Source organism: Paenibacillus sp. PAMC 26794 (assembly GCF_000316035.1).
In the GTDB taxonomy this organism is placed as follows: Bacteria; Bacillota; Bacilli; order Paenibacillales; family Paenibacillaceae; genus Paenibacillus.
Genome location: NZ_ANHX01000011.1, coordinates 518,794 through 576,464 on the forward strand (window position 1 = coordinate 518,794; position 57,671 = coordinate 576,464).

Below are 57,671 nucleotides of genomic sequence, written 5' to 3' on the forward strand. Positions count from 1 at the left end.
GGCTGATAGCCATAAAATTCGGACGGGTTCGACCTCTTTATTCTTCGATCATACTTCCTTTGACGAATTCTGCGAATACTGAAGACTGTAGCATGTCTTTAATCTTAAAAGTTAAACTTATGTTTTATCGTTCGTATACCTGGCGTATATTCACAAAATTCATCTACCCTGCCCATTAACGTAATGAAAGCTGCCGGTCCAACACAGGCAGCTTCATTTTCGTCGTTTATTCAATTATAATTTCTACGTTAGCGCAACAAGCATTAACTTTTAATATCTTCTTTAGCCTTTTGTCTATATCGAATTATGGAAAGAGGTAAATTAACTACTCCAATAATAAAAGAAGAGCCAATAGATATCCATTGAGATATTGAAGGATAATTCGGTTTTCCGTCTCCTACAGGTCCTATTTTGGGTTGGTGGCTATCCCACAAAACATATAAGAGACCAACAGCAGGTAACAATATGCAAATTACACTTGCAACTATATGTAACACATACTTGTTCAATCCTACCCCTCCATTTATTGTATTCCTGCCCCTTAGTTTAACAAAAAAATTTCTCCTTTAAGATATTTCCTAAAATAGTTTTCAATAACTGATGGAAAATTTGCCGCTAAGGATTGTTGTTCATTTGGATTTAGAGAATGGAATGCGAAAGTCCTAATTATTGACCAAATAAAAAATGCTTCTAATAACCCGACACAATTCTCTTCCAGTTGATTTACTTTGCTATACGATGAAATAAATACTTTCCTATTATCAGATGAAAGATGCAAAAATGTTTCAGCCATATCAAATAAATAAAATCCATAGCCACAATTCGAAAAATCTATAGGTCGAGGAGTATCGTCATAAAATACATAGTTACTCTCATGAAGGTCAGAATGAATAATTCCCCAGTTACTTGGCAAACGTTTATGATTTTGTATCACATTTGCTATTTTATGTGCTGACTCTTCCACATGAACAAACACTTCACTTGAGATAAGCTCTAAATTTACTAACCGTTTTAATTGATTAAGTGATGAATATAAATGATTAGAATTGTATATTGGTCTATTAAAGCCTTCAGGTGCATTCCACTGCATAGAATGTTTATGTAGAGCCGCCATTAAGAGAGCTAAATTTTCAGTTTCATTACTTGTTGGCTCTCTTTGAAGTACGCTTCCATGAATCCAATGATGAATAGTCACCATGATTGTATTTTCGCTAAGATCAGTTGAGATTTCTGTTACCAGATCACCTTGAAGATTTCTAACAGGTAAAGGTACGACGAGATTTGTATCTTTAACCAAAGCTTCAAGCCAAATAAGCTCTGATGCGATATTCCCTTTTGATTGAATGGAAATCGTTGAGATATGGATTTTGATAAGAAACTTTTGATGATCATCGTTGGTCTGAACTTGAAATGTAACATTATCACTCTTTCCGAGATACACAAGTTTTTCCCAATAGATTGGGTATTGATGTAAAGCTTCTTTCGCCACCTTCGCATAATCTTCTTCAGAAAACATAGGATCCACTCCAGTTAATGTGATTTTTACTTCACAATTTTACCAAGTGAACTTTATTTTATGGTGATAAAAGTTGATTATAACTAAACTTTACTGCCCGATAGTCGAATAAAGCCGCCGATCCTGTCGATTGGCGGCCTCTTTTGGTTTTATGGAACTATTGTTTCCCGTTAGTTTAATCGACCTTCTTCGTTTACGATACTGTCCTCCGCCCTGTCTAAAGCAGCTGATCACATGGGTCAGTTGCTTTCTTGTTGTTATAGAGGTGATATTTCCCATTAGGTTGAACGAGAAGAAATTGAATACAGCTATTTGTATATCGTTAAGAGGCATGTATCAAAACGAAGATGATACAATTGGTTATTTATTGCAAAGATTGTTTCGTTTGTTTTCTTTTAGATAGAGAGTTATCAAGCAACGTTGTTACGATGCCAATCACGAGGGCAAGCACACCAATCCATGGAATGTAGTTCAACAAACTGTGGTTGACAGCAATACCCCCGATACCAGCTCCGGCAGCCATTCCAACTTGTCCAATCGCGCTATGCAAACTAAGTACAATACCTGAAGCAGCGGGAGCGAGACTTATAAGTTGAAATTGGATTGGCGTACCTGAAGACCAGGCTGCTAGTGCCCAGAAAATAAGTAATATATATAGAAGAAATATGGATTGGCAGATGTGAAATCCGTATGTTTTAACAAAACATACCCACTGATAACCCCAGACAACGATATCAGTATCAAAAGCCCCGGTTGATCAAATATCACAGATCCAAATAGAGGAAGCTTCAGTTTTGTGAAGGGAAGGTAAGCAAAAGTCAGTGCCAGCAACATGCTCAAACTCGTAGCCCATGTTTTCTGTACAAGAATAATGCCTTTCCATTTAAATAATGCCAAATGTAAAAATTCACATATCACTCGCCAAAAAGTCATCATTCCCACAATCAGCAATGCATGAGTAATTGAGAATTTAAAGAGTACCGCAACCAGAGTCATTGCAAGCCCTTGATAGAAGAAAAATGTCGTATACCGATAAAATAGCGTAGCTCGCATAAATTTGGTTGGGATTATCCGCATAAGTCGGATTAGATGTATACTTCATTTTGTTTGATTCCAACACTTTTGCACTCGTTACCCCAGCCATTACGCCACTTATGCAAAAATACATGTGAAGAAGAAGGTTAAAATACTCCGTACGATTAACATTTTCCGTCCATAAGAGCACGGGCAATGCAAACATTCCCCCGAAATATAATAAGCTTTCCAATAAACCAGCGACAAAAAACATCTCCGAAAATATAGTATTATATCTTCAGAGATGTTGTCCTCCAACAGCTTGTGTATTATTATCTTTATTCGCTATCTGGTTTATTGGCCTGCTCTTCATATATGAATGGATAGACTTGACTTCCGAGCAACATTCTCCGTCCTTGGAACTCATCATACAGATTGATTCGAACTGTCCCACTATTTATGATTTTGCTTAAGTTGCTATTCAAGTTCATGAAGTATGATTTATTGTTGCCAACGGTTAAATCGGTACCAAGTGTTAATATCTTCTCTATGGATTTCCCGCTCGGGTCAATGACTTCCATAATGAGCTTATGGTCAGTAGAACCTGTCTCATAATCTCCATTCCTTAAGAGATCATAATAAATAACGATATTAAGCATATCTTTCCCTGCGCTAAGCGTTCCTTCACCTCTTGTAATGTTAAGCTGATACGGAAACAATTCCACATGTTGCAGATTTGTTGCTGGTTGTACAACTCTAGGGCTAAGTGCTAAACGAATGGTATTAATAGAGCCCGTGAGTTCTTCCCCCACATCTGCCATCTTTCCATTCGCAACCCCTTCTCCGACATACAGTTCAAGCTGCGAAGTATTCACATTTAGTGGAAGCTTGCTCCAGACCGTCACCAGGTTTTTTCCTTTCGGACTGGTCTTGTCGGACGATTGGCTGACCTCTGCCTCAAAATACTCGTTATCTGGTGTTTTGTAGTAAGCCACTAACTGTGACTGCTTGGATTGCCGTTTTTCCTGGTTGGTCATTTCCAATTCGGTGTACATTAGATTGGACTTAGAGTCATGGTAAATGGTGGTCAAGCGTTCACGGACTTCTGCTTTCTTGCCCGGAGTATGAATGGGATAAGCGTCGCCTGCAGGAATCAGGCTCATAGCGTTGTTGAACGGGTTGAAGTTCAACGACAGAAATTTAGTAACGTTTTCGCCTACTGTTTCCTGGAGCTCAATTCGTAATTGATTGAAATGATACGAATACGGTATGTTGGCAAGGACATAGAGTTCCACGGTTTCATTGGGCGCCAGGGTTGTTTGGTTATCCTGTACCACGATTTGGCTCGTACTACTGAGATCCCGCATTCCAGCATTTATTGCTGCTTTGAGCACAGGCAGTTGCATGGTTGTCGTTTTGGTATTACGAATGCTGATTAGGGCTACGATCTGATCTTTATCTCCCCATGGCAGCCGCTGATATGAGCTAAGCTTCACGCCAAACGTCCCGTGACTATTCTCGATGATATTTTCTAAGCCCGGATGGCTTTTGCCTTCTTGAGCATATGGAATTTTATAAAGGGCCGTCGGGAAGCTAATTTTCCCTTCCGTAGCAGGCTCCGTCAATTCCAGCTGCAGCGTATTCTGTTTCATGTGCAATGGCACATCTACATCCAGATCAATAAGCTTCTCCTCCATCGGCTTCAGCGTAACATTGCCAATTGCCTTGGCATTCACCGGAATGCTGTAGCCTTCATCCGTATAGATAGAAAGCTCATAAGCTGGCAGCTTCACGGATTTTTCACCGAGATTTTTAATGCGGAATTGAATATTCCATTTGCCAGTATTGTTCTCAGTATATACAGAAGCATATTTCAGCTGCGTTTCAATCGTTTGATAGTTCACCGCAATTTTTCTGATGCCATAATCTGGCACAGACATATCAGCGGTAACGGCTGGCAGCTTGAAGGTTTTTACCGGTAGCATCATGTTCAACGTTTCGTCTTCTTGCGTAAATTGCATCGTCATTGGTTCTGTTTTAAGGTTGGTTGGAACCTCTGCCAAATAATATATCGTTCGTTTCTGTCCTGGCTGAATCCTAAAACTGCTCCCTGTATCATCCTCAGGCACAAGATCGAATACTGAGCCCCCGGCCGATTTCAGTTGTGCTTTATATCGGGGATCGCTTAGTACCTTCTTGCTCCCGTTTGCAAATTGAACGGCCACTCTCATGTATACTTTTCCATTGTGATTCATTCGCTGCATACGTTCCGCCTTGACCGTGACTGGCTGCTGTTTCATCATGATCTTGGCGCTTTTGCCATTCACTACAGCAACATCCGGAGCTACAGCAGGAAGGCTGAACGACTGCACTGGGAGCTGGATCTTCAACACTTCGTCTTCCTGCGCAAGCTGCAGAGTCATACCATGTGTCTTCATCGTGGAGGGTATCTCAGCCCAATAACTGATGACTCTGCTCTCCTGAGACTGAAGTTTGTAGCCGGAGCTGGCTGAATCGGGTACAAGCTCATATGTTGAACCGCCCGCTGACCTTAGATATGCTTTATATCCAGGGTCACTTAGCATCTTGGTTCCTCCGTTCGAGAGCCTGAGTCCCAATTGAACATACACTTTTCCATTAATTTTATACCTCTGCAAGGTATCCACCTTGGCTGTGACAGGAAGATTATTTATTGTGATCTTTTTACTCTTACCTATCGGAATTATAGATGAGTACTGAGCAGGAATCGTGAATTGTCCCAGCTTTTTCTGATAATTTGCGCTGTTAAAATCCCATCCGAACATGGAAATTTTGATCCCGTTGACCTTTGTCGAGTTTCCAATGTTTGCATAGTACGTCACAGACAGGCTGCTGTTCGCAGGCACCGTTCGTTTATCAGCATCACGGGTCACTGCTTTTCCTTTTATAGTCGTACCACTCGGCGTAGAAATCTTGGAAAAATAATCGATAAGATCCATCCTATTGCCGCTGCTGTTACTGTAACGAAGCGTATATACGAAGATATTTCCACCTGGCTGAGTAAAAACATCCGTCCCCGTCAGCTTTACATGGACGCTCTGCTTCAACGAAACGGAGCCCAGTTGATCTAATGTCAGACCAGACGCGGCTACAGCAGATTTGGAAACGAGGTGATCAGCCGTGGATGCCCCGTACACGTCAAGGGCCATGAAATGACCCAACACGGTGGCACTGAGAAGTATTGTCACAACTGTTTTTTTCGGCCTATACATGAATCTACCTCCCTGTATAAAAAGACATTTGCCCGCTTTTCATTCTGTGAAGCTGGAAGCAGCGCACGAATGCAGGCTGCTTCCAGCCATTTACCTATTCGTTTAGATAAGTTGTGACCCGGTTTTGGATCAGTTTGGCTACTTCCTCTGCAGTTTTCTGTCCGCTAAAGAATGCAACGGACTCTTCTCCGACAATACTTAACACTTTAACATCCAGATCTACATACTGATCGGCGGATTGAACCATTTGTTTAAACACGGCGAACTGTTCATCCGATACTTTTGCCATCTCCCCATTTGGAAGCTTGTATTCGCCATTTTTAACTTTTTCTTGAAGATCATCAATTTTCTTTTCATTCACGGATTTAAGCATCGAGAATCCTTCTCGATCTTGTAACATTTGCACTTCTTCCGACAATAAGAAGCTGATGAACTTCCAGGCTTCATCCTTTACGGGCGATTTGGCATGGATTGCGAACTGTTTTATAGTAGATACTCGTGAGCCTTTGCGATCTCCGGTGTCTCCCGCCTGCGGTGATTGTAGCAGCTTGGGTTGATCAAAAAGCATGTAGGGACCTTCGATAAAATCAATTGGCGACGTAATTGACGTGGAATTGAACATTTGATTGCCCGGCTTTGCTTCTTCCGATGTCACAATCTTTTCCTCATACATTTGTTTAACCTGCTCGAACAGATTCACAAATTCGGTAGAATCGAATGTTGCCTTTTTGGCCGAAGGATCGACAAATGCAGGGTAGTTCTCAACAACCATCTCCTGAAAGAGGAGTTCCGGCGGGTAGGACGCTAACGCATAAAGCTCATCGGTACCGCTTTTCTTTTGGATTACTTCCTTTGAAACCTTCTCAAACTCTTTCCAGTTCCAGGTCTTATCATCAAACTTAACATTAGCGTTGTTCAGCATGTCCCCATCTCCTACAAATGCTCGTAACATGTACCCCAAAGGTACGGTATACATTCCATCTTTCACCTTCAAACCGTCCAAAATATTCATTTGCAAATCGTCTTTATCCAATGTCTGATCTTTATTGAGCAAGTCGTTCATGTCGAGAAGAAAACCTTTGCTCACATATTCTTTGAATGGGAGGTCATCAACTTCAATGATATCCATGCTTTTTCCCGATAACATGGCTGTATTCATAGAATTCCGATACTTCTCGTATTCCCCTGATCCCCATTGTTCTCCCGTCTTATATGCATTGATCTGCAGATCGATGTCCGGGTATTTCTCTTCGAATTTTTTCTCCACCGTTTGATAGAATGGGGTCGACTCTGTCACAGACAGGGTAAGGACTGTTTTTCCATCTTTGGATGTCACCTTATCCGCTGTACTAATTCGCCCGGAACTGCATGCGGTTAAACTCGTGATAATAGCCCCCATAGAAAGGAGCAAAAGCCATTTTTTCATTGTAAAATTCCTCCTGAACTCTTCTTATTATTACGTCTCACTATTCCAAACGGATACGGTCGCCATCTTGCAGAGGCTCGCTACTTTTCAGAATGATCTTATCCTCTGTATAGATGCTGTCGGTTTGGATCATCGTTTCTTTGTCATTCTTCTCGCTGGACTCAATCTTGACTTTGCGAACAACAAATACATTACCGAGTGCCCCCGGCTTCTCCTCAACTACAAAAACATAAGTGCCTTCCCGGTCCTGATGAATAGCTTCATTGGAAACAAGCAGCCCTTGATCGAGAGAACTTTTCTCGATTTTAATCCGAGCCTGCTCACCTCCCTTCAGTTCGGCATCGAGGAGCTTAATACGAAGGATCTTTTGCGGGATAGTTACCATCCCCGCTCCTTCATCAGATGCTCCCTCTATAAGTGGCTCCGCATTAATGATTTCTTTAATGATGCCGTCCATGCTGTTGGCTTGCCGCTCTTGATCTGTGTCTACCTCTACCTTGATCCGCTCTCCGATGGATATCCCTAACCTGGACATACGCTTTGCATCCGCATTAACCTCGAACTTGTACCCTTTCCCGCTGTTCGAGAGAATGATATCCGGTTCGCCTACGGAAGCCAGTCCTTCTACCGCGTTCAACTTCGTTATAATACCGTCGAACGGAGCGGTCAGTACCTGATCTTTGGACAGTTGTTCTCTCATTTCGTTGATCTTGCGCTCCTGCGCAGCAATATCAAGTTTGCCTTTTTCAATTTCACGTTGTGCACTGCGCAGCTTAAGTTCATCTTCTTCGAGGGACGATTGGATGAACTGGTCCTGAAGATTCTGCTGCTCGATCTTCTGCTTATCCAGATTTGTTACTTCAAGTTCAATTTCTTGTTTTGTCGATTGACTATCATAGGTGATAAGCTTCTGTCCTTTCTTTACACGATCGCCTTCTTTCACAAAAATCTGCTGAGTCTTCCGCTCGGTTGAACCGGATAACTTGGCTTCAGCGATCGGCTGAAGGATTCCGCTACCTTCAATAACTAACTGGATGTCTCCCATTTTCGGCTGCTCCGTAGTCACTTTCGGTAAGGTCAGCGATTGCAGCGTATTGCTGAACAATGTGAAGACCAGCAGCAATCCCATAAAGCTTATGAACACGACTAGCATGATTCGCTTTCGTCTTTGCTCAGTAGCCCCTGTATTTAACTCCATATCCTTTCTTCTCCTCCCAAAACCAGCACTGAAAAGTTAACCTTTAACTCCGGATAATTGAATACCCTCAATGAAATACGACTCCGCATACAGAAATACCATCACCATCGGGGCCATATAGAGCATGGATGCAGCAAAAGCAATACCCTTGTCGCTTTGATTAATCGTGGATAAAAAGACGGACAGCGGCTGCTTGAACGGGTCGTCTAAAAAAATAAGAGGCTGTTCCACCATGTTCCAATAATCAACGAAGAGCAAAATCACAAGTGCGGCTAATCCTGGCTTGATCATCGGAACAATCATCGTAATAAATATCCTTAAATGTCCTGCTCCGTCCATTTTGGCAGCTTCAATATAGGCGTAGGGAATGTCCAGCATGAATTGTCTGAGCATAAACACGCCAAAAGCTGCGAATATACCAGGAACAATGATGGCACTTGTACTATTCAGCATCCCAAGCATATCGACCATAATGTAATTGGGTACCAGCGTGACTTGGAATGGCATGAGCATCGTCATGACATATACCAAAAACATAGAGTCCCTGCCGCGAAATTTTAGCTTGGAGAATGCATAGGCAGCCAGAGCCGCAACAAGAGTCTGACCTACAATAATCGGTACGACCATGAACACGGAATTCCAGAACATCATCAGATATTTCGGGTTGTCGATAAATACCTTCCCATATTGTGCAAAGGACACTTTATCCGGAATCAGTTTTAGGTTTGCAAATGTACCCTCTCTACCTGCGGCTGTTTCATTCATTTGCCCGATGAGGCCATAATTGATCCCAATTTCCTGTTCTGTCATCATCGAATTTGTGAATATAATCACAATAGGTGATATTAAGATCAAGGCAATAACACTCAGGATGAATGTTAATACACCATTTTTCAATATGTAGACTATTCGCACAGACTTTGCTTCACCTCCTATTCCATGTACTGTCGATGCCGACGCTCCATCGCAAACAGAGCTAGAACGATCAGCAGTATACTGACAAACATCAAGGATGCCGCTGCGGTTAGTTTCTGAATGTCGAGTGATATGAACATATTATTCATATAGTGCTGCATCATGTAAATACTGTCATGGGGATATTCGCCTGCAATCAGATACGTTTCCCGAAACACTTTAAATGAGTTAATAATGGACATAATCACTACAAAAAACATCGTTGAAGTCAGATAAACCAGTGTAACACTCCGAAATTGCCGTAAACGACCAGCACCTTCAATACGAGCCGTTTCGTAGTAATCCTTCGGTATTTGCTGAAGCCCGGCAAGGAATAAAATAACGTTGTAGCCTATGTTCTTCCATATATAGACCATAATCACGACTATACGTGCCGATTCGGATTTCATCCAATCCACCCGTTCGTATCCGAAACTATCCATCCAGGCGTTAAGGGACCCGTTCCAATCAAACAGGATCTGCCAAATCATGATGATCGAGGCGGTGGGCACAACAAGCGGCATCACATAAGCTGTTCGAAGCCATTTTTGGATGTAGACATTTTTATGTAGAAGCATCGCGAGCCCCAATGACAGCATGATCATAAGTGGAACACTGATCGTGCTGAAGTATAACGTGTTGGAGGCTGCTTTGAGAAAAGAAGCACTTCCGAGCAGCTCGCGATAATTATCGAGCCCCACAAAATGACCGTCTACCGAATGGCTCATAAACGAATAATACACGCCCATGGCAAACGGGATAAGGTAAAAGAGTGCAAATCCGATGCCGCTTGGCACAAGGAAGAACATGGCCGCCGAAGCATCCTTACGGAGCCATTTTTTCATGGTTTTCTAGATTCATCCTTTCACTGTTAACTTTAGTCTTTCATTCTGTTTCCTGTTTTGCCTCCCTTTCCACTCATTTTAGAAAAGAGTGTTTAAGAAAATAGTGGTAAGATATTAAAAAATTCTAAAGTTTCTTACTGATTTTGCGGTTTCGTGAACAGCTTAACGAATTAAAGGGAAAAATAACGATTAGATACGCCTAATCGGCAATTGGTAGAAGTTCTTGTCCCGCGACATCACTTTACTTTTTTTCAATTAATGATACAGAAAAAACCTCAGCCGGGTTAACCGATCTGAGGTTCTTTTAACTTTCTAGCAGGCGACACTTCATCTTTAGTTGTTATCACTGTTAAAGTCTTTCCGATTCCGTGACTTTCGCATCATGTACTACGAATCCCCAACCCATCGTCTCCGCCCCTACAGCAGTTCAAAATGAAGTTGAGTCTCAGGTAACTCCGTATTTCCTTTCCACTGATTTGCACCGTATCCCAATTCCAGAACCGCAGCAATGCGCTCGTTACTCAGCACACCAAACATTTCAGTACGGCTCGGGTCGTACATCCAGTCATGCAAGGTACAGCGAACACCCAGACTTTGCTCATGAGCCAGCAAGCGGAAATTCTGAATTAGGCAGCAGACAGCTGCAAAGTCCTCTTCCCGCTTATATTGATCCGCCTCTTCCTTCACCAAGACCAGAAGATATGCAGGGGCAGGCTCCTGTAATCCCTGCATGATGTCCCCATACCGGTTATCAGCAAAGATAAATCGCCACGGTTCTCGGAGGCCATCATTTGGCGCCCATACGGCATGATTGAGCAATTCAAGGATTAGATCCTGTGGTACCGGTCGATCCAAAAACTGACTCGGACCGTCCATGTCTCCTTCCAGATCTGACAATTTCATTTTCATATCCTCCTCTTCTATGTGGACTGTCCTCGCAATACGGTCCACTTCTGCTCGGCTGGTGTCCTTTTCCGACTTCTTGGCGCTTTGTCGTAATACCCTATATGAAGAATACCAACAAATCTTTCATCCTCACGTAAGCCAATTTCATTGAAGAACCCTTCATGCTGAATCATGGACTCTGTATCCCACAACATTCCTAACCCTCGTTCCCAGCCCAACAGTTGGAAGCTCTGCATCACCCCACAGGCAGCCGCATAATTACGGTCATTGGTCAGACGATTCGGTCCTACAGTCGACATAACAATGACGTGCGCAGGAATATCGGTAAATCTCTTTTTAAAAACATCCAGAAGTTTCCCTGGAATCAGCTTGCCGAGCTTGCTTTGTGACATCTGTTCCAGCATGCAGTCCACCAACCGTTTGCGTGCTTCTGGAGTTCCGGCATATACTACACGCCATAAGCCAGACTCAACAAATGGTTGAAGCCGTATAGCCTTACGCAGTAGTTCAACAACCAACTCCTGGTCCACCGGCGTAGAGTTACATTTACGAATACTCCTGCGCTCCCTGATCAATTCCGCCAGACTCATATGCTTCACTCTCCTTTGTTCTATCTGGATTCAATATTTATACTGCTGTCTTGAAGAAATTGATGGATTACTTTTAGCTCCGTTTCCGAATATTTGTCGAGAGTACGATAGAAGCGCTCAGCCTCATGTATATGCAGACGTTCATGCAGTTCAAAGATTTTTTTGCCTTGCGGTGACAACCGGAAATAGCTCTCCTTTTTGTTGTCGTTCATTTTCGTGCGTTTGACGAATCCTTCCTCCAGCAGTTTGTTGCCAATTTTGGTGATACTTGCTTTGGACAAATTCATCGCCTCGGCAATACCCGTGTTGTTAATAGGCTCATGCTTGCCTATGCAATCTATCATATGAACCGCGGTCAAATGCTGAGGGATTTTCTCGATGCTTTCACGCTGGGCGATACTTAGGAAATGCTCGATTTCTGTATCCTTGTGGTTCTCATACACATGTAAAAAACGGATAAATTGGTCATAAAGCAACTGTTTTGTTCGATCTTTTGAGATCATTCTTTGATCGCTCCTTATTTACTTATAAACAAAAATATAACTTAAAAAATAGGATTATTCTAAATAAATTCTTATATTTAGTTTACTGGTTAACAATATATCATGAATGATAATGCTTATCAACTATATACTCTGGCAGTACAACATTACTCTATAATCCAGGACGGAGACCTGCCTTGAACGGATTATCTTTTAACCTGCTCGTTAGTTAAACAAAAGCAGCCGATCACGAGTGAAGAAGGAAAAAATATAATATATGATTGATTCCTCTCGTTAAAAGAAAAAAGCCGCTATAATAGCGACTTGAATTGAACAATGTTCCCGTCCTACGATACTTCTTTATTGGAATATCTATGAGATACGCCATCATGGAATAAACTTTGATTATTTTGCTAATATCCACTTTTGTCGATCAAGTGATGGATTCAGTTCACTTAAGAAGAGTTCGGTCCCATCTTCCGATACTTCTAATGCTTTTTGATGATGAGCTGAAGTAATATGAACTGTTCCGTCTTTGTTCTCGTGAAGGACCCAACGCTGGTTATTGTACCCTAAGTAATGATATAGCTGAAGTTTGTTTTGCCCTATATCCAGATCAAGCGTCTGACCGGCCGTAGTACGAATCGAATATGAACCTGCTTCGTCGCCTGTCGGAACAAATATCCACTTTTGGACGGAAGCTGCACTTGCATCTTGCAAGGTAACCGGCTCCCCGTTGACAAGGTTCACGGTATAAATGGATTTCTGTGTTGCGGCATTTACAAGGCTGGACTTGGTGAGGTTTGCAGGTTCACCGTTGCTCACATTGACGTTCTGATAGGATGCGGAGCCGCCAAATACATGGAGTCCAAAGTGACCTTCTGCAAAAGTACCATCCATGATATCTATGACTTTTTGACTGTCCACGTAAACGACAATATGCGGACCATTCGCTTCTATTTTCACCTTATACGTTTGACCTGGCTGAATGAACGTTGGTACTTTTGCAAGTACCTGCCGTTCTTCAAATGCTCCATTGATTTTGTAGAACAGACGGATTGCTTTCATGTTAGGGTCTAGATTCAGATAATAACCACTGCGACCATCCTCGCTAGTCCTGAACAAAATAGAACCTGCCCCTCCTGTTTCACCAAGCATCATGTCTGCTTCATACGTAAAATTCCCAGCCTTCTCTTTGGTAATATAATTCGCATCGCTAAAATATTTACCACGAATCCCATGTTTACTAACTAACCATGAATCTGCAGACAGATCTTTAGTCCATCCACTCAGGTTTGTCTGGAACTCGCCACCTGAGACTTTAATGAGCACACTACTGGAAGTTTTACCATTCGGAGTAGATACGGTGACTGTGGACTCCCCTTCTTTTTTCGCCTTAATAACTGCATGTGAATTGTCTACCAAGTCTAGGGCTATTACTTCGTTATTACTGGAAATCCACTTAAGTGGTTGAACGCCTAAACCTGGTCCATACTCGACCATCGCCTGCAGTGTATTCGACTCCCCAATACCTAATTCCCGAACCCTCGTATCCATCTTTATTTGAGCTTTTGAAGGAATGTCCTCGTTCCAGACAGATTGAAGTTGATGCACTCTCAGGGAAACAACGTTCACATTCCCACCTTTCACGTAAAAACTCATCGCTCTACTAGCAGGATCCGGAAATATAACATCTGAAAAGACAACTTTGCCGTCGTTACCAAAGGCTTCAACAGAAGACTCATCCACAAGAATACGCATCTTGATCCGATTATTCTCCATTTGCGCAGGCGCTTCATGTTTCTTACTGAAAAGATTAGAAAAATCCGTTTCACCGGATGAAGTTCGGTCCACAAACATACGACTATCACTTGCCTTATAACCCACGACCGTCTTCTGATTTGCACCCTCACGAATGTTAAAGCCAAACTCGGTCACTGTGCTGGTTTCAGGGATTTCAATTTCAGCTTCAATTTCGTAAGCGCCTGAAATAATATCTTTTAACAGATTCCCGGAAGAAGGGCTTACCGACTTGTTAGAAGCAGAATACAAAGGTTTACGCAGTGATTCCAATTCTTTGATTGGACTTTGCACCATCCGAATTCCATCTTCGGTCGTTACCAATGATACTTCTCTCGGAATGGTTAGTTCACCTTTCCAATTCGACGTTGGGAAAGCGAACGGATAGTCCCAATTCGTCATCCACGCCATCATCACTGTGCGATGATCAGGCATGTTAGCGAAAGACATCGAAGCGTAAAATTCTTTACCAAAATCTGTTCTTAACACCTTACCCGCCGGATTATCGTTCACGAATTTACCATCAGCTGTTAAATGACCGATAAAATACTCGGCATCTGATCCGCCTGTTTTGGGATTCGCTCCTGTACTGATCATCATAACCCACTTCTTCTGTGACGTTCCGTCTACCGGAAGCTGGAACAAATCAGGGCATTCCCATACGCCTCCGCGGACGTAATCCCCATAACCCCAATTATCTGTCAATGTCCAGTCAAGTAAATTCGTTGACGTGTAGAAACGAATATGATCTCCTCCGGACACAACCATAACCCATCGTTTATTCTCATCATCACGGATCACTTTCGGATCGCGGAAATCCCAATTCCCAGCTTCATCTCCGCTCTTACCTGGGTTCTCGATCACAATCGGGCGTTCCTTCGAATACTCCCAAGTACGACCTTGGTCTTTACTGTAAGCCAGACCTATACGCTGGTTCCCATTCGAGCTATCCGGATTAAAGGAAGTATAGTATGCAATAAGACCCTTGCCTCCTGAATCTCCGAATAAACCAGATGCATTTGTCATATCCGCAACAGCCGACCCAGACCAGACATGTCCGTGATCATTCCAGGGAAGTGCAATCGGAAGCCGTTTCCAGTTCAGCATATCTTTACTTACCGCATGCGCCCATGTTCCTCCATCCTGATGAAAGAGATGATATTCTCCTTCGAAGTAGACAAGTCCATTCGGATCACTCGCCGAACCACGTATTGGCGTGTAGTGATATTGTGGACGATATATCTCATTGTAATATTGGCTCAGTTCCGTCACATAAGTATCCTGAAAGTAAGCCGTCCCCTTTTTGACGACGATCCCAGAACTTCCACTCATGTAGGTTGTATCTTTCACGTCAATCGCGGCCGTAGTGTATCCGTCCAGGAAGACCTGAATTCGATCTCCCTTTGCCTTGATTTCCACATGATGTTTGGCTCCCATCTGACTCGGATAAGTACGTTGCGAACTTGCAATCACTGTTCCTTTTGTATTCGTCAAACTTACACGGACCTGATCTCCTTCCTTCGTAAGAGTAGCTTCATATCCTTCAGCTCCATCGGTTGAAGATCGAAATGCGAGAGCTGCAATAGAATCAGGACGAAGGGTAATATTCCCTTCATACACCATATCAGTCGCATTTTTATTATAGATTTGCTGTGCTTTGTTCTCCTGTTCTACCGTCCCTCTTTTGCCGTTGATATCAGGCTGCCATTTTCCCTTGCTAGAAAGCATCGTTCCCAAATTACCTTTCAGATCGCTCACCATGATGTTCGAAAACAAGGCGGATCCATCCCATACATGGAGTCCAAGCTTTCCGCTTTGATACGAAATGTCTTGAACATCAATTAATGGTTTATATTGATTGCCCCAATATACTTTTAGCGAGGAACCCACTGCCTTCACTTTGAGATGATAGATTTGCCCCATTTCAACAGAAACTTTACGCTCCTCCTTTAATTTCCCATCTCCATTTGTTGCATCTCTTAACCGGATCAGACCTGCGTCCGGAACGATTTGCAGCATGTACGAGCTAAAGCCATCCTCATTAGAACGAAACAACAATGTGGCGTCTGCCTTCGTATCCCTGATCATGACATCAGCTTCATAGATAAAATCGTCGGACACTGTCTCTGAGATGGCCATTACATTTTCTTTAGGCTGCGAAGTTAGCAAGATTCCTTCTGAAGTATCCTCTAATCCACCTTTTCCTTTCACTTGCCAGCCTATCAAATTGGTGTTCGTTTTGGATGCGCTTTCAAAAATATCAAGCTCCTCCTTTGCCTGTTTATTTGTTTCCTGATCAGCGAGCACAGCACTAGCCGCAATTGATTTAGATGTAAAAATACCGTTTGAAGTAAGAACTAGTCCCGTTGCCATCAGAAGACATATTGCGAATTTAGATTTATCGTTCATTCCATACCCTCTTTTCTAATAGGATTGTAAAGTTACTTTTAACCCGAGTAATCTTAGATCAGGTGAATAATGTATTTGCGGTCTGTATTCATTTTTATAAATAAAGTTTTCAGGACCTTTGCTGATACTATTTTCACCTGATGTATTCCTTATTAACAAAATAATCCACTCGTTTTCATTTGTCAAAGTATTTTTGGATAAATGAACATTATTTCATATATATATATCTGTTTTAGTTTACATTTGCACAATTTATGACTGATTATAGAAAATAACAATTTTTATTTAAATTGATCTAATCAGTTTTTTATTATTTCAAACCTAATGGTTTACAATTGTAAAAAAAGGTTGCATCTAAACTTTTCTTTACCTGTTCAACAAAATATCGTTAGTATTAAACCCAATAAAAGCACAATTTTTTGTGTATTAATCCTGCATTATATTCTCGGTTTCATGCTTATCGAATCGATTAATGGATAATGTTCTTCTCCTAGAAACTTGTACCTATAAAACAAAAAAAAGTCGCTATTTTAGCGACTTCAATAGGAATATGTTCGTGTCCCGCGACAGGTTAATTAATTAAGATTTTGCCTTCATTTAATAACTTCAACCTTTTTATCCCCTGCTGACTTCGCTACTTCTAACGTTGTGTTACCTTCGATAGTGACTATTACGCCAGTAGCCAGCATAGAAACAATTAAAGCTGCGCTGAGGGCTGTGGAAATTTTCTTCTTGACCATAACCATACCTCCGATATCTATTGTGTTGTAATAAGCGGCTCAAGAACTATGACGAGCCGAGTGTGACTTAATATTACAATATTTCACTTTTTTGTTGGGGAATCTACCTGGTGATTGTATTATAACGTACTGACAATGATTGTAAAATGATTTTTTCCTTGTGTTCAATTCCCGGACTTATTACTACCTGGGACGTAAGGTCAATGATTCATATAATGGGCATATAGTTGCTCGAAGGTTGTAAAATGTTCGACTGTTCTGCCGACCTTATCATACTCGTCTAGATATTTATCCATCACTTCAAGAAACTTCTCTTTCATAACTGGTAAATTACTATCATATTTCTTGGTGCCTTTCTCCATGGCCATTTCATCAAGATACCCATGTGCTCCAAAGGCCGAAAGAAAGACGTAGGAAGCTTCGTTCGTTATAACACTGTTCAAAATTTTATTGCGGTAATTGCACCACAATTCTTCGTATGTTCCCCTCAGATTATCAAAGGTCGGAGCCGGTTTAACAATGAAGTTATCACACATCGTGCTATGTAACCTCGTAACGCTATTCAACATATTAAAAGATGTTATTCGTATATCTTCAATGGTATGAGCTTCGATGATTGACATGTATAAGGATTCAAGATCGTCCGGAACATAGCGTAACGAGCATATCTCTTCCAAATATCGCTTAATCCCTCGTTTGATGCAAGTGTTATTCATGCTGACTAAGGCATTAACTAGATTGTACAGAACATCAGCAGATGCATATCGCACTGAACCGATATCTTCACCCAGCATTGTATCGCTGTATGCTTGCTTAGCCTGGTCGATCCATTTATTTGCTCGATTAAGACACACTTCTCCTATCGGATTCGCAAGTGCATCAAGAGCTTTTTGCTGGAAGTCGTTCAATTTCTCCAAATCCTCAGGCGTTGCATAGTAGAGTATTTTGAGGTCGGTTAGGCTCGATACGTTGGGACTCTCCAAGGTGCATTGCTCTTGTATTCTTGAATCCCATGGCGTGCAATAGATGTCATATCCAACGTCATCCAAGATGAAGCAATCGGATATTTCCCATCCCTTTTCTGTATTATTAATGATAATTAAATCAAGATCGCTCTTCTCGTGAAAGTCACCGGTGCTAAATGAACCAGTAAGCCCAATAATGGCGATATCGTCTAGAAAATCTCTTTTTACGCGTTCGATCACCATGTTAATAAGTAGTTCATTTTTGTCCAGCAACTTCTTCTTTATAATTTCGTTCATTCGTTACACCTCTTTGTATGATCCGGCCGTTCTGCATCACAACAACCTTAACTTGAGTCTATCGATTCAGAGGTACGGTTACTATGTATAAGATGACTTAAGTCATCTTTGCACAAAATCCGCTAAACCGTCGATACGACGAGTTAGCGGATTTCATTAGTTCTTTGATTAGTTCTTTGTATAGACTATTTTCTTTATGCTTTCGCAGGACAAGAAATACCGACCCGCCAACTCCTCTATCCTGACTCCATTGCGGAATAAGGATTTAATCTCAGCGTTTCGAGCAGAGACCCTGCTCTTGCTCTTTGTTTTCTCGCCCCATTTTAGGTGCGCTTCTTTGGGTTTTGGGATATAAACCAATTCGCCTTGAACGTATTCTTGAATGATAAGTAACAATTCTTCCGGAAAAATAGACTCGGCTTTTGAATATTTCATGGGCCTCACTCCTTATTTAATAGATCAATAAGGTGCAAAGCCAGTTAGTGGAATATTACGATTCGTCGTTGGCAATGTGATTATTCCCGGGCTCTATGCAAAGCATTGCCATATCCTTCACTGGCTTTGCATAGAGCCGTGCATGTAAGAATCCTACCCCGATTGTTTGCAATAGCCTCACCTCCATAGAAAATAGATAGCTGCTATTTGCTTATTATATCAGAGCTTGCTGTTCGATTGTTTATTCATGTCTTTTGGGCTGACACGTTCTGATTATTCGCTGAACTCACCTTGATTATCTGTTCGCTTTGCGTAACTCTTCTTATTTCCCTTCCTGAGACTGATCCCCCTTTGCAGCTCCACGACCGCCACCTCCCATTCCCATGCCTCCTGGAATTTTATTTTCACCCAGTTTGGACAGATCAACCGAAGAAGCATTAATCAGCGAATCAGAGTTCTCTTTCTGTTTCTCGGTCGTGGAAGGAATATCTCCGTCCAGTTGCCCCTGTATACTTTCTGCACGCAGCGTGCCAAGTTTGGTCAATTCCGCAACAGCTTCCTCGTACTTGTCATAGGTGATAAATGCTGTAGGGTCTTGTTTCACATATTCCGCGATCATGTCGTTCAGGCTCTGCACTTTTTCTTCAAATTTTCCGTCTGCAAAGTATCCATCTACGATCTCCTGCAAATATTCGTGATACTTGGCCTTATACTCAGGCACCTCAAGCAGCTTGCCCAAAATTGGACGTTCCTCCAGGCTGACCCCTGATACCGGCGTATCAATCGCCAAATTCACGATGTCGGATGCAGAACCAGCTTGAAAGCCGCCAAATCCGCCAAAGGCCATGTTGTAGTCCCAAGGCAACATACTAATCTGTCCATCATTCTCATACAGATAATAGTTATGTCCCATTCCGGACGTGTAGCTATCCATATTGACAACCACCGTGTGGGCTGCAAAATACCTCAGAACTCCATCCACATCCACATATTTCTCCAGTTCGGTACCTGTGCTCAAGTTTTTGAGCGATTCAATGACACGCTGATGATCTTCCTCTGTTGTTTTGGTCTCAGCATTGTCGAAGATCGCGGAGTAACTGGATGATTCATCATCCGTGTACACCAATGAAACACCATTGCCGCTTCCGTCCATACCACCCGGACCACGGTTACCCTTCATACCTGCTTCCGGTAGTGTATTCGCACCATCTTCCCCTGTCCCGCTGTTCATATCCGGCGGACTTGCACCATCCGGTGGCGCCATACCTTCATTAGGAGGCTGCATATCTCCATATCCTTGTGCAAAAGGATTGCCTTCTGGCCCTCCCATACCTCCTGGCCCCATGTTGTCATCATTGTTCGGCTTGTAAAGTTCACCCTCGTCATTCTTGGCTCGAGCGAGATATCCACTGTCAATGTCCTCAACAGCCAGGTACAAGCCCCAAGTCTCTCCATTTACACTAATATCGGAGAATGCGAATAAAGGTGCATCTACGCCGATATAACTCATAATGTCATAACTCAAATATTCCTTCATATAGCTATTGTCGCTAATCATGTTGTTCACAACGAGCTTGTCCAATCCCATCCACGTTTGATCCTTGACATATTCATCAAACTTGATTTTGAAACTATATCGATCCGTTGTATCATCGCCAGCGACCTGCCGCAGGCTGGAGTTACCCTTTGGACGAATCCCGACGTTTTCAATCGTCGTTCCGTTAATTGTAATATTAGCTGAGATGTACTGTTCCTCGGTTGCAGTGTCCAGCATTTTTTTCCATGCTTCTTCATCCACATCAATTGAAATGGACATCACCTCAGTCTTGTTGATTTGATCGGCATATCCTACTGTCTGCGCAGTATTCTCCGTTTTACTCTGATTATCCGTAGTCGTTTGTTCCTTTTCAGTCGAATTGCTTTCCGTCTCCCCATTCCCTTCATTAGTCGAACTACATGCCGTCAGCATCGCAGTACATAGCACCGCTACACCGATAAATTTAGGCCATTTGTATATACTCATTGCCATCACCTCATTATTATTATTGTTGTTGTATCTTTTCGTATGTAATCATCATAAATTGCAATTCTTAAATGAATCTGAATGAGATACAAAAGGTAACAAACGCAAAGCTCGTATTACTCCCATCAAGCACTCTGCCTAATCAAGCGGTAGATACGGCGGCAATAAAAATAAACATGGCAGGCTGTTTTGCAGAGCGGATATAGAAAAAGAGAGTAACATCCTGTTTATGGACGCTACTCTCTAATTGAATTAACTACCAGTGAGCTCAAGGCTCCAGCCTCCATGACATTTCCCAAAAGTCAAGCTCAAAGCGACTGCACATCACGAAAATATCTTCCATTCTTTGATACGTTTCCTCGCTACAACTTTCTAATAGCTTATCCGTTAACGTCACAAGGGATTGATTGCTGCTGTTGTATTCAGAGGAAGCATATCCTGTGATCCACTCTCCATAAAAGGGATGATCAGCTGCACCTGGCTTTTGAGCAAGGACTTGACCAATCTCTGCATAACTCCATGAGCAGGCCAGAATGGATACTAGTACTTCTGCTAAGCCACCTGCATGGGAAACAGAGAGCATATAGTTAGTATAGGCTGCATTTTTCAGTGCGGGTTTTACCTGAAAAACATGATCCTCTGTAATTCCTAATCGCTCCATATAAGAACGATGAATTTTCATTTCACCATTCAGGATGTTATCTACGTTTTTACTAAAAAACTGCATCAATTTGGGGTCGTGCGACTTGACGATACCTAGTGCAAATACACGGGCATAATCGAACAGATACAAGTAGTCTTGCAGCAAATAATAACGAAATTGTTCAACCGGTAAGGAACCATCTCCGATTCCTTTAACAAAGGGATGCTCGAGACATTCCTTCCACACGGGCTGTGCCGCCTGATATAGTCTCTCTGAAATAGTCAACATAGGTTCCTCCAATTCATAATGTACGTATTTAAAAACAAAAAAACGAAACATCCATAGGATGTTTCGCAGACAAATACACTAAAACAAGGGGGTTCGCATGAGCTACCCAAGTAAGCGTTTCATCGTTGCATCCCTACGTTGGCATTATCCAAGTCAGGTAAGGTCGGTTTAACACCCTCTCAGCCGGTTAAGGCTCCCTCGCAAACGGTTGTATGAAGTTGAAAATAACGTTCATTTAGTATATCAAGGGCTGTTAAATATAGTCAAGGCAGATTGTATCGCCTCTCATCACCTTCGGTGACGTATGTAAACGATGAAGACCATCACAACAATGGTTGAGTTTCAGCCACTGTTATGATGGTTTCTACTCTTACAATTACTGCCAATGGTTTAATGCCCGAGTTTGTTCTTTCCAACAAAAGTGAGTATTCCGTACTGGGAAGTGTTTCTCCAGCTTTCATTGGTCTTATCATTCCATTTGGCTACGCTCTGCTTGCCTCCGCCCTGATTGTCGTTAATTTGAAGATCCAAACCGAGAACATTTCCAGCGCTTGGCGTCAGTGAGTGTAACTTGATTCTGGCTTCTACGAGATATCCTTTATTGGTTTTCTTCACAGCACTTACAAGGCGTCCGGGCGAGGCACTGCCTGCAAAGGTTCCGACATTGTCTGCACTGATTCTGAACTGGGCATCATCATATTGAAAATACGGTGTGCGCTGGTGATTCTCGTCCAGGAAAATCTCAACCGAATCCTGATCCCATGGGTTGATGCTATCTGTTATGATGTTTGGATCAGTGACGTCGATCAGCAGGTATAGATACTCACCTGACCACATTGCGCGAGCCACTGCCTCTGCACCTTCGGTCTCATTTAACCTTTTTACTTCAAATGGTACAGCTTTATTCCATAGGGCGTCTTTCTTCCCATCAATCTGAACAATCCCTTGCACAGCTTGTGCAGATTTGGGCATAGGGGCGAGTTGAATCACGCCGTATTTGCTTGTATCTTGTTCCTGAGATTGTGTTCGATCATTCCAGTACAGTGGATTATGAGGTTCTGTCCCACTTGCACCGCCATCAGTCACACGGATATCCAAGCCGGCTTCATATTCTGATCCGACTTGGACACCACCCCATGGAATGGACAATTCAACCTGATATCCGGCTTTTGTCTCGCGTACACGATATGAACCCCGCTCTGCGCCCTCAGCTTTGCCCGAGCGCTTAATGATTACGTGTCGGTCATCTGCTTCATAGGAAGTGGTCTTGCCATTATTGAGATCAACAAAGAGTTCTACTCTGTCATTCACATCTGCCTTCGCATCCTGAACATCCACGAGGATATACAGGTTACTATGATCCCATAAGGTGCGGAAACTGGCTGATCCCGAAGAGTCGCCCTTCAGTGGAGTAGACACCGCTTTGTTCCAGAGCGGATCTTGTGACTGTTTTTTGATATTTGGTTTAACCGAAAGTGAGACGGCTCTCTGTGTCAACACAGGCAAGCTGGATTCATCCACGAGTCCCCAGTATGCTTTTTTGGCCTTCAGGGCTGAATCAAACAGCATAGCCTGGTTGTTGTAAGACTTCTCATCTTGGAGTCCCCATAAGGTAACTGAAGAAATGTGGTCTTTGTGTTTTTGGTACAAATCCAACAGTTCCTTATATCGATACGCCTGTTTTACCGCAACTTCATCGGACATCTCTTCACCAAATGGAATTCCGCTATCAACATCCAGTTCTGTGATCTGAATATCCAATCCAAGTTCGGCGAACATGTTGATCGTTTTTTCAATTTCCTTGATGGGCGGGGATTCCAGGTTATAGTGGGATTGCAAACCCACACCATCGATGAGCCCTTTCTCTTTCAGTCGTTTGACCAACTGAACCATATGCTCTCTTTTCTCAGGGACTTCCGTGAAGTATTCGTTGTAGTATAATTTGGCATCCGGATCGGCTGCACGAGCGAATTCATAGGTTTTCTCAATGTAATCCGGACCGATTAGTTCATAAAAGGGACTTTTACGTAAACCGTTGGCATCACCATTGCTATCCGCAATCGCCTCGTTTACCACATCCCAGGCATAGATCTTACCTTTGTATCTGGTCATGACGGTTTCAACGTAATCCTGAATCCGGGCAAGCAGTAATTCTCGACTCGCAGGGTTACCCTGAGGATCCTTGAACATCCACTCTGCTGCATCAATATGCCACAACAGCGCATGTCCGCGTACACCCATACCATGTTCCTCGGCGAACTGAACATATTGATCGGTTGCCTCGAACTCATAAACACCTTCGGAAGGAGACATGTACTTCGGTTTCATCTCATAGGTTGCGGTCAAGCTGTTAAAGTGCTTTGTGAGCAGTTGTCCATATGCGCCTTCCAACTGCCAGCGATACACCGCTGACCCAATGGGGAAATCATCTTGATACAGGTCCTCCAGAGACACAATCCCTTCTTCAATCTCCAGTTGCTCGGCCAGAGTAAATGATACATCATCGACATAGAACGATAACGTATCTACGCTATCTTCAGAGATGTAGGGTGTCTCGATGAACAAATTCAATTCAGTGGGGTCATCGCTATTCTGAAATTTTCCGGTGATCTTGTGCCATGTATTCCATTCTGCCTTGGCAATCTTCACGCTACCGATCGGGTTCCAGCTTTCGGCAGTTGTTTTTTTATATGTGGTGAGCTGTAGCGTTTGATCCGTGGTGGGCTCCTGGGTAAGTCTAACATATGCTGTAATTTCGTACTCTTGGTTACGCTCAAGCAGATCCTTCATGGATAACATCGGTCCATGGTAGGAACGCTCCCGATTGGCGACCAGCATACTAGACTGACCTTCGTGTGCTTCCTGCTTTGTCACTGTCAGCCTTTCGTTACCGATCCGTGGAGTCCATCCCTGAAGTGTACCGTCTTCAAAATTTGTACTCAAATGACTTTCCTCCACTTCCGTAACTGCCTGGGCTGCATGTGAGACATTCGAAAATGGAAGCATACCAAGTACGAGCACAAGAACCAAGGCTGTTATATTCCATTGACGTAACCGTTTCATACAATTCCTCCTCTTGATTTGATCTAAGTATTTCTGAACGGATTAACATCCAGATAAATAGATTATAGTTCTTTAGATAGCGCTTACATATAAAAAAATTCCAATAATTATAATAAAAAGTTATCATTTGGTAATCCTGTGTGGGCTTAGGAAGCTGGAGTTCGTTCGCATGGAAGGCGATACCGATCCGCGAATATTATCCTTCTTTCCAACCAATTCAGTAATCTCTTGTCCCAACTTGCGATAATCCATACCTTTGCCTCATTTCTGAATTTGGATATAAAAAAAGACCAAACGATATGCCTTCCCCTACTCACATAAGGAAAATGCAAAATCATTTTGGTCATGCCTGCTTTACCAGTAACAACCAAGCACTGCTAATATTCAATTCGTTGTTGATGTAAACGTTTACTGGATCATAATATGACACAATAAATTAGTAGCGGCCTTCTATAGGCTTCCACCCACTCCCCTTCTCAATTGCCTACATAGAATACATTAGACTAATGAACAGGAGTGATGTGATATGACATTTTTACCTCCTTTTGGACCTGGTGGAGGGTTTGGCGGACCTGGGGGTCCGGGAGGACCCGGTGGAATGCCTGGTCCTCCATCGTTCCCCGGGGGCGGAGGCGGCGGACCACAAGGCGTGCAGGCACCTACCGGACCGCCACCATCATTCATTCCACAGCAACCCGCTTCGTTATTTGCGGTAGATCCAAGAGCCATATCCGGCTGTATGTTTCGCTACACATATATTTGGCCGGATCGTGGTCCCGGCTTCTGGATGTACCCGGTATTTGTAGGTAGAAATTCGGTGGCTGGCTTCCGCTGGAATGGCTTCTTCTGGCTATACACCGGCATTGATCTGCAGCGAATCAGCTCGTTTAGCTGTTTCTAGAAGAACTCCCCCTGTATGCGGATCAATCCACATACAGGGGGAGTTAAATTTATGGAATATTCACCTTGTCTAAAGCAACTTAATCAGCTCTTCTAGCTCATCAACCAAACTCTTTGCAAGTTCAAAATTAGTATCTTTTAAAGCCAATTCAATTTTCATTTCAACAGACTTTTTCTTTTGTTCATTTTCTAGATAGTTTTCATCAAAATGACTCGTATAAATCATCTGTCTAAATTCTTCTATACTCATTTTACTAATCGTTTTGTCTTCAATAATTAAAACATAATCCATACCATTTACAACAGAATAGAAATCATGAGAAATCATGATAATCGCACCTTTGTAGTCCTCAATAGCTTTCTCCAATGCGATTTGTGTATAGATGTCTAAATGGCTTGTCGGTTCATCCAGGAGCAATACGTTGGCTTGACTGGCAGAAACTTTAGCCAATTGAAGCATGTTTTTTTCTCCGCCAGATAACGATTCAATCTTTTGATCAAGGATTTCTCCTTCAAAGCCATAGTTTGGAAGATACGATCTAATCTCGTCATACGTTTGAAACCCGGAATCAATGAATTCATTTAGGATGGTATTCGAATCTTTTAGCATTTCGCCTTGAACCTGAGATAAATAAGCCACCTTAACATCAGGATTGATTTCAATGGAATCCTGATTGTTTTTAAAGATTTCTCGGAGTAAAGTCGTTTTCCCGGTACCGTTTGGACCGATCAGGGCTACTTTATCTGTTGATTTGATCTCAAAGTTCACATTTTCCAAAAGCAACTCGTCAAAGGAAACGCTATAGTTATTGACGTTAACCACAACGGTGTCTTCCATTTTCTTATCGATTCCAAAACTGATATTCGGCTGTTTGATATCGACAAATGGTTCTTTTATTCGACGTGCTTCCAATCTCTCTTGAAACTTGACTCTGGCTTTTAACGCTCTGCCTCTGGAGGCTTCCGAATTATACGTGGCGATCTCTCTAAGATTGTCGATGATGTTATCGTATCTCTCAATTTCTTCAGCTTCAGCAACCGCGATTTCTTGCAGCTCGATCTTCGTCTGAAGCAGCGAGAAGTTGTAATCGATATATCGCCCGTCAAACTCTTGGAGCTCTGTGTTTTCTAGGTGTATGATTTTGTTGAAACAATGGTTCAACAGATATCGGTTGTGCGTGACGACCAGCAGCATTCCCTTGTGGGTGTTAATCAATTTTTTAAGTGCGTTCAGGTTTTCAAAGTCTAAAAATACATCAGGTTCGTCCATAATCATGAAGTCTGGACGATTCAGCATTTCCTTCATCACTTGAATAAGTTTGAATTCCCCGCCGCTTATGGCTGATATACTAAGATCTTTGAGCTTCATGAGGTTGGCAAGGTTTAACTGTTTATTTATGTTTTTTTCGAAATTATCCCCATCCATCGCCTCGAAGGCATCCAAAGCCAATTGAACCTTTTCCATCAGGGAATCCATATCCGACGTGGTTTCCATTTCAGCATAAATGGCTGTGATTTCATCTTGTATCTTGATGAATTCTTCTGCGATATATTCAAAAACGGTCATATCTTTCGTTTTGTCTACTTGCAAAAACTGACTCACATACCCGATTCTGCAATCGGGGTCTATCTCTAACTTGCCCTCGAACAAATAGCGTTCCGGATCCATCAGGATATCGATCAATGTACTTTTTCCACTTCCGCTTGTTCCGATAAAAGCACAATGTTGTGCCTCTTCAAACGTAAATGAAATGTTTTTATATAGTTCCTTTTGTGGAAATGAGAAGGATAAGTTTTCAACTTTTATCATAGTGTTACCTTTCTTTATAACTAAATTGGTGGCTAGTATTGAATATATTGTCGAACACAGACTTTTAGAGTAACACTGTTTACCACCAAGTACAATCGATTTTTAGCCCCTACTCTCACTTCGAAACAAAAACGACGTTTACAGAGGATGACTGGACCAATGAAGACAGGGTAGGCTTGACACTATTCGTTGATGAAATCGATTGCAACAAATTTAAAGTGTCACTCCCCTGTTTTTTATGAGAATTTACAATTGGAGTTGTATACAGATTAACCTCTCAGGTACGTTCATTGCTTTTCTCCAATTTCACTCTTCACTGTTTTCTTGATATGTTGCACAACGCTATGATTGTTGTTTTTGATAAGCGTGCATTGCGGTTTGAAATTGATCTAATGCTTCTTGATATTTGATTCGATCCTTATCATTTGATGCAAGTTGCTTTCGCATGATTAAATCATCCTGTAATTTTTTCACTAACTCCGTAATTTGATCTTTCGGACTTGAATTTGCAGGTTTGGGCAAAGAATCTGTACCTGTCTGAACAGAGAGTTCTCTCTTGCTATCCACCTGACCAATTGAAACTTGATCCAGAGTCAAATTAAGCTTGCGAAGTTCTTTTTTTACCCACTCTTCGTTCAATCCTGCTGCTTTTAAACTGTCTGGCAAGATATGCCCATCCATGATGATCGTACTTGGCTCTTTTTCAGTTGAAATATGGTAGCCTAATAAGTCGGGTGTGAGTGGCTGATATTCTTTCTTTAACATCACACTGATGTCTCCACTTTGTTCCATGACTGCAAACTCAACATCGGCAACTCTAAACACATCTTTTTTTCGAAGTTGTTCCAGAAATTCATCGATCGTTAATCGTTCTTTCTTTAGTGCCTTTTCATTCACAGTTCCATTCTCAATGAGAATCGTTGATTTTCCATCTACAACATCACGAAACTTTTTACTTTTCATCGTTAAATACTCCGCCCCTGTAGACACGGAAACCCATACAAAAAGTGCGATAAATCCCAAATACCAAGTTGTATCTGTATCTAACGAAATATAACCGATCAAGTTTCCTAAAGTTATACCTGTTATATACTCAAACAAGGATAATTCAGAAATTTGGCGCTTGCCTAAAATTTTGGTGATGATAAACAGAATTGTTACAGCAGCTAACGTTCGTATTGCGACTTCTAACCATTCTGGCACGTTGAATGTTCCTTTCCCTTTGGAAGTAATGTGCTTGGGTAATTATTAAAGGTTATAATTACCATTAGTTTAAGATTGTATGCAAAGAACATTTGTTTCTACCCGATGCCCCTAGTAAAGTTTTATTTTTTCTCTGATCAGACCCAAAAATTCTCAACATAAATATTCTCAAAACAACAAATCATATTGGAGTAATATCAATCACATTCCATATAAGGAGGAAAACAACATGAAAAAGACAAGCCTTACTGCAATTGCTGCTTGTATGCTGTTTGCTGCAACTGCTGCTTCTGCATCCGCTGCGACAGAGCCTATGCATAAAATGGAAAAATCCGTGCATAAAGCTGATCACAAAATGCATATGAAAGGGAAGCATGAAGAACACAAGATGCATATGAAAGCCAAAAAAGAGGAGCATAAATTGCACAAGAATGGTGTAGGCGAAGAGCATAAACTCCGCGCTAAAAGTGTTAAGCCTCACGCATTGCCAAAATCCGGTTACGGCGGCGTAAGCGAGTAATCCACTAACACAAAGGACAAAGAGTTCGTTTCTTTGTCCTTTGTGAACATTTGAGGTTGATAAACGATGATAAAACGCTCTCATATATTAACGCTATTGCTTATGGCTGTGGTTATGACTACCTTCTATGGCTGGAATAATGCCTTAAGTGAACTTGGATTGTCTGCTCCCCCATCCCATCAGGAAGCGTTTCAGACCCGTTTTGAAGAGAACTCCAAATTAAATAACATTCCCTCCTCCTTTAAACCGGTTCGAATATGTATACCTACAGTCCATCTCAGTGCAAAGGTCATTCCTGTTGACTTGCAACCGGATGGACGGCTGGGTGTACCCAAGTCCAGTGAGGTGGCTGGTTACTTTGAGAACGGTGTGAAGTTGGGTGAACCAGGAAATGCACTTATTGCGGGCCATGTTGATAATTACAAAGGTCCAGGCATATTTTACCCGCTGAAGCAGTTGAAGCCGGATTCATTGGTGCTCCTATTCGATGCGAATCACCAAGTTCTGATCTATCGCGTGGAGCAAGTTGAGTCGTATTTCACCAAAGAGGCGCCTCTTGACCGTATTTTTGGTGATACGAATGAATACCGCCTTAATCTGATCACGTGCACGGGGATCTATAATCGGGACAAAAAAGAGCATGAACAACGTTTGGTGGTGTATACGCGGTTGGTACAATAAATGGACAGAGAAAAGGAGATCGTAATGCCTTTACGACAATATATCGTGAGTGTGATTTTAATGTCATTAGTCTTCTTCTTCTTTTTATGTGAAACTCCCCCTTTGTCCGCTGCCACACCGAATTACGCAGATGGGTCCAAGCAGGAAATAGAAACATTTATAAACCATTTGTTTCATGAACGGTCCCACCATTTGGTTCATCCGGACCGTTCACTCAGCACATATTACGATACAGATTCCAAGGGTGGTAGACATGCTTTAGCAATTCAAAACAATCGGGCAACGTATTTACACGAGTGGGCGGCTAAACGCGAAATGGATATTTCGGAAAGCCAATCCAGGCTGCGTATTCGGGGAATTAAGTTTCGAGGTGAACAAGTCAAGCTTACGTTAGGACATTCACAGAAAATTACGTATGCATATCATGACAATCCGATGGTAAAGCAATGGTTTGGTCTGGGAACCTGGCATGTCATGACACTGGTCAAGAAAGATCATCGCTGGATGGTTTCCAAAGAGTGGTTTCTTGATCCACTGGAGGAAAATCCGAAAAAAATTCCTTCTGGCCGTCCCACACTTCCGCCTTCTCCACGCAGTACTATATCTAATCAACGTTATGATCGTAATCGTGCAGTCGCTTATGCCAATAAATATGCTGGTCTTGCTTGGGGAGCTGGTAATGAAGGGAAATACAACGGCAAATATAAGAATTATAATCATTTGGGTGGAGATTGTACCAATTTTGCCTCACAGGTTTTGGGTGACCCTAAGGAAGGGGGAGGCCTTAACATGAGAAGTCCCTGGAGATACCATTATAATAGCGGCGGTACACGAACTTGGGTACAAACGGATGCCTTCAAGCATTTTTTGCTACATAGCGGTTATGGTCAACGAATTGCGTCAGATCACTACGAAGATCTGGTCAAATCTACGGACAAGCATCCGCACAGTGCCATGTGGGAACTGGCTTCAGGGGACTTGATTGCACATGTCATGCACAACGATGTAGACCATTTTTCTATCGTTACCGGCTTTGATGATCATGGGTACCCTCTTGTCAACTCTCATACAGCGGACCGTTACAGGGCTCCTTTTGATCTGGGCTGGGATAATCAAACTCAGTATCTCCTCATTCACATTAAAGATTAGCTGCTTTTTGTCTCTAAAGTACTTCGTTTCCTTCCCAGCTCATATACTGTGAGTGGACATGTTGGCTGGAAGGAGATTGAAGCAATGCACAAGTCGTCGTTCTTTCGACAAACGGGTACTCGTTTGGGTGCCATTGCATTAACCAAAAGCATCGGGCTCATGGGACGGGTGATGCTGACTCGAATCATCGGCGCCGAAGGTATCGGTTTATTTCAAATAGCCTATGCTTATTTTGGTTTCGCTTTGATGCTGGTTACGAGTGGTTTCCCAACCGCTCTGGCTATATATACAGCAGGAAAAAAGAATTTGGGTTGGGTATGGTTCAAGAGATTGACCGTTTGGGTGTTATCAGTGGGAATAGTCGCTTTTATACTGACACTCGGATTTGCTGAGCAAATCTCACATCACCTTGGTAACCCTAATAGTTATTATTTTATTCGTGCTCTCGCACCGGCACTTGTCATTATACCGCTACTTGCTCTATTTCGCGGATACCTTCAAGGGCTAGAACAGTATGAAGCTATCGCATTTTCAGAGGTCGTCGAGCAGTTAATTCGAGTCACTGTCATGCTGACGTTATGTGTTCTTTTTTTGCCCCAAGGCGGTATGTTTGCAGGAGGCATAAGCATGCTCGGGACTAGCTTGGGTGGGATTGCCGCTTTTGTAATACTTCTTATCTTCTATATTAGAAATATAAAGATCCCTATCTATAAAGCCATTCCTGCATCCTCGCCACAGGGGGAAGGGAAGTGGTTTGTTCGAAGTTCCCTTGCCATCTGTCTTACTCGGCTGCTCATTCCGTTCTCAGATATGGCTGATGCACTGATTATACCTGCAAGACTGCAAAGTGCAGGGTATTCTTCACATGAGGCGACCGCCATGTTTGGCATGCTTACAGGCATGGCTCTTCTAATTGCCTATATGCCGACAATGGTCACCGCTGCCATTTCCCATACAATGACTATGAAGTTAGCTTCAGCCTGGATAGAGCAACAAGGCCATTTATTTCGGAGCTACAGCCTGAAGGCCATACGATATGCGTGGTCTTGGGGGATCGTCTCCACCCTTTTTTTATTGATACACGCCGAAGAACTGGCTTTAATCATATTTGGTTCCACAGAAGCTGGTAGCCTGATCAAAGGATTATCAGTAATTCCCCTCATTGTAGGCGTAAGAGAAATTACAACCAGTATCCTATGGGCTCAAGAACAAAAAAAAGTCACGTTTATCGCCACCGTCATCGGAATCGTTTTTGCTATAGGCTGTCATTACTTCCTCATTCCTGTCCCGTACATACAACTGAATGGAGCAGTTTCAGGTATTCTGTTGATGGAGCTGATTGTATTTGTTGCCAATGTTTTTGCTCTTCGATCCTTGTTACTCCCTATGCAAATTGGCAGAATGGCGGCTTCTACTCTATTCCTCTTACTTGCAGGTATTCCACTAGGTTACTTCATTCGTACCTGTAGTCAAAACTGGCTTCCAGGCACATTTGGTGAAGTATCAGGAATGGTGATATACGGGGCTTGTCTGCTACTTGTTCACATATGGATCAGTAAACGGATATAAGGCTTTGCTTTCTAAACAGGCCAATTCCTTCTTATACATGCAATTCTGCAACATAGTAAACACTCAACCGCTCCACTAATCTTACTTACCAGAGGGAGGCATGCTTTCTAACGATCTCAATAAAAGCTTTTACTTGGGGAGAGATCCACTTGTTTTTGGGATACAGCAACTGCGTAGCTAGATTTTGTTTGTACTGCTGACCTGAAAGTTTTTCTTCCTTCAGCTCCTTCTCTACCGTAATTCGAGGTAACAAGGATATGCCCATACCGCTCAATATCGACTGTTTCACAGCTTCAATACTCCAGAATTCAATATTGGAAGTAATCCCAATCTGATACTCTTCAATGCATTGTTCAAACAATGTGCGATACCCACAACCTCTTTCGGTAAAAAGTAAATTGCTTCGCACAATGTCCCGTTGTAGCTCAAATGAATTGGGGTACAGCAGCATCATGGGCTCCTCAGCCAATTTCTCACTGTACAGATTGGGATCATGCACCTCTGTCCCCAACATGAAGGAAATATCACTTTTACCTTGCATCAAATTCTCTTTATAATGTACGGAATCTAATTGGTGCCATTCGATATTGACATGGGGATGCAATTTTTTGAACTCTTCAATAATAGGCGGAAAACGATAGATCAACAACGTTTCCCCAATACTGATCACGATATTACCCGTTAATTCCCCTTGTGCAGCTGTCACTTCCTTAATCATGTGATACAGATCAAGCATTTTTTGGGCATGTGGCAACAATTTTTTCCCAGTCTCTGTTAAAATAACCCGCTTACCAATTCGATCAAATAAAGGATAGTTAATCTCCTCTTCCAATGCCTTGATATGCAATGTAATTGTAGATTGTGCGTATCCAAGATGCTCAGCAGCTTTGGTAAATCCATCGTGTTCCACAATCGTAATAAATGTGACCAAATGACGTATTTCCATCATTGGCTCCCTTCTTTTTAACATCATTAAAACTGATCGTTTACATATAAACTATCAATTTCACTAATGGAAAGCAATCGTTTATATTCAATGTAGCTCATTAAGAGCCCATTTAATTTTTTAATCTCGATCGTTTATGGAAGGGAGTAATCACTATGAAAACAGCAGCAACGTCATCCATGTTGATTAATGGATATCGAATTGCTTATGAGCAATACGGAGAAGGCTCTCCCATATGGCTCCTTCATGGAACACCGTCTTATAGCTATGAATGGAGAAAAGTAATACCCGCTCTGGTTCAAAAAGGATATAAAGTCTATGTTCATGACCTCCTTGGATATGGAGCATCTGAAAGACCACTCGAAGCAGATACTTCTGTGGCAGCACAATATACGCTGTTTAGTCAGCTTTTAGACGAACTCGGAATGGATCGTTTACATGTCGCAGCCCATGATCTAGGTGGAATTGTTGGAGTCCAACTGGCCCTGGAACAGCCTGAGCGTGTACAATCGCTTACGTTACTCAACATGCCCAGCTATGATTCGTGGCCCTCACCAACCTGGAAGAAAATTATTGAAGAACAGCTTGAACAGGTGGAACAAATGCCCCGTGCTGATTTTGATACCATGCTAAAGAAACAATTACCCATGGCAGTGTATAATAAAGAGCTGATGACTGGAGATACACTGGATGCATATCTGGAACCCCATACAGGTTCATTGGGGAAAGCCTCTTTTTTCTCCCATCAGGTAGCTCACTATAATGCAAAATATACTGAATCCTATGGAACAGATTTACCGAAGCTGAAAGTCCCTGTTCAAATTCTATGGGGTGAGGAGGATGAATGGCAGCCCCTCGCTTATGCAAAGAGGCTTGTCCAAGATATTCCCCATGCCTGCCTACATGTCATTCCCAGAGCTGGTCATTTCGTAATGGAAGATGAGCCGGGGCAATGTTCTGATTATATCGACCGTTTCTGCAATGAGCATCCATGAGTTAGGATGATATAGAAAAAACACGAGGCGTATATTCACTTCCTCGTGTTTTTCTAATTCATTTGTATGCTCGTTTATTTTAGCTGCCTGATGCCCATATCCTTTACGATTATACTTTATTGTTTAATCCAACAATGGTTTCAAACGGTCGCAACACCAGTGGCAGCAAGCCATTCTCATAGTGGGTAAGCCAGATCTCTGAGAAGTTGAGGCCAAGCTCATCTTCCTCAAGCTCCACCATGTGTTCAGTAAGATTGATTACTACCAGCACCTGTTGATCTGCCAGTGTACGTGTATATGCATATGCACTCGGATGATCCGGCATAAGAAGCTCATAAATACCATAAGTCAACGTATCGTGCTCTTTTCGCAGCTGAATCATTTGTTTATAAAATTGAAGAATGGAACGTGGTTCCTGGAGTTGTTTCTCTACATTAATATTGACGTAATTGTCATTCACCTTTAACCATGGCGTACCCGTGGTAAACCCGGCCTGTTTGGCCGAAGGTATGCCGATTATTGTTCTTCCACAGGCCTCGGCCCTTTTTGAAGCTCGTCGGCATTTCTAATTCATTCAAGCGGACACGCTGTCTGTATCCTGTCCAAGTCCAATTTCCTTTCATCATTATAGATTGATATTCAAATAAGTCAAACGCTTTCATATTGTGCGTATATAAAAAGTGCTACTCCTCAAAATGATGAGGAATAGCACTTTTATATGCGTACCTTACTTCAGTTGTAATCACTTCTTGTTAATGGATGCTCAAACATTTCAGTCTACTCTCGTACCGCCACATTTAATGTGTATGATCTGGTTTCCCCTGAAGAATTACGAAGTACAGCTTCATACTCGTAGATTCCAGTTACCCTTCCAGAGATTGAGGTAACACCAGACTGTGCACCAGGCGAATGAGATTGCAGTGATTGTGTGTCAATCAATACACCATTTTCGTAAAGTTCGTATTCGGTTGCGTTTGTTCCCCACCACAGATTCATGGTGACATTATAGTTGCCGTCACCGTCCCAGTTGTCGTTCGACAGAACAGCTTGCCCCGGGGAAGCATCCGTGACGATGACTGTCAGCGGAACACTCATGGTTGAACCCAGTGCATTGATTAATTCTCCAGTATAGATATAGGTGCCATTTTTCTTTCCAGTAATATCAACTTGAACAGATTGGGCGGACGGGGATTGATCGACCAGAGAAATTTCCTTAATCAGTTCACCATTCTCATACAGCTTGAACTGATTGCCGTTATTCCCCCACCACAGATTCATAGTGATTGTATAGTCTCCGTCTTTGAGCCCCGTGTCGTAACCATTATTATCAGATAACACCGGAGTGCCAGGGGCAGCGTTTGCTAGTGGCGTTGTCTGATGGAGCCATTCCTCCCACTTAATCAGCACACTTACCTGCTCATCCGTAAATACGGTTCCTCTAGCTGCTTGAACGTCATTACCGTAGGATGCAAGCAATTGACGCGCTTTTGCTCCTTCACGATTGTTTGCTGCCTGTTTGGCCTGCTGTAACGTGTTTGTGAGCTGTTCAGCAAGAACACCAGCATTAGGATCGATCGATTCATCAGCAAAGGTGTTGGTCAGATTAATTAGGCTATCGAATGTAGCAATAACGCCAAAACTATATTCTACTGTCTGTTCCCAGCCAGCCAAATCGGAGACCGTTGCCGTAACCTGGTTCAGGCCGGGTTCCAGTGTATACGCAGGAGTGTCGAGAAGCACACCCTCCGGCTCTTCCACACCGGATACCGAATCGGAGGCTGTATAGCTAATTTCCACATGCTGATCAATGGTGTACTCGGTTTGACCATGAATTTCAATGGTTGGAGGTACGAGATCAATCGATATGGACAAAGACTGTTCACTCTCTTTGTTACCGTCAACATCGACACTCCAGTAGGTGATGGTATGTGTACCTTCTTCAGTTAGGGTCAACTGTGTGCCACTCACCGTTTCGCCACCATTGATTTGATAATAGGTCCCTTCGATTTCGGAATCTTCATCGCTTGCTGTGAAGGTTACTTGTGCAGGAGAAGTATACCAGCCGTTCTGCAATTCTCCTTCCACAGTTGCCGTAGTATGCGGGGCTTCCTGCTCCGGAGTTTCTCCTTCCAACGTAACAAAATCAGATAGCGGAATATTCAATTCCTTCACAAGACGTGCCACGAGTTCAGACACCTTGATTGCACCGTTCATTTGCAAATGTGTATTGTCTTCGGTTGTACCTACCCACATGAATATCGATTTGGTTCCTTCTGTGCCAAGCTCCTGGAAATGCTCCCAACTGGCTTGGTTCAGATCAATGATGAGTGTTTCCGTCTCCTGCGCCGTTTCTTTCATCGCCTGTACGTATTCCGGGAAACTCTTGTTCAGCACTTCTCCGGTAAAGTCACGGCGGTTCACTGGCGTGACCAGAACCGGAATTGCCCCTCTCTGAAGAGCACCGTTAATGTATTCTTTTAGATATACCTTAAATTGCTCTGGTGTAAGATAACGCTCTGGACGTGAAGGTGTGGAATCATTATGAGACCACTGCATGAACAGATAATCGCCTTCTTGAATGTCGAGTAAAATATCGTTGAGATATCCGCCGACCAGGAAGGTCTTGCTGCTCAAACCTCCAACTGCCCGGTTATCAATACTGACTTCATTTGGATCAAAATATCCACCCAACGTTTCGCCCCAGCCTGCTTGCGGACGATAGTTTTCCGCGTAATTGGCCACAGTGGAATCGCTGGCCAAATAAATAACAGGTTTATCGCTTGCACTGTGATCTGGCAGACGCTCCAGCTTCAGCGCATTGATCTTCGGTGCATTTCCGGTGAAATTGAAGTTAAAGACCCCATCAATCAAGGCAATGTCATATGTGATTTCTTTGAATTCGCCCTTGGCAATGCTTGTAAGAGGCAGTTTTGTCATCTGCTCTACAACGACATTTGCGCTGGTCGATTCCTCCGCATCCCCGATGGTCATCGTTACCCGGTAATTCGCCGGCTCCATTTCCGCCAAAAAAGAGGTACCGTTTACTCGTGTGAAATCTTCCTTGAGCAAATCTCCGGTTTCCCGGTTCTCATCTTTGGTCAGCGCAGTATCGGCAAATCCGTACCCATTGCCTTCAATGTACGCTCTTTTGGCATCTACCTTGATGTATCCGTCGGCTGCGCCGCCAGAACCAAAGTCAAATTTGTACTCACTTAACTCTTCGCCAGGTTCACTTGTTAATGAATCCTTCGCAACAGTTAACATGTTCAACGCATGGTCAACTTGGGCCTGGGTGGCTTCCGTATTGAATATAGCTTCCGCAGCTGCCAAAGCCCGGTTCACCACAGCCTTCGATGCATCTGTATATTCCGACAGATCAATTGCTTTGATCTCATCATACAGAGCGATCAATACAGTCTGATCGCCACTCTCCGAAGAGAGCTGAGTGCCTTCAATCCGCACGTTGTCGATCTGGGTAGTCCAGTTCAACGTGCCTCCACCGCCTTTTCTAGTTCCCAGGAACCGCATGGATCTGACGTTGTCCGCATATGCGGCGGAACTCAGCGAGATATCTGCAATCGTTTGTGTAACTGTCGGATCCGCTAGGTTCGTTAATGTAAGATCAAGTGTTTTCTCGGCAAAATTAACGGTAGCATCCATATTGACCCACTGGTTCTTGGAAATATCTGTAGCCGTTCCCCCTTCAGGTATGGCTGTATCCCCTGTGCCGTAGTCCGGATTATATGCACCGACAAAATAATGAATTTTAGTGCTTCCGGTTTTCGTAAATAGCGTGAAAAGGGCATTTTCGTTCGAATCCTGGACCGTGAGATGACCTTCTGATGGATAGGCACTCACATTACCGGATTGCCAGTCAAAGTTCACGTTCACCTGATCGCCGTTCACGGCATCAAACAGACGGAATACCTTGGCCCGATTGCCCGATCCGGAACCCGCGACGGACAGTACTTTATTTCCAGACTGTTCAACAACGCTTCCCGTCATGGTTCCTGCAATACCCGTGGCATTGACCATCGCATACTGGTAGTCGGCAGCGTCACCTTCAAAATCCTCCTCATAGAGTTGGGTTTCCGGCTCTGGCTCGGGTTCGGAAATATCCGGGTCGATGACCAGCGACGAGATACTTAGCTCCATGTCTTTGACCGCACCAGCAACGAGTCCGGCAATTTTCTGTGCACCATAGCTGCTGAAATGCGTATTATCGTTGATCCCATTCGGGTATTTTGGATATTCACCCGGATTAGCATATAGGAACACTTTTTCCGTAGCTGTATTTCCAATTTTGTCGTAGTAAGCAATACTCAACTTGCTGAGATCAATCAGTGGCACATCCTGCTCTTCAGCTACTTCTTTGGCAGCCTGAACGTATGTCGGGAAGCTGACGTTGAATTCCTGAGTCACTGTATTAAAATCTCTGCGTCCAACCGGAGTCAGCAATACCGGTGTAGCACCCCGTTGTTTGGCACCGTTTACATAACGAGCCAAGTAAATCTTATAGTCCTCCGGTGATGCGTAACGGTCCGGTATCCCTGCACTGGCGTCGTTATGACCAAAGGAAATGAAGAAGAAGTCCCCCGGTTTAATTCGCTGCAGGATCGTATCGAGACGACCGTCTACCATAAAGGATTTACTGCTTCGACCGCCGATCGCATCGTTCACGATCACTGCCCCATTGGAGAAATAACGTCCGAACTGCTGGCCCCATCCTTCTTGAGGAGCCTGCGCTTCACTATAAGATTGCATGGTTGAATCACCAGCCATATAGATCGTTGTTGCCGCACCAGCCGCTTTCTCTGGATATTTCTCGATGATGACGTCTTGGATGTCTATGGCTGTACCCGTGAAGAGAAGATCAAGCTGTCCATCCACCACAGCAATATCATAGGAATACTCCAGTGGTGCTCCTGCTGTCACATTGGTTACGGCGAGCTTCTGGACGAATTCGGATTTGACTCCAACGTTCGAGTCATTTGCATCATTGCCCAATCGCAGCGTCACCTTATAGTTGGCATTTGGCAGGTCAACGGCAAATGTCGTGCCTGTCGCGACCGAAACCTCATTTTCTCCGACGGTAACACCGCTTGTATCTTTGAAGCCGTATCCCGGATCTTGTGCGTAGAGCGTATCCTGTATGTTCGTACTTCCTGACGCAGTCTCTGTACCAAAATTAAAGCGGTAGGCCGGCTCCAGCATTTCAGCTTCACGAGTCAGCGCCAGATCGGCTTTAGGGAATGTCGTAGCTTCCGCTCCAAGATAAAAGCCGGTATGAGGCGGTTGGTTGTAGGCTACATTTTGCCAAGCTACGCCAAGTCGATACACAGGGTCCTGCATCAGCGTAGGGATGCGATAGTCTGAAGGAATGGTCGTTGTGTAGAGACGATACTCCGAACTATCTTCGCTCCGCAACAGAAGCTCCTCACGCCAGTCGCCCAGAATGTCCGCCTGAAGTGCCGGATTGCCTTTGGTATGGTTGTTCGTTAACGTACCGGTTGCCCGGAAGATTTCATTCAGCTTTTTGTTTTGGTAATCCCACTTATAGATGAGCGGAATTCCTTTGGCTGTGCTATTATCCCACTCATGATCCAACAGCTCCCGCTGAAGATCTCCATCCCACCAGATGGCGAAATTGGCGGTTTTGGGCCCTTCCTCCACAGTGTAGATAGCCTCTCCGGCTGCTGAATAGGTATTGGTTACAGGTACACTTTGCCCGTTGGTAACGGTCGTGGCCCATGATTCGTAACCTGGATAGTTCGGATCAATGTCCGCCGACATCCCGCGACCGGTGTCAAAACCTGTTTTCTCACCCCAGAGGATTTCACCTGTTGCCGCATCGCGCATCTCCAGTCCGTATGCCGCATCCGAATGTTCATGCACGCTTACGACCTGATAGCCCTCCCGGTTCGGATCGAGCTGGCCGGCGTGCATGGCGTCACCGTGGCCGAGTCCGGTGCTGTACAGCAAGCTGCCGTCATCATCAATGGCCAAGGCGCCAAACATAATTTCGTCCTTGCCGTCCTTGTCGACATCCAGCACACTTAGATTATGGTTGCCCTGTGATTGATATTGTGATCCTGCTTCGTTTGTGTCGAACGTCCAGCGCTTGACGAGTTCCCCACCAACATAATCATAAGCAACAAGCACAGTGCGGGTATAATAACCCCGGCTCATTATGACACTTGGCTTCGTACCGTCCAGATAAGCAATCGCGCCAAGGAACCGATCTACACGGTTGCCATAGCCGTCACCCCAATCGCTGACATTGCCTCTTGGCGGATCATAATTCACCGTGGATACGGCTGCACCAGTCTCACCGTCAAACAGCGTGAGATATTCCGGCCCCGATAGTATGTATCCGCCGTCGTTGCGATAATCCTTCGTCCCGTCACCAATGACTGTGCCTTGGCCGTCCTTCGTGCCGTCCGCCGTCTTGACAACAACCTCGGCCTTTCCGTTGCCATCCAGGTCATACACCATTAACTGTGTATAATGCGCTCCGGCGCGGATATTGACCCCCAGGTCAATCCTCCACAGCTTTGTGCCGTCCAGTTTGATGGCATCGATATAGACGTTGCCAGTATAACCGGCCTGAGAATTGTCCTTGGAGTTGCTCGGACTCCACAGGAAGACGATCTCATATTCGCCATCCCCGTCCAAGTCAGCTACGGAAGCGTCACCTGCATAATAGGAGTAGGTTCCACCGTCCTTGGTCCGTCCGTCGGCTGGTTTATCCAGCGGAATAGGCAGATAATCGTTATGCCAGACCGATACAACTTCCGGCTGCATTTGCTCTTTGCCTGCAATAACGGTGGAGAGCTGATATTGCGAGCTGTCGAAACCAGTGGTGTCCATATAGTTAGTCACATCGCTTATGGGCGATGTGTTCACTTTGGTTCCGTTTTTATATATGTTGAAAGCGATATCATCTGGATCGTTGTTTAAATACCTCCAGCTTAAAAAAACGCCGTTGTCTACAAGAACCGCAACCAACCCCCGGTTAAGATACTCTGCTTGGCGACCCGGCAGGCTGCTTGATGACTCTGCACGTATCGGCGCCGGAGGGACAGCCAGTGAAATAACCATAAGGAGTGCTAAAAAAGAGACAAACATCGATTTCTGGATGGAAACAGTTCTTCGGATCATTCGATTAACTCCTCCTTATCTAAAAATTCATTTTTAGAATCATCAGTTCGATCCTGCCCAGCTTGTTGTCATATGAACACAATTTACAGCCACCTCCTCTTTATGTTACCGCTTACATTTATCTTACAGGTCTAAAAAAAGACAGACAATCTAAAAAATGTGACGTATTATATAAGATAATTGACTTTTTTAGGAAGGAGATGAAACGATGGTTCATACGGTCTCTTATGCTTTTCGTAATGACGATACATCAATCATGACACTGGACTCTATTGGATGGCAGATCGTTTCTAGCGAGGAATATCGTTGTCCAAGTGATGATAGACCGGACCCGGGACACGTCGTTTTTCAATACACACTGAATGGTCAGGGTTATCTGGATATTGAAAATCAAACGATTCCTTTACCAAAGGGGCATGCCCTACTTGTCAAAATCTCTGGAGAACATTGCTATTACTATAAACAAGAGAACAACGAACCATGGGAATTTATATGGATCAACATTCGCGGGGATGAAGCTAACCGAATTTGGGATATGATGCATGATAATGAGGGACATGTCATTCGACGAAATGCGGACTCTCCCTTGATTCAAGAGTTATGGCAAATTATCCATTTGATTCATCAAGAGAAGGTTACGGACAAGTATCGATTGTCCATGCAAGTCTATCGGTGGTTGCTTATCTTAGTGCAGACGAGTCGGGATGCGGAGAGGGATATCGGTGCGCTTTCCATAACAACGATTGAAAAATGTAAAAAGTTTATCCGAGAGAATTATGCATCTCCATTGACGTTGGATCTTCTAGCCAGCCATTGCGATATCAATAAACACTACTTGTGCAGGTTATTTCAGAAATCCGAGAAAACATCACCGTTAGCCTATCTCAAAGACAGACGCATTGAGGTTGCAATCCGACTACTGCGCACAACGGAACTTCCGATTTCCCAAATTGGTCAACAATGCGGGTTTGAGAGTCCCAGCTATTTCGGCAAAGTTTTTCGGCAATATATGTCCATGTCACCCAAAGAATATCGCTTGAATAAGTTAGAGTTTCCTTATGAGGCCATCTATTATGAATAACCAAACCGCCGTTTGCTAGTCGTCTTTGGATTGGGAACTGCTCTTATACCAATACAATAAAAAAAGCCGCTAGAATAGCGACTTTTAATGGAACTATGTTCTTTGTGTGCTTCGACATTTGCTGCACTTATTGTGCGGTGTATCCTCCATCTATGATCAGGCTATTTCCTGTCATATATGAAGAATCGTCGCTAGCTAGGAACAGAACGGCTTTGGCCATCTCTTCTGCTTGACCCAGACGTTTCATTGGTGTTGCCGCAGAAAGTGCTTGTTTGCTCTCTTCCGGGATAATTGGTGTATCGATGAAGCCAGGGCAAAGGGAGTTCACCCGAATATTCTGCTCAGCATACTCCAGCGCTAGCGAACGAGTCAGATTCACAACGCCGCCTTTAGCTGCATTGTAGGCTGCTGAACCAGGCGAACCAACCCATCCGTACATGGACGCCGTGTTGACGATTGTGCCTCCACCAATTTTGAGCATTTCGCGGATCGATTCACGAGCGACCAAGAATACGCCGTCCAGATCAACATTGACTGTATTGCGCCATTCGGCATAATCAAGCTCATGCGTCGGATGAACACGTCCGATTCCCGCATTGTTGAATACGATATCCACTTGACCAAATGCTTCTACGGTTTGTTTGAAAATCTCAGAAACCTCTTCTTCACTTGTTATGTTTGCTTTAATAAAGAGAGCCTCTGCTTTAAGCGCTTTCAGTTCCTGCTCAAACGCCTTGCCTTTTTCTTCATTCAGATCCACCAAGACCACTTTAGCGCCTTGGGAAACGAATAAGAGAGCTGTCGCTGCACCAATCCCGGATGCTCCTCCTGTGATGACTGCAACTTTATCTTGAAGTTTGCCCATGAATAAATCCCCAGTATAATATTTTGAATAGCGCCTATATAAATAGTGTTATATGATGTTTACAAAACTAATTCTATGCTTAAAATTGTAACAATCCAATCATTAAGATGTGACCAAGTGTCTACCTCGTAGACACTTTATAAAACTATGTCTATATTTATAGGAGTTTTTTGAATGAATAATGAACTTATTGTGACATCTCAACATCGTAATCGAACCAAGGAGCACCTAAAAACTGCTCTGATTCAGCTCATTAAGAAAAAAGGATTCCATGGTGTTTCTGTCAAAGACATCGTTGATCAGGCGGGTTATAATCGCAGCACGTTTTATTTACACTATCAGGATAAATATATTCTCGCCGAAGAGTTGTTGAGTATGACACTCGAAGGATTGAGGGGCGCAGTAGGTAAACCCTATTGGCACGGTCAAAAGGTTTCAACAAACAAGCTGGATGCCGAATCTTTTCAAATCGTGGATTATATCTACGAGCACCGTGACTTCTTCGAACTGATTCAATACGATGATACGTTACCCGGTTTACATACAGGCTTTCCACAAACCATACTCAAAATCTATCAGGAGCAATTTGTCTTTGAGACGATCAACAACTCCCCAGTTAACATGGACTATTTCAAGTACTATACCGCCTACGGTTTTTTTGGACTATTGAACAATTGGATATTAAGCGGATATCGTGAATCACGCGAGGCATTTATCAAAAACGTGATTGAACTCACCAAAACGCACATTCAATCTTTTCATTATGTCGGTAACACGTTTGATGCATGATCACGAGTAAGTTGATTAATTAGGTACATACATAAAAAAGTCGCTATATAAGCGACTTTTTTGAGTGTCCCCTCCTCCTTCCAAGAAGACCGTCACATGGTATCCAAAGCACCCGCTTCGTATTTTGTTTCCTTATACACAAAGTAATCAAAATCGGCATGTTTTCGGGTTCCACCTAGATCCTGCACACAAAGACCGATATAGGTTCCCGTAAACCGGATATACTCCGGAGATTCATCGGACAGATGTGTGATATCAACCCACTCGCCTGCATGATTCCAGGATGAATCACTATTTAACGCATAGTAAAAGCGGACGCGATCATGATCAACCACAGCCTTTAAGCGGAGCGTATTCCCCGACTCTAGCGGAATATCCTCCAGCAGTTCGTCGTATACCCCGTATTTGGACTGAATGATCCCCAGACAGAGCCCTTTCTCCTCATGATAAGTTACACGTAAGTAGAGATAGTCCTGGGTATCGTAGTACAAAATCAATCCTGCCATTTGCTGTGGATGGTCCGGCGCAAATTCCAGACACGTCTCGGCTTCACACTCCAAGGCCTGAAGTCTCCGTGCGATCATGCTTTGCCTGTGGGTTGAACTCATCGACTCCATGCCGTGCAAGCGCAAGTAACTGGGACGTTCCGTCAAGCTGAGCCAAGTCAAATCGGGTGGAATGCGAAGTGTATTCCAATCATGCCGAAGCTCAAAGTGATCAAAATGATCCATTTCAGCAATCGGCTCAAACGGATGTGACGGAATCATCGGTGCAGGTACCTGAACCTCCGGATATCGGTCACCGCTCGCAAGTCTCAGCCAGCCGTCCTCGCTCCACGTACACGGCTGAAGTGCGGTCTCACGTCCAAGAATGCAATATTTGTGATGAACGGGGCGTCCGACCAGATGAGCCATGTACCATTCCCCGGTATGCGTTTCGAGGAGACTGCCGTGGCCTGCCTTTTGCAGAGCTAAATCCGGTCTGCCGTAAGAAGTAAGGATCGGATTGGCAGGATCGACCTCATAAGGGCCATGTAACGTGCGAGAACGTGCTACCGTCACCGCATGCTCATAACCGGTTCCCCCTTCAGCCGTAATGAGATAATAATAGTCCTTATGTTTATACAGATGCGGCGCTTCTGTCAGGCCTAATTCTGTTCCCTTAAATATGTTAACGGCCGGTCCGATCAGCTTGTGTTCCTGGACGGAATATTCCTGAAGAACGATGCCTGCAAACCGATTTTTGCCCTTACGGTGATCCCATATCATATTGACCAGCCATTTACGTCCGTCTTCATCATGAAAGAGGGAAGGATCAAAACCGCTGCTGTTCAGATACATTGGATCGGACCAAGGTCCCTCGATATCCGTTGCGGTTACTAGGTAATTGTGGGTATCTTTAAAAGCCCCTACCCGGCTTTTGACATCGGTGTAGATCAGGTAAAACACGCCGTTGTCGTAACTAAGACAGGGTGCCCATACCCCTCCGGAATTAATGTTGCCCTCCATGTTCAACTGCGTTACACGAGTCAGCGGAGAAGCGATTGGCCGCCAATGAACCAGATCCCGGGAATGGTGAATCCGTACACCAGGGAACCAATCAAAGGTGGAAGTGGCGATATAATAATCCTCTCCCGCTCGGCATATGGACGGATCGGGATGGAAACCGGGAAGGATGGGATTGGTGATCATATTCTTGATCTTATTCATGGAAGAAACCTCCGGTATGAAAGTAATGATCTGTACAACAGCAGATACACGAAAGGTAGATATTAGTACCAGCCCAGCGCTTTTTTGCCGGCTTCCAGGGCGGTTATGATCCGCTCTACATCGTACACATTCCCTCTCCATGTCCCACCGCTGACCGATTGCAATGCAGCCCAGAGCTTTGTATCATCCGGCAAAGCTTCATCAGGCCTCATATCCGGATGGAAGGGCCTTTGTGCTAGGATGAGAGCACCTTCTTCCGGCGAAAACTCCAGATCTCCTTCTCCGACAAAGTTAATGCTGCCCTCCAGCGTGTTACGATCAACCGCGATGTCAATCAGGTCTCCGTTCCGCAGCTTGCCAATCGGTCCGCCTGCCAGCGCTTCGGGGCCAACATGACCAATACACGCTCCGGTGGAAACACCGGAGAACCGGGCATCCGTAATCAGTGACACGTATTTGCCAAAAGGCAAATGTTTAAGCGCAGATGTAAGCTGGTACGTCTCCTCCATTCCGGTTCCCGATGGACCTCGCCCAAGAAGCACAACAACGTCGCCAGCCAGAATACCTCCGGTCTTAATCGCATGGATCGCCTCACGTTCAGTGGTAAACACCTTTGCTCTGCCACGATGACGGTATACGCCACGCTCATCCAGCACATCGGGATCAATAGAGGTGGATTTGATGACAGAACCTTCCGGAGCGATATTCCCGGTTGGAAATGTTACGGTCGATGAGATTCCAAGCCGCTGAGCGTGTTCTACACTCATGATGACACTGTCCGGATCGATGCCGTCCTGTTCTTTCAACTGCTTCCGCATGAGATGACGGCGTTCCGACGATTCCCACCAGTCTAGTACCTGACCCAATGAAGTACCTGTAACCGTTGGTACAGACTCATCCAACAGACCAAGCTGTCTGAGGTGGAGCATGACCTCCGGTACACCTCCGGCCTGAAAGACACGTATGGTCGGATAAAAGATCGGTCCGTTTGGCAGGGCACTAACCAGCCTCGGAACATTTTTGTTGACCTGTATCCAGTCCTGTACTGTAGGTACGGTTAAACCGGCGGCATGGGCAATCGCCGGTATGTGAAGAAGCAGATTGGTCGATCCGCCAAACGCGGCATGAACGGTCATCGCATTGCGAATGGATGCATCCGTGACAATGTCTTCCATCCTCATCCCCTGTGACTCCATATGGATGAGTGCACGTGACGATTGGCGCGCCATTTCAAACCAGATGGGCTGCCCGGAAGGTGCAAGCGCGGCATGAGGCACTGTCATACCCAGTGCCTCTGCTACAACCTGGGCTGTAGCCGCAGTACCTAGAAACTGACAGCCTCCTCCCGGTGTAGCACAAGCTCGACATCCTAAATCCGACGCCATTTCCAGAGAAAGCTCCCCGTTGACGTACCGTGCACCGATGGTCTGAATTTTACCGGCATCCTCTCCATCGGTAGGAGGAAGTGTGACGCCGCCGGGAACGATTACACCAGGCAATTGCGGCATGCCAGCAAGCGCGAGCATCATCGCTGGAAGACCTTTGTCACAAGTGGCAACACCAAGCACGCCTTTACGTGTTGGCAGCGAGCGAATCAGTCTGCGAAATACCATAGCGGCATCGTTCCGGTACGGAAGCGAGTCAAACATGCCGGTCGTTCCCTGTGATCTGCCGTCACACGGATCGCTGACATATCCAGCAAACGGGATTCCTCCCCGGCTTGAAATTTCTTCTGCGGCAGCCTTCATCAGCAGGCCGACCTCCCAGTGGCCGGTATGGTAACCGAGTGCTGCCGGGCTGCCGTCCTCATTGCGAATGCCACCTTGTGTACTTAAGATCAGGAATTGTTTTCCGTTCAATTCCCCGGGCTTCCAGCCCATTCCAACATTCTGGGACATGCCAAACAAGTCGCCGCTTGGAGCATTTCGCAGCAAATCATCCGTTAAAGGCAGACGTCCGGCAGCCCCTGGAGCATGTGCTATGATATCGAAGCAGTTGGACGCGGTCTCTCCCATAATCGACGTAATCTGTCCGTACATGATAGCCTCCCACAGTTTATGACTTCACAAAGACCGTTTTGATGGCCGTGAAAAACTCGATAGCCGCTTGCCCCTGTTCTCTGGAATGTGAACTTGACATCTTCATTCCGCCAAACGGAGCCTGCAGCTCTACGCCGGCCGTTTCTGCATTAATTCTGACGAGTCCTGCATCCATGTCCCGGATGAAAGACAAAATGGCTCCGACGTTCTGTGTATAGATGGAAGCACTCAAGCCATAATCGCTATCATTAGCCGCTTCGATCGCTTCCTCCAGGGAATCTACCGCAATCAAGGCCAGAACCGGGCCAAAGATTTCTTCTCGAGCGATGGACATATGGGATTCGACCCTTTCAAATACGGTCGGCTGCACATAGAATCCCTCTTCCAGTCCCGGACCGTCCCCTCTTTTTCCGCCAGCGAGCAGAACGGCGCCTTCATCCTGGCCTTTTTGAATGTAACTCAGCACGGTATTGAGCTGTCCTTCGCTTGCACATGGACCCATCCAGCTTCCAGAAGACATGCCGTCACCCAGCCGAATTTCCTGGATTTGCGAGAGCAGTTTTTCTTTGAAGGCATCGTATACTTTTCGGTCAATAATGACTTTGCTGGTGGCCGTACATTTTTGCCCGGTCGATTTCAACCCACCGCTGATCGTGGCTTCCACAGCCAAATCCAGGTCAGCGTCAGCTGCGATAATAATCGGGTTTTTCCCACCCATTTCAAGTTGATATTTGGCCCCACGTGCCAGTGCTGCGCCGCCGACCCGTTTTCCCACTTCATTGGAACCTGTGAAGGTAATCCCGCCAACATCCGGATGTTCAGCAAGGGCAGATCCGATCACTGAACCTCTGCCGCATACCAGATTAAGAACACCTGCCGGGATGCCTGCCTCTTCAAAACACTCCATGACTTTAGCGGCGGTGACCGCAGTTTCCTGAGCCGGCTTCAACACAACCGTATTGCCATAAATTAAGGCTGGAGCCGTTTTCCAAATCGGAATGGCTACAGGGAAATTCCAAGGAGCAATAACCCCCACAACGCCAAGGGGTACGCGGGTCGTAAACATCAGCGCTTCGCTGTCCGTTGATGGAATGACATCACCGGTTTTTCGCATGCCTTCTCCAGCGTAATACCTTAAGATCGCGACACCGCGCATTGTCTCTCCTTTGGCTTCAGGGAGTGTTTTGCCCATTTCCCTGGTCATTGCCTCTGCAACTTCATCGGCCCGGCGTTCCAGCACATTGGCTGCCTGAAATAGATAGTTGCCGCGTTCCGCACCCGATAACCTCCGCCAACTTTTTGCTGCTTCCTTCGCGGCTGCAACAGCCCGGTTCAGATCCTCTACGCCTGAGGTGGGTACGTAGCCAACTACCTCCTTCCGATTCGCCGGGTTGATGCTCGGTTCGGTTTCACCGGACGTCGCCTTCACCCATTCTCCGTTAATGTAATTGCTGTATGTCTGCTCTACCTGAAATGTGGTCATCACATTCATCCTCCTTGTACATTAATTTGAAATGACTGGATTAATAAGTGTCCCGATATCGCTAATGGATATTTCAATGCGGTCCCCTGGTGCAAGTGTAAAATCATTGGGTGGAACGATGCTAGTGCCTGTCAATAACACCGTGCCGTCAAACAGATCGTTATCTCTGGCCAGAAAGGAGACCAGCTCATCAAGTTTTCGGTTTAACTCACTTGTGCTTGCCTCGCTTTTGACAACTATTTCACCTTCGCGATATATCTCGCAGATGATGCTGAACGCATATGGATTCTGCACCGTTTCCGCTATACGAATGGCCGGACCTATCGAGCAGGAATTGCGCCACATTTTTGCTTGCGGCAGATACAGCGGGTTCTCCCCTTCAATATCGCGGCAGCTCATGTCATTACCAACGATGTATCCCACAATACTGCCATCCCCGGCAAGCACCAACCCCAGCTCCGGCTCCGGGATCTGCCAATTGGAATCGCTGCGAAGTGTGACAGCCTCATTGGGCCCGACGGTGCGGGCTGCTGTAGATTTAAAAAAGATCTCCGGTCTTTCGGCATCATAAACTTTATCGTAAAAGGTCTTTGCATCCAGCTTGCCTTTCGTTGCTTCATAATTTCGCGCTTCCCGGCTGCGCTGATAAGTTACACCCGCCGCCCATACTTCTGGAGCTTCCAATGGAGTGATTAGATGCAGGGAAGTCCAATCGTCAGTTAACTTGTTTAATGGCTTAAAAGCGCTTTCAACAAGTTGAACTGGAGAAATCCCCTGCTTTCTTGCTTGATGGATCAAAGTCATAAAATCTGCTTGTGGCAAACGATACGCTTGTTCATCATCCGTAACGGCTGCCAGCCACTTCTGTTGTCCGTCCAGAAATCGAATAATTCTCATTCAAGCTTGCCTCCATTTTTCCCCATCGGGTTGATAATACTACCATAGCACCCGCTATGGTTCATGACGATGTTCTAATCACTCCGACGATTTACCCTTTTCACGCATTTTTTTTCTGTTAAGATGAGGTTAGATTCGTTGGAATACAGAATAGTACAAGGGGGTTGGCTTGTTGTGACCAAGCTTTCGGATGCTGTGTATTTAGGGCGTCTGCCCGATGTTCGCATGTCTTTTCAATTATTGGGGCTGCATGCAAGAAAGGTAGATTCCAGCTGGACTTATCCGTCTCATGAACATTCAATGTATGAAGTCCACTGGATGATGGACGGGCAGATGAACATGGTTGTCAACGGGCAGTCTTATCGGCAGTCGGTTGGCGACCTTCTGTTCATCCGGCCTGGTATGACCCACTCTTGCACCGGAGCCGGACCGGAGGGGTTCACTTATTTTTCCGTGCATTTCAGCATACACGATACATCCTTTTGCAGAGAACTTAACCGTTGCAAAGACATCTATTATCCGGCAAAATCAAATTTGGCTCTGGGGCTTTCACCTTCCCTGTCTACCTTGTATGGTCTGGCCACAGAGCATTTGTCTAGCTCGCTAACTTCCTCCAAACAAATGAAGGTACATGCCGCCGTGTTTGAACTGCTCGGTTCCCTGGTCGGTCAGTTATCTCAGCAAGCCTCCGTTACGTTGTCGAGAAAAGAAACCATTGCCCATCAGATTGCTGAGCACATTGAGGATTCGGTAAGATATATCCATCTTCACGGGGAAATTCAGGAGAACGATCGAACCTGGATTCAGGACATTGCCAAGTCGCTGAGCATTAGCCCGTCACAGATTAATCGTATTTTTCGGCAGGTATACGGCATCGCTCCGCGCAAGTTTCTATCCGAAACCCTTCTGAACGAAGCGCAGCGGCTGTTAAAGCAAACCGACTTGAACATAGACCATATTGCGATGATGCTGGGGTATAAGACCAATGCGCATTTCAGCCGCCAGTTCAAGCGGTGGACAGGCATCGCACCAAGCGAATATCGCAGCCATTCGCAGCAGGCTGTAGAAGCCCATCCGGATGATTGAAGAATCCAATTGGATACTCTCTCTAGGAACAACGCACACTGTCGAGAAATTAGAAAGCGTTAACGCATGATTCTCAACAGTATCACGCACTGTATTCAGCAAGCGATCACCAGCTGCCGACATTCCTCCACCAACAATAATCATTTCAGGATTGAACAGATTCACCATAGAGTCCCTGCTCCGGATCTAATAATTCAGGAATGCCCATACCCATGCACTGAATAGAAGCTTGCTGGATTCCTTCATAAGACAGCATCTCTTGAATAATGTCTACCATTTGGTTTAATGCATTCGAATCGAGTCGTCCAAAAAAAAAGATTGAATTTTTATCCACAAAAGAAAAATATATGATATATTTGACGAGAAACTTAGAACATATTCAGGAAAAGAGGATGTTATATGAAAAAAGTCTTTTTATCTTGTCTTGCCATGCTCATATTTTTGATTCCATTTTCTCCTGTGACTTCTGCCAGTGGAGATCGCCTGATTTATGACACGATGTATAATGTCGCTGGTAGAGGGTTAGTGTCAGACAATAATAGATTTTCGTTTCAATTTGATAACTGGGGCGATGCGCAGATCTGGGACGTCAAATCACGTAAAATGATATGGCACAGCAACACCAAAGACACAAGAATACATAAACTCCAGATTAATTATTTCAGCGGGAAGTTGGTCATATCAGATCCGCAAAATACACCTTATTGGACATCGGATAACCTGGCATGGGCTAAGGCATGGTACGGAGCAGATAATGTGCCAGCCAATCTTAGAGGCAATGTGCTCATCATGCAAACTGACGGCAATCTGGTGCTGTACAACAATGAAAATCCGGCCTTGGGCTGGTATCCTGTCTGGGCTTCGAATACAGGTGGACAGTAGGGCGTTTCTCAAAACTCGCTGAAGTGCATCTTTTACCGCCTTTTCGCCCCCTGCTGCGTCACTTTCCCTTGACGTGCCCCGGCACGCCTGTGGAAAACTTCCTTGCTTGGAACGAAAATTCGGCAAAATCTGCTTCCTTCGGAGTTTTCAGACACGCCCTAGACAACATAACAGTAATTTGTAAATGGATTGTTGCTCTAATCTAGCATGGTTATGTAATGTGATTCTCGTTATAACTTTGTTATACACCAAAAAGATCTCTTGAGCAGTGAATGCTGAAGAGATCTTTTTTTATTTTACTGATAACCGATAATTGCAACTCAAAAAAGCCAAGTACTGAAAAGCAAGAATACCATCACTGAAATTACAATGGATCTGGCATTCCAGTCCTGCTTCTCGATTTCTTAAATAACAATATGGCAAGAAGTAAAGCAATTCCTACAGCTCCAAACCCCAACCAATTTAAGTACAGGACAGATGTACGACTGATCACAATCCCACCTAATCCAGATCCTAGAGCAAAACCAAATTGGATAAACGACGTATTTACGCTAAGGGCAATGTCGGGATTACGAGGTGCCAGTGTAACCAGATATAGTTGCTGGGCCGGAGATATGCTCCACGTTGCTAACATAAAAATCATTAAAACTAAGATTAACATCATAAGATTAACTCCAGCTAGAGCAAACAAAAGAAGAGTTACGCCTTGTAACAGAAGGCCTAGACAGATTGTAAACTTTGATCCCTTTGCATCTGCCAATTGTCCGCCCACTTTTGATCCGACAAAGCTGCAAATTCCCGCGAGAAACAGAACACCGCTTATCTCGGTCATGGTAAGAGTGGATGTAGCTTGCAAGAAAGGCGTAATATACGTGAACAGTGTCGAATAGCCGCCGATATACAATAATGTAATAAGCAAGGCAGTCAGAATGAGTGGATTTTTCAAAATGGAGAGCTGCATTCTGAGGGTGATCTTTTCTTCCTCTTTGATTGCCGGAACCTTTTTGTAGATAATAAGTAATGGAACAACACTTAACAATCCAATGAATACAAATAGAACTCTCCATCCAAACATTTCACTAAAAAATGTGCCCAATGGGACACCGAGTACTAGCGAACTGCTTAGCCCCATCAAAATGATGCCGATGGCATTGCCCCTTTTTTCTTTTTCAACCAGTCGTGTCGATACGGCCATCGCTACTACGGTAGCCACTCCTCCGCTAGCCCCTTGAATAATTCGCACCCATAGTAAAGTTTCGTAAGAAAGGTCAACAAGCATAAGTCCGTTGCTGGCAATAAACACACTGAGGGCGGACAACAGTAACTTCTTGCGATCCATATTTATTGTAATTGCAATGAGAATCGGAGCGATAATGGCCGCTGCCAGAGCGAATACAGTCACCAGTAAACCCACTTCGGAAGTAGATACGCTCAAGTCTGAGGCGATCATTTCAATGACTCCTGTAATAATGTATTCAAGGGTTCCGATCAGAAAAACTGCCAATGCCAAGATATATATAATCCATTTATTTTTCACTTTAATCCACTCCGTCTTCTTCAGTTATCTATTTAGTATTGGAATTTGTATTTCTATAAACTGTACATCTTGTTCTTGAGATAAGGGTAAATATAATTCCCTACCAGCTCCGTTCTCCTTGATCTGATAGTTATTATTCTCAATCCATGTAGCTAGATGAACACAGGCTTTACAGGCAAAGGCGGCATTGGAACGATAAGCTACGGTGGCCATCATGGGCTCAGCAGGAAGAGTCCGCATTTGAAATGGGTCGGGAGGTGATCGCAGCTCACAGGTTAAGAAGTAACCTATCTCAAACTCGAACTCTTCCTCTTGTCCTGCAATTTCTTTCCATAAAACAACCTGTGGTCCGTCGATCAGTTGGCGTATTTCTTTTGTTACTGACTGATCAAACTGACGAAATAAACTCGGGATCTCCTCTTCCCTCCCGCACCCTGTCTGAAAAAGAAACTGCCGAGCACCTTCCTCTTTGATTCGGATTTCTTGCCCTGTTTCGACATGCCCCTCTTCCTCTATAAGCTGCATGCGTTCCTCAATTCGGACGAGTTTGGCTTGTTCCGTATCGATAATCTGCTGAATTTCGCTTCTTTTTAGCTTAAACATGCCTTGAATATTCTCCAATGTAATATGTTCCTGTAACAGCTGTGTAATTTGTGGCAACGTGAACCCCAATTCTTTATAAATGAAGATTCGGTTGAGCTCGAGAAGCTGATCTGCGGAATAGTAACGGTAACCCGTATCGTGATCTACCTTTCTCGGCTTAAGTATGCCAATCTGGTCATAATAACGCAGTGTTTTTAATGAGACCCTACTTAGCTTGGAAAACGCACTGATTTTGAACAACATATCATCTCCAATCTTTCAACATAATGCGAGTATATAGTTTCCCGTACAGGGGAAAGTCAAGGGTATATATGCTTCTCATTTGCCTAGCTAAAATCAGATACCTTCCTTGTCATCACTCTATGTTGCTATTATGGTTAAAGTCAAAGAACCGTTTCTGAATGAAACGTTCATTTTTTTTGAACAAAAAAATGCCACGCATCGTGGCATCCTTTCGGTACTCATTCAATTATCCTGCTCAGTATTTATAATTTTTTAAATAAACAGATTATGATTTGCTTGTGATGCTTGTCCAAGATAATAACCGACACCACCAATTTTGACTTGGTCTATTAATTCTTCGCGCTGAATTCCCATCAAATCCATGGACATTTGGCAGGCAACGATCTCTACTCCTTGTGCAATTGCGCTCTCTATCAATTCTTCCAACGAAGGCACATGATGTTTCTTCATCAAACCACGGATCATCTTCGGGCCTGCTCCGAGCATATTCATTTTGGACATGCCAAGCTTCTGGCTCCCGCGAGGTAACATCATATCAAACATACGGCCGATCATAGTTTTGGATAACTTCTGCGGTTGCGGCTTACGAATAATACTCAATCCCCAAAACGTGAAAAATAGGGTTACTTTCCGTCCACTGGCTGCTGCCCCATTTGCAATAATGAGTGAAGCGATCGCTTTGTCCAGATCACCACTGAAAACAACCATCGTGCTGGCAGGATCGCTGATTGGGGCATCGGATACGGGTTGTGCTGTATTTTTAGTAATGACAGACTCAATCGTACCGCCTTTCAGTCTTTCCAACTGCAAGATTGTGGAACCCGACATTGTCGCCCATGCTTTAACATCTTCATAGAATCCTGGATCGGAAGCTTTCACGCGAAGGGTTTCTCCGTATGAGAGTTGATCCATTTTCTGCTTAACCTGAATTAGGGGACCAGGACAACTTAATCCGCAAACGTTCAACTCATGATCAATACGTTGCGGTTGTATCGACTCAGAGGGAATAGACTTTTTTTCCTTAACGTCCACCGCAGAATCATGATGATCTTGTTTTGCAGTAGTAAATGGAGCAGGATTAAACTGGGCTTGACGGTATGTTTTATAACCACCACTCAAGTTTTTTACGCTAAAACCATGCTGACGCAAAATTTGCGAAGCAGTGTAACCACGTAAGCCGACTTGACAGTATAGCCAGATTTCTTTGGATGGGTCTAATTCATCTAAACGTTGACGAAGCTCATCAACTGGAATAGAGAGTGAATCTGGAATATGACCATTTTGATGCTCAATTTCACTGCGAACATCCAGAAGTATCGACTGCCCCGGCTGACGATCAGCCAGTTGATTATAGGTGAACGTCTGAACACGTCCAGTGATCATATTCTCTGCTGCATATCCAGCCATATTCACGGGATCTTTGGCAGAAGAATAAGGTGGCGCGTAACTCAGTTCAAGCTCTGTCAAATCCCGTACATGTCCTCCAAAATGAATGGCTACAGCAATATCATCAATTCGTTTATCCACTCCCTCATAACCGACCGCTTGTGCGCCCAAAATTTTACCTTCCGGAGTAAACAGCAGTTTAAGAGTAATTGCGCTTGAACCCGGATAATACGATGCATGAGAAGCAGGGTGTACGATAACGGTTTGATATTCCACGCCGAGACGTTGCAGTGTTTTTTCATTACTGCCTGTCGTGGCTGCGGTCATTCCAAATACTTTGATAATGGACGTACCTTGTGTTCCTTTATAGGTAGAAGGCAGCCCTGCGATACGGTCGGCAACAATACGGCCTTGTTTGTTGGCAGGTCCGGCAAGTGGTATCGTTGCCTTCGTACCATGAATGGTTTCCGTTACTTCGATGGCATCCCCAACAGCATAGATATGTGGCACACTGCTTTCTAAAGCTTCATTTACGATAATATGTCCACGTGCACCGAGCGAAACGCCGCTATCTTTCAAAAAATAGGTGTCTGGCGTTACGCCTATTGCAAGAATAACCATGTCAGCAGTCAGCGTGTGACCATCCGCAAGTTCAACACCTATGCCCTGCTCCAGGGAATGGAATCCCTGAACACGTTTGGAAAACAGCAGGTTCACACCATGATTCTCCATTTCCTGTGCCAATGCGGCTGCTAACTCTGTATCATATGGTGTGAGTACTTGTGCGTTCCCCTCAATCAGCGTTACATCCAGACCAGCTTCCTTTAAATTCTCAGCCATTTCCACGCCTATAAATCCACCGCCTATGACGATCGAAGACTTGCTGTTAGATGAACTTACCTGGTCTTTGATCCGATCAATATCTGGAATACTTCGTACAGTATAAATTAGCGGATTGTCCTTACCCGGCAGATCGGGAACCATCGGTTTTGCACCTGGTGACAATATCAACTCGTCATAGCTTTCTTCATATGCACCGCGCTCCTGGGACTGTATCTTAACCACTCGCTTCTGCGAATCAATAGCTACGACCTCACTTCTTGTACGCACATCGATACGAAAACGATCTGCCATCCCTTTTGGCGTTTGCACCAGCAGACGCTCTCGATCATCGATTGTGCCACCTATATAATAAGGTAAACCACAATTGGCAAATGAGATATAGGGTCCTTTCTCAAAGATAATAATTTCGGCATGTTCATCCAGACGGCGAAGACGTGCAGCTGCAGAAG

Annotated in this window: 41 protein-coding genes, 1 pseudogene and 1 riboswitch (1 of these 43 running past the window's edge); of the genes and pseudogenes, 10 read left to right on the forward strand and 32 right to left on the reverse strand. The window is 44.2% G+C overall.

Annotation, left to right across the window (positions count from 1 at the left end):
• Window positions 1–263: 263 nt before the first annotated feature.
• The 18 genes from D829_RS32840 to D829_RS30640 all read right to left on the reverse strand — a co-directional run bounded on the left by D829_RS32840 (window position 264) and on the right by D829_RS30640 (window position 24,845).
• A complete protein-coding gene (locus tag D829_RS32840) occupies window positions 264–509 on the reverse strand; it encodes a hypothetical protein (RefSeq protein ID WP_081594955.1) in 246 nt (81 codons plus the stop codon).
• Window positions 510–541: 32 nt separating this feature from the next.
• Window positions 542–1,516 (reverse strand): phosphotransferase, encoded by a 975-nt coding sequence (locus D829_RS0107605; protein WP_017688269.1) that lies wholly within the window; start codon window positions 1,514–1,516, stop codon window positions 542–544.
• Between the two features lie 364 nt (window positions 1,517–1,880).
• On the reverse strand, window positions 1,881–2,039 hold the full coding sequence (locus D829_RS33650) for a hypothetical protein (protein ID WP_017688270.1): 159 nt from the start codon (window positions 2,037–2,039) through the stop codon (window positions 1,881–1,883).
• An 829-nt stretch (window positions 2,040–2,868) separates the two neighbouring features.
• A complete protein-coding gene (locus tag D829_RS0107620) occupies window positions 2,869–5,781 on the reverse strand; it encodes a hypothetical protein (RefSeq protein ID WP_017688272.1) in 2,913 nt (970 codons plus the stop codon).
• Window positions 5,782–5,875: 94 nt separating this feature from the next.
• Window positions 5,876–7,207, reverse strand: a complete 1,332-nt coding sequence (locus D829_RS0107625) for an ABC transporter substrate-binding protein (RefSeq protein ID WP_017688273.1) — start codon at window positions 7,205–7,207, stop codon at window positions 5,876–5,878.
• Window positions 7,208–7,247: 40 nt separating this feature from the next.
• Window positions 7,248–8,405 carry a biotin/lipoyl-binding protein gene (locus tag D829_RS0107630; protein WP_017688274.1) on the reverse strand — a complete coding sequence of 386 codons (1,158 nt, stop codon included), beginning with the start codon at window positions 8,403–8,405 and terminating at the stop codon, window positions 7,248–7,250.
• A 36-nt stretch (window positions 8,406–8,441) separates the two neighbouring features.
• A complete protein-coding gene (locus D829_RS0107635; RefSeq protein WP_026081062.1) occupies window positions 8,442–9,320 on the reverse strand; it encodes a carbohydrate ABC transporter permease in 879 nt (292 codons plus the stop codon).
• 17 nt (window positions 9,321–9,337) lie between these two features.
• On the reverse strand, window positions 9,338–10,204 hold the full coding sequence (locus tag D829_RS0107640; protein ID WP_017688276.1) for a sugar ABC transporter permease: 867 nt from the start codon (window positions 10,202–10,204) through the stop codon (window positions 9,338–9,340).
• A 417-nt stretch (window positions 10,205–10,621) separates the two neighbouring features.
• On the reverse strand, window positions 10,622–11,107 hold the full coding sequence (locus D829_RS0107645; RefSeq protein ID WP_017688277.1) for a nitroreductase family protein: 486 nt from the start codon (window positions 11,105–11,107) through the stop codon (window positions 10,622–10,624).
• A gap of 17 nt (window positions 11,108–11,124) precedes the next feature.
• A complete protein-coding gene (locus tag D829_RS0107650) occupies window positions 11,125–11,700 on the reverse strand; it encodes a nitroreductase (RefSeq protein WP_017688278.1) in 576 nt (191 codons plus the stop codon).
• A gap of 20 nt (window positions 11,701–11,720) precedes the next feature.
• On the reverse strand, window positions 11,721–12,203 hold the full coding sequence (locus tag D829_RS0107655) for a MarR family transcriptional regulator (RefSeq protein WP_017688279.1): 483 nt from the start codon (window positions 12,201–12,203) through the stop codon (window positions 11,721–11,723).
• A 384-nt stretch (window positions 12,204–12,587) separates the two neighbouring features.
• Window positions 12,588–16,391: a GH32 C-terminal domain-containing protein gene (locus D829_RS0107660; RefSeq protein WP_017688280.1), complete on the reverse strand. Its 3,804-nt coding sequence runs from the start codon at window positions 16,389–16,391 to the stop codon at window positions 12,588–12,590.
• Between the two features lie 593 nt (window positions 16,392–16,984).
• Window positions 16,985–17,131, reverse strand: a complete 147-nt coding sequence (locus tag D829_RS33655) for a hypothetical protein (RefSeq protein WP_017688281.1) — start codon at window positions 17,129–17,131, stop codon at window positions 16,985–16,987.
• Window positions 17,132–17,331: 200 nt separating this feature from the next.
• Window positions 17,332–18,393, reverse strand: coding sequence for a nucleotidyltransferase domain-containing protein (locus D829_RS0107670; protein WP_017688282.1), 1,062 nt, complete (start codon window positions 18,391–18,393; stop codon window positions 17,332–17,334).
• A gap of 168 nt (window positions 18,394–18,561) precedes the next feature.
• Complete coding sequence (locus D829_RS0107675) at window positions 18,562–18,828, reverse strand: CD3324 family protein (protein WP_017688283.1); 267 nt, start codon at window positions 18,826–18,828, stop codon at window positions 18,562–18,564.
• Window positions 18,829–19,150: 322 nt separating this feature from the next.
• Window positions 19,151–20,851 (reverse strand): CotH kinase family protein, encoded by a 1,701-nt coding sequence (locus D829_RS30635; protein ID WP_017688285.1) that lies wholly within the window; start codon window positions 20,849–20,851, stop codon window positions 19,151–19,153.
• A gap of 268 nt (window positions 20,852–21,119) precedes the next feature.
• Window positions 21,120–21,782: a thiaminase II gene (gene tenA, locus D829_RS0107690; RefSeq protein WP_017688286.1), complete on the reverse strand. Its 663-nt coding sequence runs from the start codon at window positions 21,780–21,782 to the stop codon at window positions 21,120–21,122.
• Window positions 21,783–21,894: 112 nt separating this feature from the next.
• A riboswitch (TPP riboswitch) is annotated at window positions 21,895–21,992 on the reverse strand.
• A gap of 180 nt (window positions 21,993–22,172) precedes the next feature.
• A complete protein-coding gene (locus tag D829_RS30640) occupies window positions 22,173–24,845 on the reverse strand; it encodes an endo-1,4-beta-xylanase (RefSeq protein ID WP_017688287.1) in 2,673 nt (890 codons plus the stop codon).
• 526 nt (window positions 24,846–25,371) lie between these two features.
• On the opposite strand from D829_RS30640, the gene D829_RS0107705 reads away from it, so the two are divergent.
• Window positions 25,372–25,746, forward strand: a complete 375-nt coding sequence (locus D829_RS0107705; RefSeq protein WP_017688289.1) for a hypothetical protein — start codon at window positions 25,372–25,374, stop codon at window positions 25,744–25,746.
• A gap of 69 nt (window positions 25,747–25,815) precedes the next feature.
• Here the strand turns inward: D829_RS0107705 and D829_RS0107710 are convergent, their stop codons facing one another.
• Together D829_RS0107710 and D829_RS0107715 are read right to left on the reverse strand one after the other, a co-directional pair.
• Entirely contained in the window at window positions 25,816–27,555 is a 1,740-nt protein-coding gene (locus tag D829_RS0107710) for an ATP-binding cassette domain-containing protein (protein WP_017688290.1), read from the reverse strand.
• Between the two features lie 342 nt (window positions 27,556–27,897).
• Entirely contained in the window at window positions 27,898–28,758 is an 861-nt protein-coding gene (locus D829_RS0107715) for a DUF421 domain-containing protein (protein ID WP_017688291.1), read from the reverse strand.
• 229 nt (window positions 28,759–28,987) lie between these two features.
• On the opposite strand from D829_RS0107715, the gene D829_RS0107720 reads away from it, so the two are divergent.
• The 4 genes from D829_RS0107720 to D829_RS30650 all read left to right on the forward strand — a co-directional run bounded on the left by D829_RS0107720 (window position 28,988) and on the right by D829_RS30650 (window position 32,677).
• Window positions 28,988–29,278, forward strand: a complete 291-nt coding sequence (locus tag D829_RS0107720; RefSeq protein WP_017688292.1) for a hypothetical protein — start codon at window positions 28,988–28,990, stop codon at window positions 29,276–29,278.
• Window positions 29,279–29,344: 66 nt separating this feature from the next.
• A complete protein-coding gene (locus D829_RS30645) occupies window positions 29,345–29,959 on the forward strand; it encodes a class F sortase (RefSeq protein ID WP_017688293.1) in 615 nt (204 codons plus the stop codon).
• Between the two features lie 315 nt (window positions 29,960–30,274).
• Window positions 30,275–31,108, forward strand: a complete 834-nt coding sequence (locus D829_RS0107730) for an amidase domain-containing protein (protein ID WP_241230738.1) — start codon at window positions 30,275–30,277, stop codon at window positions 31,106–31,108.
• Window positions 31,109–31,192: 84 nt separating this feature from the next.
• Window positions 31,193–32,677 carry an oligosaccharide flippase family protein gene (locus D829_RS30650; RefSeq protein ID WP_017688295.1) on the forward strand — a complete coding sequence of 495 codons (1,485 nt, stop codon included), beginning with the start codon at window positions 31,193–31,195 and terminating at the stop codon, window positions 32,675–32,677.
• A gap of 85 nt (window positions 32,678–32,762) precedes the next feature.
• On the opposite strand, the gene D829_RS0107740 is transcribed toward D829_RS30650, so the two are convergent.
• Window positions 32,763–33,626, reverse strand: a complete 864-nt coding sequence (locus D829_RS0107740; RefSeq protein ID WP_017688296.1) for a LysR family transcriptional regulator — start codon at window positions 33,624–33,626, stop codon at window positions 32,763–32,765.
• 152 nt (window positions 33,627–33,778) lie between these two features.
• Here D829_RS0107740 and D829_RS0107745 point away from each other — a divergent pair, with 152 nt between their 5' ends.
• The gene (locus tag D829_RS0107745) at window positions 33,779–34,618 is read left to right on the forward strand and encodes an alpha/beta hydrolase (protein ID WP_017688297.1); all 840 of its coding nucleotides are present in this window, start codon (window positions 33,779–33,781) and stop codon (window positions 34,616–34,618) included.
• 109 nt (window positions 34,619–34,727) lie between these two features.
• Here the strand turns inward: D829_RS0107745 and D829_RS0107750 are convergent, their stop codons facing one another.
• Window positions 34,728–34,970, reverse strand: coding sequence for an alpha-glucosidase C-terminal domain-containing protein (locus D829_RS0107750; RefSeq protein WP_193748454.1), 243 nt, complete (start codon window positions 34,968–34,970; stop codon window positions 34,728–34,730).
• A 425-nt stretch (window positions 34,971–35,395) separates the two neighbouring features.
• Complete coding sequence (locus D829_RS0107760) at window positions 35,396–41,779, reverse strand: GDSL-type esterase/lipase family protein (RefSeq protein ID WP_017688300.1); 6,384 nt, start codon at window positions 41,777–41,779, stop codon at window positions 35,396–35,398.
• A 208-nt stretch (window positions 41,780–41,987) separates the two neighbouring features.
• Here D829_RS0107760 and D829_RS0107765 point away from each other — a divergent pair, with 208 nt between their 5' ends.
• A complete protein-coding gene (locus D829_RS0107765) occupies window positions 41,988–42,860 on the forward strand; it encodes an AraC family transcriptional regulator (RefSeq protein ID WP_017688301.1) in 873 nt (290 codons plus the stop codon).
• Between the two features lie 127 nt (window positions 42,861–42,987).
• Here D829_RS0107765 and D829_RS0107770 read toward each other — a convergent pair whose 3' ends face one another.
• Entirely contained in the window at window positions 42,988–43,725 is a 738-nt protein-coding gene (locus tag D829_RS0107770; protein WP_017688302.1) for an SDR family NAD(P)-dependent oxidoreductase, read from the reverse strand.
• Between the two features lie 174 nt (window positions 43,726–43,899).
• Between D829_RS0107770 and D829_RS0107775 the strand changes: the two genes are divergently transcribed.
• Window positions 43,900–44,514: a TetR/AcrR family transcriptional regulator gene (locus D829_RS0107775; RefSeq protein WP_017688303.1), complete on the forward strand. Its 615-nt coding sequence runs from the start codon at window positions 43,900–43,902 to the stop codon at window positions 44,512–44,514.
• Between the two features lie 92 nt (window positions 44,515–44,606).
• Here the strand turns inward: D829_RS0107775 and D829_RS0107780 are convergent, their stop codons facing one another.
• From D829_RS0107780 to D829_RS0107795, 4 genes are all read right to left on the reverse strand, one after another.
• Window positions 44,607–46,223 carry a glycoside hydrolase family 43 protein gene (locus D829_RS0107780; protein WP_017688304.1) on the reverse strand — a complete coding sequence of 539 codons (1,617 nt, stop codon included), beginning with the start codon at window positions 46,221–46,223 and terminating at the stop codon, window positions 44,607–44,609.
• Window positions 46,224–46,285: 62 nt separating this feature from the next.
• On the reverse strand, window positions 46,286–48,262 hold the full coding sequence (locus D829_RS0107785) for a YjhG/YagF family D-xylonate dehydratase (protein WP_017688305.1): 1,977 nt from the start codon (window positions 48,260–48,262) through the stop codon (window positions 46,286–46,288).
• A gap of 16 nt (window positions 48,263–48,278) precedes the next feature.
• Window positions 48,279–49,745 carry an alpha-ketoglutaric semialdehyde dehydrogenase GucD gene (gucD, locus tag D829_RS0107790; RefSeq protein ID WP_017688306.1) on the reverse strand — a complete coding sequence of 489 codons (1,467 nt, stop codon included), beginning with the start codon at window positions 49,743–49,745 and terminating at the stop codon, window positions 48,279–48,281.
• A gap of 21 nt (window positions 49,746–49,766) precedes the next feature.
• Complete coding sequence (locus D829_RS0107795; protein WP_017688307.1) at window positions 49,767–50,642, reverse strand: fumarylacetoacetate hydrolase family protein; 876 nt, start codon at window positions 50,640–50,642, stop codon at window positions 49,767–49,769.
• A gap of 174 nt (window positions 50,643–50,816) precedes the next feature.
• On the opposite strand from D829_RS0107795, the gene D829_RS0107800 reads away from it, so the two are divergent.
• Window positions 50,817–51,728 (forward strand): AraC family transcriptional regulator, encoded by a 912-nt coding sequence (locus tag D829_RS0107800; RefSeq protein WP_017688308.1) that lies wholly within the window; start codon window positions 50,817–50,819, stop codon window positions 51,726–51,728.
• 30 nt (window positions 51,729–51,758) lie between these two features.
• Here the strand turns inward: D829_RS0107800 and D829_RS34240 are convergent.
• Window positions 51,759–51,896 (reverse strand): annotated as a pseudogene (locus D829_RS34240) (ROK family protein); the annotation flags it as partial.
• Between the two features lie 231 nt (window positions 51,897–52,127).
• On the opposite strand from D829_RS34240, the gene D829_RS0107810 reads away from it, so the two are divergent.
• Window positions 52,128–52,610, forward strand: coding sequence for a hypothetical protein (locus tag D829_RS0107810; protein ID WP_017688310.1), 483 nt, complete (start codon window positions 52,128–52,130; stop codon window positions 52,608–52,610).
• Between the two features lie 364 nt (window positions 52,611–52,974).
• Here the strand turns inward: D829_RS0107810 and D829_RS0107815 are convergent, their stop codons facing one another.
• From D829_RS0107815 to D829_RS0107825, 3 genes are all read right to left on the reverse strand, one after another.
• Entirely contained in the window at window positions 52,975–54,147 is a 1,173-nt protein-coding gene (locus D829_RS0107815) for an MFS transporter (protein ID WP_017688311.1), read from the reverse strand.
• A 24-nt stretch (window positions 54,148–54,171) separates the two neighbouring features.
• The gene (locus D829_RS0107820) at window positions 54,172–54,990 is read right to left on the reverse strand and encodes a helix-turn-helix domain-containing protein (RefSeq protein WP_026081064.1); all 819 of its coding nucleotides are present in this window, start codon (window positions 54,988–54,990) and stop codon (window positions 54,172–54,174) included.
• Window positions 54,991–55,245: 255 nt separating this feature from the next.
• Window positions 55,246–57,671, reverse strand: partial view of an FAD-dependent oxidoreductase gene (locus tag D829_RS0107825; RefSeq protein WP_017688313.1) — the 3' portion only. Its footprint extends 43 nt past the window's final position; only the last 2,426 of its 2,469 coding nucleotides appear in the window; its start codon lies off the right edge, out of view; its stop codon occupies window positions 55,246–55,248.

What these genes read in the sequence shown, in the direction of transcription:
- D829_RS30650 (WP_017688295.1), top strand. Translation starts at nt 31,193, where the DNA reads ATGCACAAGTCGTCGTTCTTTCGACAAACGGGTACTCGTTTGGGTGCC.
- D829_RS0107795 (WP_017688307.1), bottom strand. Translation starts at nt 50,642, where the DNA reads ATGAGAATTATTCGATTTCTGGACGGACAACAGAAGTGGCTGGCAGCC.
- D829_RS0107720 (WP_017688292.1), top strand. Translation starts at nt 28,988, where the DNA reads ATGAAAAAGACAAGCCTTACTGCAATTGCTGCTTGTATGCTGTTTGCT.
- D829_RS0107785 (WP_017688305.1), bottom strand. Translation starts at nt 48,262, where the DNA reads ATGTACGGACAGATTACGTCGATTATGGGAGAGACCGCGTCCAACTGC.
- D829_RS0107655 (WP_017688279.1), bottom strand. Translation starts at nt 12,203, where the DNA reads ATGATCTCAAAAGATCGAACAAAACAGTTGCTTTATGACCAATTTATC.
- D829_RS0107810 (WP_017688310.1), top strand. Translation starts at nt 52,128, where the DNA reads ATGAAAAAAGTCTTTTTATCTTGTCTTGCCATGCTCATATTTTTGATT.
- D829_RS0107640 (WP_017688276.1), bottom strand. Translation starts at nt 10,204, where the DNA reads ATGAAAAAATGGCTCCGTAAGGATGCTTCGGCGGCCATGTTCTTCCTT.
- D829_RS0107660 (WP_017688280.1), bottom strand. Translation starts at nt 16,391, where the DNA reads ATGAACGATAAATCTAAATTCGCAATATGTCTTCTGATGGCAACGGGA.
- D829_RS0107605 (WP_017688269.1), bottom strand. Translation starts at nt 1,516, where the DNA reads ATGTTTTCTGAAGAAGATTATGCGAAGGTGGCGAAAGAAGCTTTACAT.
- D829_RS0107630 (WP_017688274.1), bottom strand. Translation starts at nt 8,405, where the DNA reads ATGGAGTTAAATACAGGGGCTACTGAGCAAAGACGAAAGCGAATCATG.
- D829_RS0107730 (WP_241230738.1), top strand. Translation starts at nt 30,275, where the DNA reads ATGGATATTTCGGAAAGCCAATCCAGGCTGCGTATTCGGGGAATTAAG.
- D829_RS30635 (WP_017688285.1), bottom strand. Translation starts at nt 20,851, where the DNA reads ATGAGTATATACAAATGGCCTAAATTTATCGGTGTAGCGGTGCTATGT.
- D829_RS0107765 (WP_017688301.1), top strand. Translation starts at nt 41,988, where the DNA reads ATGGTTCATACGGTCTCTTATGCTTTTCGTAATGACGATACATCAATC.
- D829_RS0107705 (WP_017688289.1), top strand. Translation starts at nt 25,372, where the DNA reads ATGACATTTTTACCTCCTTTTGGACCTGGTGGAGGGTTTGGCGGACCT.
- D829_RS33655 (WP_017688281.1), bottom strand. Translation starts at nt 17,131, where the DNA reads ATGGTCAAGAAGAAAATTTCCACAGCCCTCAGCGCAGCTTTAATTGTT.
- D829_RS0107775 (WP_017688303.1), top strand. Translation starts at nt 43,900, where the DNA reads ATGAATAATGAACTTATTGTGACATCTCAACATCGTAATCGAACCAAG.
- D829_RS0107675 (WP_017688283.1), bottom strand. Translation starts at nt 18,828, where the DNA reads ATGAAATATTCAAAAGCCGAGTCTATTTTTCCGGAAGAATTGTTACTT.
- D829_RS0107650 (WP_017688278.1), bottom strand. Translation starts at nt 11,700, where the DNA reads ATGAGTCTGGCGGAATTGATCAGGGAGCGCAGGAGTATTCGTAAATGT.
- D829_RS30645 (WP_017688293.1), top strand. Translation starts at nt 29,345, where the DNA reads ATGATAAAACGCTCTCATATATTAACGCTATTGCTTATGGCTGTGGTT.
- D829_RS0107670 (WP_017688282.1), bottom strand. Translation starts at nt 18,393, where the DNA reads ATGAACGAAATTATAAAGAAGAAGTTGCTGGACAAAAATGAACTACTT.
- D829_RS0107760 (WP_017688300.1), bottom strand. Translation starts at nt 41,779, where the DNA reads ATGATCCGAAGAACTGTTTCCATCCAGAAATCGATGTTTGTCTCTTTT.
- D829_RS0107740 (WP_017688296.1), bottom strand. Translation starts at nt 33,626, where the DNA reads ATGATGGAAATACGTCATTTGGTCACATTTATTACGATTGTGGAACAC.
- D829_RS0107620 (WP_017688272.1), bottom strand. Translation starts at nt 5,781, where the DNA reads ATGTATAGGCCGAAAAAAACAGTTGTGACAATACTTCTCAGTGCCACC.
- D829_RS0107625 (WP_017688273.1), bottom strand. Translation starts at nt 7,207, where the DNA reads ATGAAAAAATGGCTTTTGCTCCTTTCTATGGGGGCTATTATCACGAGT.
- D829_RS33650 (WP_017688270.1), bottom strand. Translation starts at nt 2,039, where the DNA reads ATGGCTGCCGGAGCTGGTATCGGGGGTATTGCTGTCAACCACAGTTTG.
- D829_RS0107770 (WP_017688302.1), bottom strand. Translation starts at nt 43,725, where the DNA reads ATGGGCAAACTTCAAGATAAAGTTGCAGTCATCACAGGAGGAGCATCC.
- tenA (WP_017688286.1), bottom strand. Translation starts at nt 21,782, where the DNA reads ATGTTGACTATTTCAGAGAGACTATATCAGGCGGCACAGCCCGTGTGG.
- gucD (WP_017688306.1), bottom strand. Translation starts at nt 49,745, where the DNA reads ATGACCACATTTCAGGTAGAGCAGACATACAGCAATTACATTAACGGA.
- D829_RS0107780 (WP_017688304.1), bottom strand. Translation starts at nt 46,223, where the DNA reads ATGAATAAGATCAAGAATATGATCACCAATCCCATCCTTCCCGGTTTC.
- D829_RS0107745 (WP_017688297.1), top strand. Translation starts at nt 33,779, where the DNA reads ATGAAAACAGCAGCAACGTCATCCATGTTGATTAATGGATATCGAATT.
- D829_RS30640 (WP_017688287.1), bottom strand. Translation starts at nt 24,845, where the DNA reads ATGAAACGGTTACGTCAATGGAATATAACAGCCTTGGTTCTTGTGCTC.
- D829_RS0107710 (WP_017688290.1), bottom strand. Translation starts at nt 27,555, where the DNA reads ATGATAAAAGTTGAAAACTTATCCTTCTCATTTCCACAAAAGGAACTA.
- D829_RS0107645 (WP_017688277.1), bottom strand. Translation starts at nt 11,107, where the DNA reads ATGAAATTGTCAGATCTGGAAGGAGACATGGACGGTCCGAGTCAGTTT.